Source organism: Streptomyces sp. NTD91 (genome assembly GCF_059510455.1).
This window is the reverse complement of the sequence record NZ_JCAJZW010000010.1, coordinates 1-57,671: the sequence shown is the minus strand read 5'-3', so window position 1 is coordinate 57,671 and position 57,671 is coordinate 1. Positions and strand designations below refer to the sequence as shown.

The 57,671-nt window shown below is 71.9% G+C and carries 40 protein-coding genes (1 of these 40 running past the window's edge); 15 read left to right on the top strand and 25 right to left on the bottom strand.

The window, feature by feature from the left end:
• Positions 1-614: the 5' portion of a pyridoxamine 5'-phosphate oxidase family protein gene (locus AC5WRT_RS13905; RefSeq protein ID WP_496100256.1), read on the bottom strand. It extends 310 nt beyond the left edge of the window; only the first 614 of its 924 coding nucleotides appear in the window; the start codon lies at positions 612-614; its stop codon lies off the left edge, out of view.
• Positions 615-840: 226 nt separating this feature from the next.
• Positions 841-1,662 (bottom strand): universal stress protein, encoded by an 822-nt coding sequence (locus AC5WRT_RS13900; protein ID WP_496100255.1) that lies wholly within the window; start codon positions 1,660-1,662, stop codon positions 841-843.
• A gap of 190 nt (positions 1,663-1,852) precedes the next feature.
• Between AC5WRT_RS13900 and AC5WRT_RS13895 the strand changes: the two genes are divergently transcribed.
• The 3 genes from AC5WRT_RS13895 (at position 1,853) to AC5WRT_RS13885 (ending at position 7,779) form a co-directional block, all read left to right on the top strand.
• On the top strand, positions 1,853-2,728 hold the full coding sequence (locus AC5WRT_RS13895) for a universal stress protein (protein ID WP_496095282.1): 876 nt from the start codon (positions 1,853-1,855) through the stop codon (positions 2,726-2,728).
• Positions 2,729-2,777: 49 nt separating this feature from the next.
• Positions 2,778-4,304 (top strand): bifunctional aminoglycoside phosphotransferase/ATP-binding protein, encoded by a 1,527-nt coding sequence (locus AC5WRT_RS13890; protein ID WP_496095321.1) that lies wholly within the window; start codon positions 2,778-2,780, stop codon positions 4,302-4,304.
• Positions 4,305-5,031: 727 nt separating this feature from the next.
• Complete coding sequence (locus AC5WRT_RS13885) at positions 5,032-7,779, top strand: cation-translocating P-type ATPase (protein WP_496095283.1); 2,748 nt, start codon at positions 5,032-5,034, stop codon at positions 7,777-7,779.
• Positions 7,780-8,328: 549 nt separating this feature from the next.
• On the opposite strand, the gene AC5WRT_RS13880 is transcribed toward AC5WRT_RS13885, so the two are convergent.
• The 8 genes from AC5WRT_RS13880 to AC5WRT_RS13845 form a co-directional block, all read right to left on the bottom strand.
• A complete protein-coding gene (locus tag AC5WRT_RS13880) occupies positions 8,329-11,949 on the bottom strand; it encodes a hydantoinase B/oxoprolinase family protein (protein ID WP_496095284.1) in 3,621 nt (1,206 codons plus the stop codon).
• A gap of 146 nt (positions 11,950-12,095) precedes the next feature.
• Positions 12,096-12,479: a cupin domain-containing protein gene (locus AC5WRT_RS13875; RefSeq protein ID WP_496095285.1), complete on the bottom strand. Its 384-nt coding sequence runs from the start codon at positions 12,477-12,479 to the stop codon at positions 12,096-12,098.
• Between the two features lie 406 nt (positions 12,480-12,885).
• Complete coding sequence (locus AC5WRT_RS13870; protein ID WP_496100254.1) at positions 12,886-14,820, bottom strand: glycosyltransferase family 39 protein; 1,935 nt, start codon at positions 14,818-14,820, stop codon at positions 12,886-12,888.
• 71 nt (positions 14,821-14,891) lie between these two features.
• Entirely contained in the window at positions 14,892-15,974 is a 1,083-nt protein-coding gene (locus AC5WRT_RS13865) for an NlpC/P60 family protein (RefSeq protein ID WP_496095287.1), read from the bottom strand.
• 44 nt (positions 15,975-16,018) lie between these two features.
• A complete protein-coding gene (locus AC5WRT_RS13860) occupies positions 16,019-16,501 on the bottom strand; it encodes a poly-gamma-glutamate biosynthesis protein PgsC/CapC (protein WP_496095288.1) in 483 nt (160 codons plus the stop codon).
• On the bottom strand, positions 16,498-17,961 hold the full coding sequence (gene pgsB / locus AC5WRT_RS13855; RefSeq protein WP_496095289.1) for a poly-gamma-glutamate synthase PgsB: 1,464 nt from the start codon (positions 17,959-17,961) through the stop codon (positions 16,498-16,500). Before pgsB ends, AC5WRT_RS13860 begins: the two co-directional genes overlap by 4 nt.
• Positions 17,962-17,976: 15 nt before the next feature.
• A complete protein-coding gene (locus tag AC5WRT_RS13850; RefSeq protein WP_496095290.1) occupies positions 17,977-20,229 on the bottom strand; it encodes a HAMP domain-containing protein in 2,253 nt (750 codons plus the stop codon).
• Positions 20,230-20,511: 282 nt separating this feature from the next.
• Positions 20,512-21,828: an alpha/beta hydrolase family protein gene (locus AC5WRT_RS13845; protein ID WP_496095291.1), complete on the bottom strand. Its 1,317-nt coding sequence runs from the start codon at positions 21,826-21,828 to the stop codon at positions 20,512-20,514.
• 370 nt (positions 21,829-22,198) lie between these two features.
• On the opposite strand from AC5WRT_RS13845, the gene AC5WRT_RS13840 reads away from it, so the two are divergent.
• The gene (locus AC5WRT_RS13840; protein WP_496095292.1) at positions 22,199-22,804 is read left to right on the top strand and encodes a class I SAM-dependent methyltransferase; all 606 of its coding nucleotides are present in this window, start codon (positions 22,199-22,201) and stop codon (positions 22,802-22,804) included.
• Between the two features lie 261 nt (positions 22,805-23,065).
• Here AC5WRT_RS13840 and AC5WRT_RS13835 read toward each other — a convergent pair whose 3' ends face one another.
• Together AC5WRT_RS13835 and AC5WRT_RS13830 are read right to left on the bottom strand one after the other, a co-directional pair.
• Positions 23,066-23,338: a hypothetical protein gene (locus AC5WRT_RS13835; protein ID WP_496095293.1), complete on the bottom strand. Its 273-nt coding sequence runs from the start codon at positions 23,336-23,338 to the stop codon at positions 23,066-23,068.
• A gap of 306 nt (positions 23,339-23,644) precedes the next feature.
• Positions 23,645-25,255 carry a hypothetical protein gene (locus AC5WRT_RS13830; RefSeq protein WP_496100253.1) on the bottom strand — a complete coding sequence of 537 codons (1,611 nt, stop codon included), beginning with the start codon at positions 25,253-25,255 and terminating at the stop codon, positions 23,645-23,647.
• 1,371 nt (positions 25,256-26,626) lie between these two features.
• Here AC5WRT_RS13830 and AC5WRT_RS13825 point away from each other — a divergent pair.
• The gene (locus tag AC5WRT_RS13825; RefSeq protein WP_496095295.1) at positions 26,627-27,460 is read left to right on the top strand and encodes a PIG-L family deacetylase; all 834 of its coding nucleotides are present in this window, start codon (positions 26,627-26,629) and stop codon (positions 27,458-27,460) included.
• A 396-nt stretch (positions 27,461-27,856) separates the two neighbouring features.
• Here the strand turns inward: AC5WRT_RS13825 and AC5WRT_RS13820 are convergent, their stop codons facing one another.
• Positions 27,857-30,634 (bottom strand): ATP-binding protein, encoded by a 2,778-nt coding sequence (locus AC5WRT_RS13820; protein ID WP_496100252.1) that lies wholly within the window; start codon positions 30,632-30,634, stop codon positions 27,857-27,859.
• Between the two features lie 470 nt (positions 30,635-31,104).
• Here AC5WRT_RS13820 and AC5WRT_RS13815 point away from each other — a divergent pair, with 470 nt between their 5' ends.
• The gene (locus AC5WRT_RS13815) at positions 31,105-32,574 is read left to right on the top strand and encodes an MFS transporter (RefSeq protein WP_496095297.1); all 1,470 of its coding nucleotides are present in this window, start codon (positions 31,105-31,107) and stop codon (positions 32,572-32,574) included.
• A gap of 259 nt (positions 32,575-32,833) precedes the next feature.
• Complete coding sequence (locus AC5WRT_RS13810; protein ID WP_496095298.1) at positions 32,834-33,346, top strand: MarR family winged helix-turn-helix transcriptional regulator; 513 nt, start codon at positions 32,834-32,836, stop codon at positions 33,344-33,346.
• Positions 33,347-33,689: 343 nt separating this feature from the next.
• Here AC5WRT_RS13810 and AC5WRT_RS13805 read toward each other — a convergent pair whose 3' ends face one another.
• Complete coding sequence (locus AC5WRT_RS13805) at positions 33,690-35,048, bottom strand: MptA/MptB family glycosyltransferase (RefSeq protein WP_496100251.1); 1,359 nt, start codon at positions 35,046-35,048, stop codon at positions 33,690-33,692.
• Positions 35,049-35,239: 191 nt separating this feature from the next.
• Between AC5WRT_RS13805 and AC5WRT_RS13800 the strand changes: the two genes are divergently transcribed.
• The gene (locus AC5WRT_RS13800) at positions 35,240-35,389 is read left to right on the top strand and encodes a hypothetical protein (protein WP_496100250.1); all 150 of its coding nucleotides are present in this window, start codon (positions 35,240-35,242) and stop codon (positions 35,387-35,389) included.
• Between the two features lie 545 nt (positions 35,390-35,934).
• On the opposite strand, the gene AC5WRT_RS13795 is transcribed toward AC5WRT_RS13800, so the two are convergent.
• The 4 genes from AC5WRT_RS13795 to ftsH form a co-directional block, all read right to left on the bottom strand.
• On the bottom strand, positions 35,935-36,690 hold the full coding sequence (locus tag AC5WRT_RS13795; protein ID WP_496095300.1) for a SpoIIAA family protein: 756 nt from the start codon (positions 36,688-36,690) through the stop codon (positions 35,935-35,937).
• Positions 36,691-36,791: 101 nt separating this feature from the next.
• Entirely contained in the window at positions 36,792-38,282 is a 1,491-nt protein-coding gene (locus AC5WRT_RS13790; RefSeq protein ID WP_496095301.1) for an AAA family ATPase, read from the bottom strand.
• A gap of 340 nt (positions 38,283-38,622) precedes the next feature.
• The gene (locus AC5WRT_RS13785) at positions 38,623-39,465 is read right to left on the bottom strand and encodes a universal stress protein (protein WP_496095302.1); all 843 of its coding nucleotides are present in this window, start codon (positions 39,463-39,465) and stop codon (positions 38,623-38,625) included.
• Positions 39,466-39,827: 362 nt separating this feature from the next.
• The gene (ftsH, locus tag AC5WRT_RS13780; RefSeq protein WP_496100249.1) at positions 39,828-41,801 is read right to left on the bottom strand and encodes an ATP-dependent zinc metalloprotease FtsH; all 1,974 of its coding nucleotides are present in this window, start codon (positions 41,799-41,801) and stop codon (positions 39,828-39,830) included.
• A gap of 334 nt (positions 41,802-42,135) precedes the next feature.
• Between ftsH and AC5WRT_RS13775 the strand changes: the two genes are divergently transcribed.
• Together AC5WRT_RS13775 and AC5WRT_RS13770 are read left to right on the top strand one after the other, a co-directional pair.
• A complete protein-coding gene (locus AC5WRT_RS13775; RefSeq protein ID WP_496095304.1) occupies positions 42,136-43,167 on the top strand; it encodes an ATP-binding cassette domain-containing protein in 1,032 nt (343 codons plus the stop codon).
• Between the two features lie 16 nt (positions 43,168-43,183).
• A complete protein-coding gene (locus AC5WRT_RS13770; RefSeq protein ID WP_496095305.1) occupies positions 43,184-44,050 on the top strand; it encodes an ABC transporter permease in 867 nt (288 codons plus the stop codon).
• Between the two features lie 74 nt (positions 44,051-44,124).
• Here the strand turns inward: AC5WRT_RS13770 and AC5WRT_RS13765 are convergent, their stop codons facing one another.
• From AC5WRT_RS13765 to AC5WRT_RS13755, 3 genes are all read right to left on the bottom strand, one after another.
• Entirely contained in the window at positions 44,125-44,787 is a 663-nt protein-coding gene (locus AC5WRT_RS13765) for a CBS domain-containing protein (RefSeq protein WP_496095306.1), read from the bottom strand.
• Positions 44,788-44,873: 86 nt separating this feature from the next.
• The gene (locus AC5WRT_RS13760) at positions 44,874-46,208 is read right to left on the bottom strand and encodes a phosphoribosyltransferase family protein (RefSeq protein ID WP_496095307.1); all 1,335 of its coding nucleotides are present in this window, start codon (positions 46,206-46,208) and stop codon (positions 44,874-44,876) included.
• A 455-nt stretch (positions 46,209-46,663) separates the two neighbouring features.
• Positions 46,664-46,891 (bottom strand): DUF1918 domain-containing protein, encoded by a 228-nt coding sequence (locus tag AC5WRT_RS13755; RefSeq protein ID WP_496095308.1) that lies wholly within the window; start codon positions 46,889-46,891, stop codon positions 46,664-46,666.
• A gap of 282 nt (positions 46,892-47,173) precedes the next feature.
• On the opposite strand from AC5WRT_RS13755, the gene AC5WRT_RS13750 reads away from it, so the two are divergent.
• Positions 47,174-48,274: a baeRF2 domain-containing protein gene (locus AC5WRT_RS13750; protein ID WP_496100248.1), complete on the top strand. Its 1,101-nt coding sequence runs from the start codon at positions 47,174-47,176 to the stop codon at positions 48,272-48,274.
• Here the strand turns inward: AC5WRT_RS13750 and AC5WRT_RS13745 are convergent.
• Positions 48,247-48,606 (bottom strand): hypothetical protein, encoded by a 360-nt coding sequence (locus tag AC5WRT_RS13745; RefSeq protein WP_496095310.1) that lies wholly within the window; start codon positions 48,604-48,606, stop codon positions 48,247-48,249. The two genes, AC5WRT_RS13750 and AC5WRT_RS13745, sit on opposite strands and share 28 nt — an antisense overlap.
• Before the next feature lie 502 nt (positions 48,607-49,108).
• Positions 49,109-49,762, bottom strand: coding sequence for a lysophospholipid acyltransferase family protein (locus tag AC5WRT_RS13740; RefSeq protein WP_496095322.1), 654 nt, complete (start codon positions 49,760-49,762; stop codon positions 49,109-49,111).
• Positions 49,763-50,481: 719 nt separating this feature from the next.
• Between AC5WRT_RS13740 and AC5WRT_RS13735 the strand changes: the two genes are divergently transcribed.
• Positions 50,482-51,510 carry a 6-phosphofructokinase gene (locus AC5WRT_RS13735; protein WP_496095311.1) on the top strand — a complete coding sequence of 343 codons (1,029 nt, stop codon included), beginning with the start codon at positions 50,482-50,484 and terminating at the stop codon, positions 51,508-51,510.
• Positions 51,511-51,780: 270 nt separating this feature from the next.
• Entirely contained in the window at positions 51,781-52,695 is a 915-nt protein-coding gene (locus tag AC5WRT_RS13730; RefSeq protein ID WP_496095312.1) for a class I fructose-bisphosphate aldolase, read from the top strand.
• A 53-nt stretch (positions 52,696-52,748) separates the two neighbouring features.
• Here AC5WRT_RS13730 and AC5WRT_RS13725 read toward each other — a convergent pair whose 3' ends face one another.
• Positions 52,749-53,663, bottom strand: a complete 915-nt coding sequence (locus AC5WRT_RS13725) for an RNA repair domain-containing protein (protein WP_496100247.1) — start codon at positions 53,661-53,663, stop codon at positions 52,749-52,751.
• A 160-nt stretch (positions 53,664-53,823) separates the two neighbouring features.
• On the opposite strand from AC5WRT_RS13725, the gene AC5WRT_RS13720 reads away from it, so the two are divergent.
• Together AC5WRT_RS13720 and AC5WRT_RS13715 are read left to right on the top strand one after the other, a co-directional pair.
• Entirely contained in the window at positions 53,824-54,786 is a 963-nt protein-coding gene (locus AC5WRT_RS13720) for an SDR family NAD(P)-dependent oxidoreductase (RefSeq protein WP_496095314.1), read from the top strand.
• Positions 54,787-55,242: 456 nt separating this feature from the next.
• On the top strand, positions 55,243-56,841 hold the full coding sequence (locus AC5WRT_RS13715) for a purple acid phosphatase family protein (protein ID WP_496095315.1): 1,599 nt from the start codon (positions 55,243-55,245) through the stop codon (positions 56,839-56,841).
• A gap of 65 nt (positions 56,842-56,906) precedes the next feature.
• On the opposite strand, the gene AC5WRT_RS13710 is transcribed toward AC5WRT_RS13715, so the two are convergent.
• Entirely contained in the window at positions 56,907-57,047 is a 141-nt protein-coding gene (locus AC5WRT_RS13710; protein ID WP_496095316.1) for a hypothetical protein, read from the bottom strand.
• Positions 57,048-57,671: the final 624 nt, after the last annotated feature.

The window sequence follows — 57,671 nt, the reverse complement described above, 5'->3', positions numbered from 1 at the left end:
GCCGGGCCCTCGGGCGTCGATACCGCGATACGTCCCACCCCGTGTGTGGAAAGCCGGGCACGGCATTCCGCGGGGCTGAGGTCCCGCAGCCGCGGATGCAGGAGCGCCCGGCCCTGGCCGGGTGGCATATCGACCCCACTCCCGCGCAGGGCGGCGGCGCTGGTGCCCAGTGCCGCCGCCAGCCTGATGAGAGTCGCGAGGCTCGGATCGGCCGGACGCTCTTCGAGGTAGGCGAGATATTCGGGCGCCATGCCGGCACGACGGGCGGTTTCGCTCAGGGTGAGGCCCTGCCGCTTGCGTTCGGCGGCCACACGCCGACCGAGGTCGCCAGGGCTGGGGACCCCGGCCGGCGGGGGCGCGCCGGATGCGCCGCCCGCCTCAGCAGCGCCCGGCGGCCGGGCCGGCTCGGGGGTCCTCCCCCTCCCGTGCTCGAGGTGACGGATGTGCGCGTCGGGACCGGGGAACACGAGCGTCACCTGATGCGTGTCCGACCACAGCACGTCGTAGGGGGGTGTTCCGTCGTCGTGGTGCAGTCCGACGATCTCGCCGTCGCGCCTGCCGACGCCGGTTGCCGGACTTTCGATCACGAGTTGATCGCCGAGGTGAGCTCGCATGATTTGCCGCCCTCTCCTCACCAACGTTGCTGTATCCAACGTGCCACGTGTGACGTTCCGACGCACGGACAGGACACCGCTGACCGAAGGGGACGCCCAGGTGCCCTCGTTGCCGCCCGGGCCGTCCGGTGACCTGCTGCCGCCGGTCCGACCGGGGAAGCGGGAGAACCAGTGCGCATGGCGCCCCCTGTGCACTCATGGTCCGGCCCCCTACCACCATGGGCCTTCATATCTGTGGAACGAGTGCGACCGGACACGGCGCATGGTGCAGCACGGCGTGGTTGGTCAGCCCCAGTTGCAGACCGAGGTGCCCGTGTCGCCGCCGGGCCCCGACGACGAGCAGGTCGGCACGTGACGCGGCCTCCAACAGCGCCTCCCGTGCCGCCCCCTCGACCACCCGGCGGCTGACCCGGGCGTCGCGGTACCGATCCGCGGGGCCGCTCAGAGCGTCCTCCAGCACCTGCGCCGGCGGCCGCCGGTGGGGCTCGGGGGCGTGCCCCGGCGCAGGGGGAGGTTCGCAGGGGGCATCGAACGGTGCGCTCCAGGCGTGTACCGCCACCAGTCGGCAGCGCCGCACATGGGCCTCGCGGAACGCGAACTGCACGGCCGTGCCGCTTCCCTCGCCGTCCTCCACGCCGACGACGACGCTCCCGAACCGGGCGTCCCGGTACTCCGCCCCGCCGCGCACCACGATCACCGGACAGTCGGCGCGTGCGGCCACGGCCAGGCTGACCGAGCCCAGGAGGAGCCCCGTGAGATCTCCGAGTCCCCTGGAACCGAGCACCAGGGCGAAGGCGTTGCGGCCCTTGCCGACCAGCGCGGACGCCGCGTCCTCGTGCAGCACCTCACTCGACAGCCGTACCGCGGGGGCGCCCTTCCTGGCGCGCTCGAAGGCGACGGCGACCAGGTCGGGCGCCTCGTGGTGCGGTGCCGCCGCATGCACGAGGTGGAGCGGCACGCCGTGCAGGACCGCCTCGGCGGCCGCCCAGTCCACCGCCTCCAGACTCGCCTGGGATCCGTCGATGCCGACCATCAGCGGAATCGTCACGGTTCCTGTCTCCTCTCGCGCACCGACTCCCCCTTCCGAGGCTCGCCCCACGCGGGTCCGCATGCGGCGGAGGGCAGTCTGGGGTACTCCTCGAATGAGGACGGAGGCCGTGCTCTTCGCTCGGTGCGCTGTCGGACAGGCGGACCCGTTCACCGTCACTCCAGCTTCTTACGAGACGGAGGCAGTCGCCATGGAGGCAGTCGTCACCGTAGGCCTCGACGGTTCACCCGAGAGTCTCGCCGCCGCCCGGTGGGCCTCCGACGAGGCCGAGCGGCGCAAGCTGGCGCTGCGCCTGCTGCACGCGTGGCCCATGCTGGCGCCGGAACCGACTCGGATCCCCGCGGAGATCGATCAGAACCACTGGGCGAAGCGCATCGTGCACAACGCCCGGGCGGAGCTCCGAGCGCGCCACCCGGACCTTTCCGTCATCGGTGATCTCGTCGCCGACGACGCCCAGAACGCGCTGCTGCGAGCTGCGTCGGAGTCCGAGATGCTCGTGCTCGGCTCGCGAGGGCTGGAACTCGTGGAGAGCTACTTCCTCGGTGATGTCAGCATGCCCGTCGTGGCCCGGGCCGAGCGGCCGGTGGTCGTGGTCCGTGCCGGAACGCCCACGGAAGAGCCACCTTCGGCACCAGGTTCGGAAGGACGCGTGGTCGTGGCGTTGAAACTGCACGGCCCCTGTGACGATCTGCTCGCGTTCGCCTTCGCCACCGCTGCGGCACGGGGGGCTCCGCTTCGGGCCGTCCATGGCCGGAGCGCCCCGGGCCACGCGCATGCTCCGTGGGGCCCGGACCAGGCGACGACCGATGAGCTCAGGCAGCACGCGCGGCGGCGCCTGACCGAGGTGCTTCGCCCCTGGCGCGAGGAGTTCCCGAGCGTGGACGTGGCCGACAGCATCGGCCTCGAAGGTCCGGCCCAGACCGTCGTACGGGCCGCCGAGGGCGCAGGAGTGCTGGTTGTCGGCCGGCGCAGGCACCGTCCCGCCCTGGCGCCGCGTCTGGGCCCCGTGACCCAGGCCGCCATCCATCACGCACACTGCCCCGTCGCCGTCGTCCCCCATGACTGAGCCGGCCCGCGCAGTGGAGCCGACGGTGCCGCATCGGAGCGACGCGTCCGTGCTCCGGACCGGCGCCGGACCCGACGCCCACCCGCACCCGCGTGCGGAGGTCTGCGAGACCCACACCGCGGTCGTCTTCTTCGTCGAAGACCGCGCCTACAAGCTCAAGAAGGCGGTCGACCTCACGTTCCTGGACTACACGACCGTGGCGGCCCGACGGGCCGCGTGCGAGCAGGAACTCGCTCTCAACCGGCGGTTCTCCCCCGACGTCTACCTCGGCCTGGGAGAGATCCGCAGCCCGGACCGGAAAGCGCCCGAACCCCTCCTCGTGATGCGCCGCATGCCGGCGGACCGCCGCCTGTCCCGACTGGTCCGCGCAGGGGCCGCCCTCGACGACGACCTCCGTGCCGTGGCCCGGCAGCTCGCCGCGCATCACGCCGCCGCGCCCCGAAGCAGGGAGGTGGACCAGCAGGGCACGCGCGACGCACTGTCGTCGCGCTGGGAAGCCGGCTTCGCCCAGGTCCGCCTGCTGGCCGACGACCTGCCCCTGCCCGACGACATGGACGAGGTCGAGCGCCTCGTGCGCCGCTATCTGGCCGGCCGAGAACCGCTGTTCGACACCCGTATCCGGCACGGACGGATCGTCGACGGCCACGGCGACCTACTCGCCGAGGACATCTTCTGCCTCGACGACGGTCCCCGCATCCTGGACTGTCTGGAGTTCGACGACCGCCTGCGGTACGTCGACGGCCTCGACGACGCGGCCTTCCTCGCCATGGACCTGGAGCAACTGGGAGCCCCCGATGCCGCCGCATACTTCCTCGCCCGGTACAGCGAGTACTCCGGCGATTGCGCGCCCTCGTCTCTCCGGCATCACTACGTCGCCTACCGTGCCTTCGTCCGCGCCAAGGTCTCCCTGATCCAGGCCCGCCAGGGTGCGTCCTGCGGGGAGGCGGCGGCGCGGCGACTGGTGACCACGGCACTGGGGCACCTGCGTGCGTCCGCCGTCGGCGTGACCCTCGTCGGCGGACTTCCGGGCACCGGGAAGTCCACCCTCGCCGGAGCACTCGCCGACCGCCTGGGCGTCACGATGCTCAGCAGTGACCGCCTCCGCAAGGAACTCGCGGGGATGTCGGCGAAGGAGCCCGCGGCGGCCGGCTACTGCGAGGGCCTGTACACACCCGAGTGGACCGCCCGGACCTACGCGACCCTGCTCGACCGCGCATCCGCTCTGCTGTCCCGCGGCGAATCCGTAGTCCTGGACGCCACCTGGTCCGACGCGGGACAACGCGAGGCCGCTGTGCGGATGGCCGAACGGACCAGCGCAGATGTGGTGGCCCTGCACTGCCACGTGCCGGGCGATGTGTCGGCGGCCCGTCTGAGCGCCCGCGCCCCGGGCGTGTCGGACGCCGACCTCGACGTGGCCACCGCCATGGCGGCGAAGGAGCCGCCGTGGCCAGAGGCCGTCCCGATCGACACCAGCGGCCCGTTGCGTTCCGCCGTCGTCCGGGCGCTGGCGGCCGTACGCCCTTGGGGAACCGACCAGGCCCCGGTCTTCCGCCGCCCGTACATGGAACCGGACTGAGCGAGGAGAGGCACTGCGACGCGGCGGGACGTCGACCGCAGCGAGGGAACGGGTGGCGTGGACACGCACGCGATCGTGCGCCGCGCTCGCAGGCCGGCCCCCGATCAGCCGACTGTCACCAAAGCCATGGCCGAGTACACCTGGGGCCGGCGAAGCCGGTGGGCAGCCGCGCCACCGCGCGGAGCCCGACCCAGCGAACCCTGAGGAGCCGTCGTTTCCGCGGTCGGAGCCGGTTTGTCCCGGCCGGTTCCCTCCCCTGGTCGTTCTCGCCGTGTGCCTCTGTGGCCCACGTGATCCGCTGAGGGGGAACGAGAGGGGCGAAACGGGTGAGCAGAGGGGATCACAGCGACCGTCAGCATCGTGCGGCGGGAAAGCTGGGGCGGTGGCGGACGAGAGCGGGAGGTGGGTGATGAAGGGCGGCGCGGCATCCGGTGACGGATCGTGGCCACAGTCGACGGGTCGGAGCCGTCGAGGGCGATCGGGGCGTGCCACGCCGCGCGTGCTCCGCTGGACGCCGCCCGGGGGGCGGACCTGCCGGCGGTAGGCGACCGGGCGTGGCGGGATCCCCGAGGCGCAGCTGGGATCGGTCGGCCGGCCCCGTGTCCAGCCCGCGGCATGGCCGACGTCGCGGTTCGTGGCGTCGAGGCTCGGTGAACCGTGTCTCGGCAGGTGAGCCCGGTCCCTGCCCGGGCGGCCATCGGACGAGGACACGGGGTGGTGAGGCGGGATGAACACCGAATCCGGTGGAGCCGCGGTGGTGGAGCTCGATCCGGAGGAGCGCCTGGACCTGCTGCTGCGGGATCTGCGCAGCACGCGGAACGGCCTGTCCGCGCGTGAAGCGGATCGGCGCCTGGTGCGCTACGGGCCGAACGAGTTGCGACGGCGCGGCGGCAGGCGCTGGCCGGGCGAGTTGGTACGGCAGCTGACCCATCCCCTGGCGCTTCTGCTGTGGGGGGCCGCGCTGCTCGCGTGGTGGGCGGGGATCGCCGCGGTGGCGGCGGCCATCGTGGTGGTGATCGTGGTGAACGCGGCGTTCGCGTTCGTACAGGAGATGCAGGCGGAGCGGGCCGTGGAGACGCTGGCCGCCTACCTGCCGACGCATGCGACCGTGATGCGCGACGGGCACGTGCAGCAGGTCGAGGCGGTCACCCTGGTGCCCGGGGACGTGCTGGTGATCGAGGAGGGGGAGCGGATCTCGGCCGACGCACGGCTGATCGAGGGCGGCATCGAGGTCGATCTGTCGCCGCTGACCGGTGAGGCCATGCCCGCCTACCGCGCGGCCGACCGGGTCGACGTCCACGTTCCCCTGCTGCAAGCACGGGACCTGGTCTTCAGCGGCACCACGTGCACCGAGGGCGAGGCCAGGGCGGTGGTCTTCGCGACCGGCATGCACACCGAACTCGGGCGTGTCGCGGCGCTCTCGGAGCGTGTCGAACGGGAGATCAGCCCGCTGGAGGCACAGGTCCGGCGGGTGGCGTGGCTGATCGCGGGAATCGCGGTGGTCACAGGGGTGGCCTTCCTGCCCCTGGCCATGTTCGCGGCGAAGCTGCCGTTCCACGACGCGGTCGTCTTCGCCGTCGGGCTGCTGGTCGGCAACGTGCCCGAGGGCCTGCTGCCGGTGATCACCCTGGCCCTGGCGCTGGGGGTGCGGGAGCTGGTGCGGCGAGGGGCCGTCGTCAAACGCCTCAGCGCAGTGGAGACGCTCGGTTCCACGGACGTGATCTGCACCGACAAGACCGGCACTCTCACCGAGAACCGTATGCAGGTCACCGCCGTGTGGACCGAGGCCGGCCGGCGGAAGCTCGTCGGCACCGCTGCCATTGGGGGGCCGCCCGACGACGAGGCGTTGCGTGCCCTTGCGACGGTGGTGGCATGGTGCAACAACGCCCAGCTCGACGCCGCCGACGGCCCGGTGGGGGATCCCACCGAACTGGCGCTGCTGACGGCGGCCGGGCGCCTGGGTTGCGGTGTCGGTACCGAGGAGCGGGATGCCGGGCGGTGCCGCCAGTTCCATTTCGACCCCGTACGCAAACTGATGTCCACGGTCGATCAGCGCGCCGACGGACTCTGGATCGATGTCAAAGGAGCCCCCGAGGCACTCCTGCCGCGGTGCGCCACCATCAGACATGCCGACGGCTCGGTCAGCCCGCTCACCGAGCAACGACGCCGTACGATCGCCGCGCAGGTGGACACCTTCGCCCACCAGGGGCTGCGCGTCCTGGCGGCGGCCGAGCGGCATCTGGCCGTCGGTGCCGCATCACCGGAACGCCGCGAGGATGCCGAGGACCGGCTGGTCTTCCTGGGGCTGGTGGCGATGGCCGATCCGCCCCGCCCCGAGGTGGGCGACGCGGTCGCCCGCTGCCACAGTGCCGGCATCCGGATCATCGTGGTCACCGGCGACCACGCCCTGACCGCGGCGGCCATCGCCTGCCAGGTGGGCATCGGGGGCCCGGAACCGAAGGTGGTCACCGGCGACGTGCTCGACCGCATGCCCGAACGCGAGCTCGACCGGCTGCTGCGCCAGCATCGGGAGCTGATCTTCGCCCGCACGTCTCCGGAGGCGAAGCTGCGGATCGCCGACGCGCTGCGTGCCGAAGGCCATGTCGTCGCGATGACCGGCGACGGCGTGAACGACGCACCTGCCCTGCGGCGCGCCGACATCGGAGTCGCCATGGGCCGCTCCGGCACCGACGTTGCCCGCGAGGCGGCCACCATGGTGCTCACCGACGACAACTTCGCCACCATCGTCGCCGCCGTGCACGCCGGCCGCCGCGTCTACGACAACATCCGCAAATTCGTCTGCTACATCTTCGCCCACACCACCCCGGAGGTCACCCCGTTCCTGATCTTCGCCGTGAGCGGCGGCGCCGTGCCGCTGCCGCTGACCGTGCTGCAACTGCTGGTCTTCGATGTCGGCACCGAGACCCTGCCCGCTCTCGCCCTGGGCCGGGAGAAGGCCGAGCCCGGGCTGATGGACCGCCCACCTCGCCCTCGCTCCGAAGGCGTCATCCGCGGCCCCATGCTGCTGCGCGCCTGGCTCTTCCTCGGCGTCGTCTGCGCCGTCCTGCAGCTGACCGGCTTCTTCGCCGTACTCTGGCACGCCGGCTGGCACGCGGGTGCCCCCACCGGCCCCGGCTCGCCCCTGCACCACGCCTACCGGCAGGCGACCACCATGACCTTCCTCGGTATGATCGCCGGCCAGATCGGCACCGCGTTCGCCGCCCGCACCGAGCACGCCTCACTGCGCTCGATCGGCGTGTTCACCAACCCCCTGCTGCTGTGGGGAATCGCCTTCGAACTCGCTCTCGCCGCCGCCTTCATCTACACCCCGCCCCTGCAGGACCTGCTGGGCACCGCCGCCCTCACCCCGCGCATGCTCGCCTTCGTCGTTCCCTTCCCGTTCATCGTCTGGGGCGCCGACGAACTGCGACGCGGGCTGTTGCGGCGCCGACAGGCCATCTCGGCAAGGCGGTGATCCGGACACCGCCGACGAGAACGCTGTTCAGGACGTCGGCCCGGCGAGGGGGGAGACACGGCTTGCTGGGAGCCGGACGACGGGCCCCGGCAGGCGGCTCCCCGGCGCGTACGGGGCCGACGGAAGGCATGCTCAGGTTCGTGGGCGGATCACTGCCAGGGTGCACCGTGAGAACTCCGGGGGGCAGGGGCCTGCTCGGAGCGGACGCCGGCCGCAGGCTGTGATCGGCCTCTGCGCCGTTCGAGAACGCCGATGCGGAATGTGCGGCGGCTCAGCGCGGCCCGTGGGCGTACGCGCCCGGGCGGAGAGGGCCTGCCGCTCCGCACCGGCATGGGTCACGGCCGGGCGGGTTCGAGGCCGGGGCCACGGCATTGTCCCGTCGGGATGAGACGTACGTGCTGGAGCGGGTGACCCCGGACGAGGGCGCCGGACGCGGCGGCCTTCCCCGCGTGCGGCGCCGACGTGAGCGCGAAGAGGACTGCCGGTGCGGTGCCACGCCGCGGCGGTCGGTGGAATCCGGCAGGGCGGCCAGTCCACGTCCGCGGAGTGTCAACGGGCCGAGCGCGGGCCGTCGGCGGGCCCGTACCCGCCTCCGCCGGGTGTGCGGATCACCAGGATGTCGCCCTCGGCGACGTCCGCCGTGTCGCAGCCGCGCAGCCGCTGGGTGCGACCGTCGGCGCGTTCGATCAGGTTCTCGCCGAGGGCCCCGGGTTCGCCGCCGGCCATGCCGTAGGGCGGGACGCGGCGGTGACTGGAGACGACCGCGACCGTCATCGGTTCGGCAAACCGGAGCCGGCGTTCCACTCCGCACCCGCCGTGTCGGCGGCCCGCTCCGCCACTGCCCGCACGGATGCGGAACTCCTGCACACGCACCGGACAGCGCCACTCCAGGATCTCGGGATCGGTCAGGCGGGAGTTCGTCATGTGTGTCTGTACCGCATCTGCCCCGTCGAAGCCCTCGCCCGCTCCCGAGCCGGAGGCGACGGTCTCGTAGTACTGGTGGCGGTCGTTGCCGAAGGAGACGTTGTTCATCGTGCCGGAACCCTCGGCCTGCGCGTGCAGTACGGCGTACAGGGCGCCGGTGACGGCCTGGGAGGTCTCGACGTTGCCGGCGACGGTGGCGGCCGGGAAGGCGGGGGAGAGCATGGAGCCGTCGGGGATGCGCACGTCGAGGGGTTTCAGACAGCCGCTGTTGAGCGGGATGTCATCGGCGACCAGGGTGCGGAAGACGTAGAGCACCGCAGCGAGCACGACGGAGGTCGGCGCGTTCAGGTTGCCGGTCTGTTGTGGTGAGGTGCCCGTGAAGTCCAGAACGGCACTGCGGCTTTCACGGTCGACATGCAGGGCGATCCGGATGACGGCCCCGTTGTCCGTCTCGTAGCGGTGTTCGCCGTCCTCGAGGGTGGCGATGATACGGCGTACGCATTCCTCGGCGTTGTCCTGGACGTGCCCCATGTAGGCGTGGACCACGTCGAGGCCGAACTGGTCGATGATGCGCCGCAGTTCGTGGATCCCCTTCTCGTTGGCGGCGATCTGCGCGCGCAGATCGGCGAGATTGGTGTCCGGGGCGCGGGAGGGATAGCGGGCCGTGGCCAACAGCTCCCGGGTCTCCTGCTCACGGAATCGGCCGTCGCGCACCAGCGGCCAGTTGTCGAAGAGCACGCCCTCCTCGTCGATGGTGCTGCTGAAGGCGGGCATGGATCCGGGGCTGATGCCGCCGATCTCGGCATGGTGGCCGCGCGAGGCGACCAGGAAGAGCAGCCGTTCGCCCGCCTCGTCGAACACCGGGGTGACGACGGTGATGTCGGGCAGGTGGGTGCCGCCGTGGTAGGGATCGTTGACGGCGTAGACGTCGCCGGGTCGGATCGAGCCCTCGTTGCGGCGCAGGACCTCCTTGATGGACTCGCCCATCGAACCCAGATGTACGGGGATGTGGGGCGCGTTGGCGATGAGACTGCCGTCCGGCGCGAAGAGGGCGCACGAGAAGTCGAGGCGCTCCTTGATGTTGACCGAGTGGGCGGTGCTCTCCAGCCGTACACCCATCTGCTCGGCGACGGACATGAACAGGTTGTTGAAGACCTCAAGGATCACAGGGTCGACGGTGGTGCCGACCGCCGTGCGGGAGGGGCGGGGCCGGGAGCGAGTGAGGACGACGTCGCCGTGCTCGTCGGCCGTGGCGCACCAGCCGGGGTCGACCACCGTGGTCCCGTCCGCCTCGGCGATGATCGCCGGGCCCTCGATCGCGTCCCCGGAGCGGATGTCCTCGCGCCGGTACAGCCGCGTGGGCTGCCGTCGGCCCTCGGTGAACATCCGGACGGTGGCGGCCGGTTGCAGCCTGCCCGTGCGCGGCGGCGGCGCGACCGTCGCAGTCCTGGCCGGGCCGGAGGAACCGGTGGCCTCGACCGCGACGGCCTCCACGACCAGCGGCTTGTCCATGGTGAAGCCGTAGCGATCGCGGTGGTCGTGCAGGAAGCAGGCCCGCATGCCCTCGGCCGGGCCCAGCGGTACGGGCAGCGAGAAGTCGGTGCCCTCGTAGCGCAGCAGGGCGCGGGCGGTCGTACGGACGGTGGCCTCCGGGATGCCGTCCTCGCGCAGCTGGGTGCGCACGCGTTCCTCCAGCTCCGCGCGGACCGACTCGACGCGGGCCGCCGTCCCGGGCTCGTCGAGGGCGGCCTCCACGGAGCGTTCGCGCAGGGCGACCGCGTCCGCCATCCCGATGCCGTACGCGGAGAGCACCCCGGCGAGCGGCGGGATCACGACGGTGTCGATGCCGAGCCGGTCGGCGACCGCGCAGGCGTGCTGGCCGCCCGCGCCACCGAAGGCGACCAGGGCGTAGCGGGTGATGTCCCGGCCGCGCTGAACGGAGATCTTCTTCACCGCGTTCGCGATGTTGAGCACGGCGATGTCGAGGAAGCCGGCCGCGACCTCCTCCGGGCTGCGGCGCCGGCCGGTCGCGTCGGCCGTCTGCTCGGCCAGCTCGGTGAAGCGGGCACGGACCGCGGCGTCGTCCAACGGCTGGTCGCCCCCCTTCCCGAACACCCGGGGGAAGAAACCGGATTGGATGCGGCCGAGCATGACGTTGGCGTCGGTGATGGTCAACGGGCCGCCGCGCCGGTAGCACACCGGGCCGGGATCGGCGCCCGCCGAGTTCGGCCCGACGCGGTAGCGCATCCCGTCGAAGTGCAGGACCGACCCGCCGCCCGCGGCGACGGTGTGGATGTCGGTCATCGGCGCCCGCATCCGCACCCCGGCCACCTGGGTGCCCAGAACCCGCTCGATCTCGCCCGCGTAGTGGGACACGTCGGTCGAGGTGCCGCCCATGTCGAAGCCGATCGCCCTGGTATGACCCGCGCGCCTCGCGGCGTGAGACATCCCGACGACGCCGCCCGCAGGGCCGGACAGTACGGCGTCCTTGCCCCTGAAGCTGCCCGCCTCGCGCAGACCGCCCCCGGACTGCATGAACATGAGCCGTACGCCGCCCAGTTCGCCCGCCACCTGGTCGACATAGCGGCGCAGGATGGGCGAGAGGTAGGCGTCGACGACGGTCGTGTCGCCCCGTGGCACCAGCTTGATCAGCGGGCTCACCTCGTGCGAGCAGCTGACCTGCCGGTACCCGATCGCACGGGCCGCCTCGGCGACGGCGGCCTCGTGGGCGGAATAGCGGTAGCCGTGCAGGAAGACGATCGCGGCGCTGCGCAATCCCGCCGCATACGCTCTCTCCAGCGCCTCGCGCGCGGCGTCCAGATCGAGCGGGCGGACGAGTTCGCCGCGTGCGCCCACCCGTTCGTCCACCTCGATCACCCGGTCGTACAGAGCGTCCGGAAGCAGGATGCGCCGGTCGAAGATGCGCGGGCGGTTCTGGTAGGCGATGCGCAGGGCGTCCCGGAAGCCGCGGGTGGTGACCAGGACGGTCGGCTCGCCCGTGTGCGTCAGCAACGCGTTGGTGGCGACGGTGGTGCCCATCTTCACCACCTCGATCCGGTCGGACGGAATCGGCTCGTCCGCGTCCAGGCCCAGCACCAGCCGGATACCGGCGACCGCCGCGTCCCGGTACGCCTCCGGCCGCTCCGACAGCAGCTTGCGGCTGACCACCTGGGAATCCGGTGTCACCGCCACGACGTCGGTGAAGGTCCCGCCACGGTCGACCCAGAACTGCCAGCGCCCCGTCATGAGCCCATTGTGCGCCCCGGCCGGCGACCGGCGCTCGGCGACAGGCTGTCGATTCCGCCCGCGCGACGGGGCGGGAGTGATGGTTGCGAGGACGTACGTGTGGGTCCGGTCGTCCAGGTGAGGCGACGGCCACCGCCCGCTCAGTGCTACGGCCCCGCCTGATCCTTCTGCGCCACCGCGTAGCCGGGCACGGACGGCCATCGAACCGTCAGGACCACCGACTCCTCCTCCGCGAGCCACGAGTGGTCGACCCCGCGCCCCCATACGACGTAATCGCCCTGCTGCTCCAGGAGAACGCTGCGGCCGGGAAGTTCCACGCGGAAGCGGCCGCTGATGAGAACCAGGAGAGCCGTGCGTTCCTCGCCCCTCACCCACTGCGGTCGTTCCTCGCCACGGGCGTGGACGCCCCATTTGATCTCCACCGCCTCGCTGCGGCGTGGATCGCCTACGTCCTTGAAGTGCCCGAGGAGCCATCCCCGGTCCATTGCCGCGTCCTTGCCCGCGTTGCCCACGTACACGCTGTCGTTCACGTGGCCGGACGCTAGTGCCGCGGCAGGCGGTGCACAACCGATCCGTACTGCCGCTTCGGATCGCGGCGAGGAAAGGGGAACGGCCACCGGCCGGGGCGCCCGGGACCGCCGACGGCATGCCGAACGGGAGGGCCTGTCAGCGGGGCAGGCTGTTCGCGAAAGCGAGCAGCTCCTTGTGGTAGCGGTCCGGGCCGCTCATGCAGAGGCCGTGCCCCGCGCCGTCGACCACGAAGAACCCCGAGTCGGGAGCAGGGCATGAGTCCTGCGCCCGGTCCGCTCGATCGGCGTCGAGCGGTCGGCGTCGCCCCGGACCGCCAGGGCGGGCACCGTGATCCTGGTGAGGTCTCGCTGCGACGAAGGCGCCGATGCCGTGGCGCATGCACCATCCCCCGGGTCGGGGGGCGCCTCACCTCTGGGGACTGCAGTCGTAGAGGGCGAAGCTGCCGTCGGTGCGGCGGCCGTAGGCGGTGGGCCGGACGCGGGTGCAGTGGGACTTCACCCAGGTGGTGGCGGGAGTGGTGGGGCGCTGGGTGGTGAGCAGCGCATAGCGCAGTTGGTGGGTGGTGACGAGGCTGCCGAGCTGTTGGGCGGTGGGGAACGGGGTGCTGCCGGTGAAGCCGCCCATCACGAGGATGGGCTCGGACTTCGCCCGCAGCAGGGGCTCGGCGGTGTAGGCGGCCTGGGTCGCGAGCAGGTACTTCTCGCCGTGACGGTGCGTGGTGAGGTAGTCGAGCAGGGCGGTGTCGCGGGCGCTGGGCCGGTCGAGTCCCACCCTCCGCGGAGCGTGGCGGTGGTGGACGCCGTACGACTTGCCGACCGGACCGGCCATCGGCGACGTGGCGGCGCCCGCGTACAACGGGTTGAGGCTGGAGACGGCCCAGCCTGCCGGTACGACCAGGGTGGCCGCGATCCCGGCGGCGAGGGCGGCGTGGACCCTCCGCGGGGAGGTGCGCGGTCCGCGGGTCCACAGGCCCGCCACGCCGCACAGCGCGAGCATCACGGCGATCGGCAGCAGCCGTGAGACGAACCGGGTCGGCCAGTCGAGTACCAGTGCCCACGCCACCGTCACCACGATCGCCGCCGGCAGCGCCATGTGCCGTCGGCCGCCCGTCTGGTGCTCCGCCTCGTGCACCGGCTTGTACTGCGCCTCGTACTGCGACCGGAGGAGTGCGAGCCCGCCGCCGGCCAGCGCGGCGAGCGCCGGGGCGATGACGGCCGCGTAGTAGGCGTGGTTGCCGTTGGAAGAGCTGAACACCAGGGCGTGTACGGCCAGCCAGCCGCCCCACATCACAAATCCCGCGCGCAGCTGATCCGTTCGCGGTTGCCCGGCGCGCCAGACGACGCCCAGGACCGCGGCGAGCACGGCGAGCGGCAGGAACCAGGCGACCTGCGGGCCGACCGCGTGGTTGATCAGCATGCCCCAGCCGGTGTTGCCGGTGGTACGGCTGGCCGCGGTGCCCGCGACGGCGCCGAACGCGGTGGAGTCGCTGGTGAAACGGCTCAGTCCGTTGTAGCCGAAGACCAGGGTGAACGGATCGTTGTTGGACGTGCCGTCGAGGTACGGGCGGTTCGCGGCCGGTGTCGCCCAGGCGATCAGCACCCAGGAGCAGGAGACCGCCAGGGCGACCGCGCCGGCCAGCAGGACGCGCAGGACCCGGTTCAACCTGGTCCCGGGCGCGGCGAGTTGGTAGACCGCGGCGAAGACGGGCAGCACCAGCCACGCCTGCAGCATCTTGGTCTGGAAGGCGAGCCCGACCCAGATCCCGCAGGTGATCAGCGGCAGCAGCCGCTCCGTGCGCACCGCCTTCTGCAGCGCTCCGGCTGCCGCGACCAGCAGCAGGGTGAGCGCGGTGTCCGGGATGGTGGCCCGCGTGAGGACCACGGTGACCGGGGTGAGGGTGAGTGCCAGCGCGGCGACCAGCGCGGCGAACGGCCCGGCCCAGGCCCGTACGATCCGGTGCAGCAGCCATACGGTGAGCACGCCCTCGACGACCTGCGGAAGCGCGGCCGCCCACGTGTGCGGGCCGAACAGCCGGACGGAGACGGCGTCGGGCCAGAAGGCGCCGGGCAGCTTGTCGATGCTGATCGAACCGCTCGCGTCGAGCCCGCCGAAGAAGAAGGCCCGCCAGCTGCCGGCCATCGACCGTATCGCCGCGCCGTAGAAGGGGTGGAGCGCGGCGTGCCCGATGCCCCAGGCGTACAGCACCGTGGCGACGACCAGCAACGTGGCGAGCGCTGGGCGCTCCCACCGCGGGGCGTCTTCCGGCGGGCCGGAGCGGCGGTTCGCCGCCCGGCGGCCTCGGTGCGCGCCGGTGGGCTGGAGGGCGGGGACGGCGGTCATGGCAGTGGTCCTCGGATCAGCAGGTCAGGTGAGGCGGTGGTGCACAGGTGGCGGGATCGTCGGGCGGCGGGTCACAGGCGGCGGGCCGCCCGGAAGCCGCGGGCGTAGAAGTCGGTGCCGTCCAGCAGCGAGCGGCCCGACAGGTCGCCCAGGGTGGGGCCGTTGGCGGCGGAGCGGCTGGAGTAGAAGCGGTGCCGGCCCTGGTCGTCGAGGCCCATGTACATGCCGCAGTGGTCGATGAAGTTCGGCCGGTCCTTGATGATGGCGAAGAAGACCAGGTCCCCGGGCTGGAGGGCGCCCAGGTCGGTGGGCTGCTCGCCGGTGTCCGGGATCACCGGGCGACCGGGGCCGTAGGCGGCGATGGCGAAGGCGCGGCGCGGCAGCCCGGTGCCCCGGGTGTTGGTGTTGTGCAGGGGGATGCCCATGCGGTAGCCCCACACCAGACGCTGGAAGCCGGAACAGTCGACGTCGCCGTAGCGGGCCTGCTCCGGCTGCACGCGCGTGCCGTCCGGGAAGGTCCAGGGAATGCCCAGATAGTCGTAGAAGTCGGACTGTTCGTCGTGGTAGGCGAAGTCCAGCGGGTTGTTGACCTTGTCGTTGCGCGGACCGAAGTGGGCGGTGCCCGCGTAGCGCACACCGGCCGCGTTGCGCTTGTCGGGCGCCCCGGCGCTCGAGTACTCGAACGCCACCGCGAAGACGTCCGGGCTGGTGTCGCCGAGCGCCTTGCGGAACCAGCCCTTGAACCAGGCGGACTTCTCCATGCCCTCGCGCCACTCGTGCGGCAGCACCCGCACCCAGGCGTCCGTGGTCACCTTGGCCTCGGTGGTCCGCGGCTCGCTGAAGGTGCGGCCGGGGCCGGTGAGTACGACCGTACGGGCGCCGTCGGTGAACGTGGCGAGCGTGCCGCCGTCGGCGGCGCGGACCACGGTGCGGTCGGGGGCGGACAGCCGCTCGAAGGTGTGGGGCCCGGTGGGCCGGGCGCTCGGGCCGGTACCCGTGCCGTCGGCGGCCGTGCCGCCGGGGCCGCCGCTGCCGTGACCGAGGCGGTCCCAGGCGTACCCGCCCGCCACCCCGGCGGCCGCCACGCCCGCGATCGTCCCGAGCACGGCGCGGCGCGTCGGGCGGCTGCGCCTGCCGGTGGGTTCGGAGTGCATGGCCGATCCTCCTGGAATCACGAGGTGAGAGTGCGATGGACAGGTCAGCCGGCGGGCAGGAGGCCGATCAGCAGACCGGACACCAGCACCACGTACGTGGCCAGCGTCACCGCCGTGGTCGAGATGAGGGTGGCCGCCATCGGCTGGCGGACCATCTGGTAGGAGACCAGGCCGGGGACGATGAAACCAAGGGTCTGTGACGTGTACAGCAGCGGGAACTCGTGGTTGAGCGCGAGCATCACGGTGGTCTGCGTCAGCACCGCGCACAGCACCACGGCGGCGAACAGCCGCTTGCCGTAGAGAATCACCGTGCGCTGCACCAGCTTCGTCATGAAGTACGTGAGCGCCGCCACGCCGACCATCAGTGCGGCCATCTGCACGTCGGTGATGAGCGTGAGGGCGATCCATCCCGGGGTGATCATCCCCCCGGGGGAGAGGTTGGTCGTCAGGTAGCAGACGAGCGAGAAGATCAGCCCGAGGGCGATCCCGAGCGCGGCGGTCTGTGCGGTGAGGTTGGCGGGGATCACGGGTTCCTCGTGGACTGGGGCGGATCGTAGAAGGGGTGTGGGTCGCCCTGGGCGCTCTCGCCGGCGGGCCGGCCCTGTCGGGCGGCGAACCGGCGGGCGAGTTCGCGCTGCTCCGGTACGTGGAAGCCGTACGCCGGCGTCTCCAGCGGTGCGACCCAGCTGTACGGCTCCGGCTCGGGCGGCCGGGCCACCGCGATCCGCGGCCGGGGCACCGCGATCTGCATGGTTTCCTGGTCCAGGCCGTCACCGTCGGGAACGGCGTCGAGCGGGTCCTCGGAGTCGTCCAGCGGCAGCTCGGCGAGGCATTCCAGGAACAGCTCGCCCTGGCCGTGGATGTTGCCGATCGCCACCAGCGAGGAGGACGGGCCGAGTTCCGCGAGCATCGCCGCGGTCAGTTCCTCGGGGTCCCGGCGGTCGCCGCCGAGATCCACCACCCGCCCGGTGAAGCCGGCCGGAATCGCATCGCGGGCGCTCTTGGTCGGATGGCCGATCAGGAACACGGTCTCGGCGGCGAGGTCCGGGACGATCGCGCCCATCTGGCCGTTGCGCTCCACCCGGTCCGGGCGGCAGTTGATGACGACGTTGAGCGGCCGTCTGATCGCGCCCAGGTCCTCCAGCTGCTTGACGTTCATCAGCGTCGACTCGGGATCGTTGGCCGCGAAGACGTTGGCGAACCGCAGCCGCTTGCCCTCGGGGGTGACGTAGCGCTCCACCGACAGCACGCCCGGGTCGGGCGGCGCGTCCCACATGCCCTGCATCGCGGTCTGCCGGTCCACGCCGAGCAGTTCGGCGACGGCCAGCGCGATCGCCACGTTCTCCTTGAAGGTGAACCAGCTGAAACCGCGCAGCTCCTCGTCGGTGACCGTCTCGGGGTCGGCGTAGACCAGCTTGCAGTTTCGGGCGTCGGCCTCCTCCTGGAGGATGTGGAAACGGTCCTTCTCCGCCGTCACGCACACGCCGCCCACGGGCATCGAGCGGGACAGCGAGCGGGCGACGTCGTCCAGCGTCGGCCCCATCTCCTCCAGATGGTCCTCGCGGACATTGCACAGCACGCCGATCGTGGAACGGATCAGCTTCTCCTGGTTGATCTCCTGCAGCGCGGGCATCACCGCCATGCACTCGATCACCAGCGCGTCCGGCCGGTAGGTCGCCGCCCGCCGTACGATGCCGATCTGCTCGACGATGTTGGACAGCCCGAACTTGCGGTACACCGGCTCCTCGGTGGCATCCGGATGGATGAACCGGGCCGCGGTGCCGGTGGTCTTGGCCACGGTGACCAGGCCGCCGCCGCGCAGTGCGCCCGCGCACAGCCGGGTGATCGAACTCTTGCCGCGGATACCGTTGACCAGCACCCGCGTCGGTATCTGCTCCAGCGAGGCGAAGTGCCGCTGCTGCTCCAGGATTCCGGCGATCCACAGCGCGGCGCAGCACAGCAGGACTATGACATAGAGGAAGAGCACGCCGATTCCATCCTTCTACCGCTGGAGGGTCTGCTCGCGCAGGGACCGGGAGGGCCTGGCGGCAAGGCCGGACCTGGCCGCCCGGTCGCGTTCCGCCAGGGCCTGGCGCATCAGTTCCAGGCTGCGGGTGACCGAGCCGACCTCGTCGTGGTTGACCGGGTGCAGCACGGTGCGGCGGTCTCCGCCGGCGAGCCGCTCGACGAGCACGGCGACCACGCGCAGCGGCCGGATCACCACGACATGCAGCCAGCCCAGGCAGGCCGCCCCCAGGGTGAGTCCCAGGATCCCGGCGAGCATGGTGCGCTGCTCGGCCTGCACCGCGGGGATCTGGAGCGCCGCCGCGGGCTCCGCGGTCACCACGTGCCAGCCGAGGCGGGCCGTCGGGCCGCTCTGCGCCAGCGGTGCCGCCGCGTCGACCGAGGCGCCGGAGGATGTGCGGAGCGCCGCCGAGGTCGCGGCGCCCGCGGCCCCCGGGGCGCCCTGGGTGGCGCGGGCAAGACGGGTCAGGCCGGGGTCGGGCAGCGACTGGAAGGCACGGTAGCCCACGCTCGCCGCCAGCACCTTGTTCTCGGCGTCCGTCACCCAGACGCTGCCCAGCTTCGGCCTGGGCAGCACGGAGTTGAGCGCCTTCACGTCGATCTCGCCGAACAGGACCACCCCGGCCGCCGGGGCCTTGCCCTTGACGGCGCGGACCTGGGCGTAGGCGGCGATCGCCGGGATCCGGCCCGAGGTGTTGACGGTGGTGATCCCGCCGCCGTCGGGCACGTGGACGAGGGTGCGCAGCGGTGTGTCGCCCACCCTGAGTGTGATGCCGCCCGAGCGGTCCAGGAGATACAGCGAGCGGTACTGCTTGTGGTCGGCGAGGGTCTGCCGCAGAACCTCGATCTGGGCGGCGCGGCTGCGGCCCGGCAGACCGGCCGCCACGTCGCTCAGGTCGGTGTACGACTGGTCGAGGGACTGCCGGATCCGGTTGGCCGCGACCTGCGTGCGCGCCTGCTGGTCGGCGAGGACCGGAGCGGGAACCGCGGTCGTGGTGTCCGCGCGGTTCAGAAGGAAGATCATCGGTACTGCCCAGCAGGCCACCACCAGCACGCCGACCACGGCCAGCGCCCGGTAGCCCGGTCCCCGCCGGGCCGGGAACTCCTCGGGGCCGCTCTCGCCGAGCAGTTGCCGCCGCAGCGACTCCAGTGCCCGCCCGATCCGGGCCAGTTCCCCGAAGCCGTGCACCGGAACCGGCCGGTACAGCTCCTCCAGCGCGGTCGGCGCGTCCTCGGTCGCGCCCCGGGCCAGGCGGCCGGCGGACAGGTACAGCCGTAGCAGCGGGCGCTGCACGAAGTAGTGCAGCACCAGCCCGAGCAGCAGCGCGAGCCCGGCCAGTGCCCCCGCGGCCTCGAGCGCGAAGCGCGAGTAGTCGGCGGGGGCGGTCGTGGTGGGCACCGCGCGCGTGGTGAGCACCACCAGGCCGAGGCCGTCGCTGTCGCCCGGACCGGTCGCCGAGGCGACCTGGGCCCAGCCGGCCACCGTGCGCCGGGAGCCCGTGGCGGCGCCCAGCATGCTTCCCGATGCGTCGGTGTCACGCCCCGACGCCTTCGCCGCGCGGGCCGCCGCCGCGGGCAGACCGCTGTCGGCGGCGGTCGGCGCCGTCGCGCCGTGGGCCGTGGTGGCGAGCGCCGTGCCGCTCGCGTCCAGCACCTCGGCGGTGCGTCCGTCGCCGTACGTCGTGAGGGCGGGGAGCGTCTCGCAGACCACCAGCAGCCACTGTCGGTCGGGCCGGCTCGGGGCCTGGAACTGGTCCTGGTTGGCGTCATCCTGCTGCGCGGGCAGCGTGACCCGGGCGAAGTACAGCAGTTGCCGCGTGCCGCCCGAGGTCACCAGCCGGGGCGGGATCGCCCCGTGCCCGGACGCCGTCCTGACGACGTCCACCCCGGCCAGCGGCACCGGCCGGCCGCCGGCCGACAGCAGTCTGCCGGTGTGCGGGTCGAGCAGCGCACTGCCGAGGACCGCCTTCCTGGCGGAGGTCAGCGCTTTGAGCGCGGTGGTGGGGGTCGATGCGCTCGTCGCCGGGTACGCGGTGGCCGTACGGCGTACGGTGCTCGCCTCGACGTCGATCGTGGTGCGCATCGACAGCGCGGTGTCCGCGGCGATCTGCTGCTCGCCGTTGAGCACGGCCTGTGGCACCTGGTCGGTGTGTATGCCGTCGAGACCGATCACGGTCAGGGCGGCGACCACCAGCAGGAGGACGACGAGGGCGGCTATCGGCGGGCGCACCCCGCCAAGCATCGGCATGTCGGCGCGGCGGCGGATGCGGTGCCGGCGCGGCGCCCGGGGTGCGGGGGGCAGGGCAGGGGGTCCTTCCTCAACTGGCGCCGAGCGCCTCATCTTCAACGAGGCAACACTCTAGTCTCATACGATCACATAATCGTCACACTTTCGTCCCTGTGTTGTACGCGCGAACCGGGCCACCGGGCAACGGCCGGCGCACGCGGCTCCCTGACACGCCGAGGGGCGGATCCGCGGACCCGCCCCTCGGATGTCCGGTCAGCCGTCCGTTCAGCGGACGAAGGAGATCTCCGGGTAGCGCTTGTCGGGTCCGTCGAGCAGCGTGCGGTGCTGGTGGCGCAGCTCCTGGTCGAAGAAGGCCGCGAGGTAGTCACTCTGGACCTTGACCGCCCGGTCGGGATCGATCGTGCCGAACTGCTGCTGGAGTTGGGCCTGGGAGAGCCCGAGCAGGCCCGCCTCCTGCGGCACCATCCACTCGTTGTCGCTGAAGGACAGGTGTGCCGCGCCGTGGAGCTGGATGTCGACCCGGTACCCCTTCAGATGCGACCACAGCGTGCGCCACGACCCGTCGTCGTTGCGGTTGTGGGTGCCGGAGCTGAAGAGCATGAAGGGTCGGTCCAGATCCTTGCTCGGCGCCGTCCCGAAGAACTGGCCGTCCAGGTCGGCACCGGCGGCGATGCGCTTGTCGAGCTGCATGGAGGTGTCGACCGCCGCGCCGCCCAGCGACCAGCCGAACATTCCGATCCGGGACATGTCCACGGCGCCCGACAGCCCGGAGGGGAGCGTGGGGTGGCCGGGATCCGGGTTGCCGCCCTTGCTGATCGTGGAGAGTTGGTTGATGACGAACCGGATGTCGTGCGCGCGCACGTTGAGGGTGTCGGAGGAGTGCGCACCCGCCGGCATGGTGTCGACCTCGAGCCGGTTGCCGGGGAACTGCACCTCGTTGGCGTCGTGGGTGTGGTCCACGGTGACGACGAGGTAGCCGCGGCTGGCGAGGTCCTGGGCGAGCGCGGTGCCCATCGCGCGGTCCGAGTGCAGCCCGGTCGAGTACAGCAGGACGGGCAGTTTGCCGAGTTTGGTGTTCACCGGGGCGAGGACGTGCCCCGCGGTCCTCGGCAGGGTCACCTGCTGCGGCGACAGCCCGCGCGAGGCGAGGAAGTGCGCGCCGGAGATCGACGGCATCCACGGCGCCCGGTAGTGCCCGGAGGTGGCGGTGGCCGGATACCAGAGCGACACCATCAGCTCGCGCGGCTTGCTGCCCGGCACGTACGGATCCGTACGGGACCTGTCGACGAGGTGCAGGCCGACCATGCCGACGCTGTACGGCCCGGTCGGCGCCGGCATGTCGAGCTGGAGAGCGGACGCGCCCGTGCGGCCGGACGAGAGGGCCTCGGGGTGCACGGCCTTGTGGTGCAGTGGCGCCTCGTCGTTCTCGGGCGCCCAGGGCGTGTGCGGATCGGGCTCGTCGGGCGAGAACGTGGTGGCCGCAGGCTTGTTGGTCGTCTTCCCGGCGGCCATCGCCGGTGTCATCCCCGCACCGAACGCGACGGCCAGCGCACCAGCCGTACCGACCGCTCTGGCGATCACTCTGCGACGGTGGCGTGGGCGGCGGTGTTTCATGAAACCCCCTAGTTGGTCGGCGATGGCGGAACAGGCGATCGACTGTCGCACACCGTACAGATACGGCGGCGGCCTGACTCGCAGACCCCCCCGGATGCCAAGTGCCGTCCCAGCCGCATGTGATCTCGCCCTCCGCGGGTGAAGCCGCGGCTCGAAGACGCACTTCGGGACAAGGCGAAACACACCGGATTGCCTCAGGGGGCGGGCTCACCGGCCTCAGGCTCCGCCCCGAGACGCGGGGCGGGTCCCGGGCCGGGGCCGCTTTCCGCGACGGGCTTCAGCGCCGCGGACTCGGTCGCGTCGTCCAGCGGTGCACGGGCGACCTATATTGGACCGCATGAGCCGTTGGAAGGAGTTGACCGGGGGCACGTCCGGACAGGACTACGCCGCACGGTTCGCGGCGCTGGCCCGTAGCGGGAAGGATGTGCACGGGGAGGCGCGGTTCTGCGCGGCGCTCGTGCCCACCGGAGCACGCGTGCTGGACGCCGGGTGCGGTACCGGCCGGGTCATGATCCACCTCGCGCGTCTCGGGTACGAGTGTGTCGGGGTGGACCTCGATGCGTCGATGCTGGCAGTGGCCCGGAAACAGGCGCCCGAGCTGCCTTGGTTCCAGGCCGATCTGGCCGAATTCAGCCCGGCGGCGCTCGGCGTCGCAGCCGACTTCGATCTCGTGGTCGCTGCGGGCAACATCTTCCCGCTGCTGGCCGCCGGCACCGAGGCAAGGGTGGTCGAACGCCTGGCCGCGGCCCTGCGCCCGGGCGGTCTGCTGGTGGCCGGCTTCGGACTGGACGAAGCCCACCTGCCCGTGCCGCCCAGCATCACACTGCCCGAGTACGACGACTGCTGCGCCACGGCCGGCCTCACCCTTGTCGACCGCTTCGCCACCTGGGACGCCGACCCCTACGCCGGCGGCGGCTACGCCGTCAGCGTCCACCGCCGCTGAGGTGCACCACGAGGTGGTCCTGCGCCACCAAGACCTGTCGTCAGCCGCCGACTCACCTTCCGACACGACGGTCGACTGTGCGGTGACGACGGCCTCGGCCTTGCGACCGCGGTCCCCTCTGCTGAACGCTGAGGGGGATTCCTTCGCACAGGCTGCATCGGACCCGTCCGCGCAGGGGACGCGGCCACCGCTCGATCGCGTTGCCGATCCGTACCATGCGGGTGCGAGTCTCCGACGGGACACCCGTGCGGTCGTCCACGGTCAGGTGACCGTCACGGTGACGTCGTACCGCGCTTGGTCCGGCGAGCAGCGCATCGCCTCGCCGCACGAGTCGCGACGGGCGGTGACGTGAGCGGTGCCGGACCGAAGGGCGGTGAAGTGCGCGGAGGAGATCCCGCAGCCGCGGCCGGGCGGGCAGGTGCCGGTGGCTGTGGTTCCTTTGCCGACGGGGGCGAGCACGCGAGGGTTCGAGCCGGCGGGGGTCGACCAGTAGGTGCCGTGCAGGCGCACCACGACGAGCGTGCCGACGGTCACCCTGACGACGGTTCCCCGTGCCCGTTCGTCGAGCACGACCGACCGGGCGGCGGGTGCGGACGACGCGGGAGAACGCGACGGCAGCGGGGGAGACGGCGACCCGGTGGGACCGGACGAACAGCCGCCCAGGGCGCTCGTCACGGCTGCCGCGGCAACGGCGGCGAGCCCGGCGCGGCGTGCGCGTCGGACGGGGTACGTGCGGACCGACTTCAGGAGCACGGGGCCTCCGGTGGCTGTCGCCCGGCGTGGGCGCTCGGACGGGGTGGGGGCGGGCCGTGGGCTCGCCCCCACTGTACGACGCGAGGGTCAGGAGACAGTCACGTCGTCGTAGTAGGTGTAGGTCGCATCACCCGCGTAGTTGTCGTCCTTGTTGGTGAGGGTGAGGGTGTAGTTGTGGCCCGCGGTCACGGTGCCGGAGACCTGCTTCCAGCCCGCACCCTGGGTGCAGGTCTTGCCGAGCAGCGTCGTGGTGGTTCCCGCCGTGGTGTCCTGGAGCGTGGCCGTCGCCCAGTCGTAGCTCACCGTGTCCGGGCAGGTGACGTCGTACCAGAAGGAGACCTTGCTGGTGCCGGACGGGGCGGTGAAGGACTGGGAGAGCGAGGAGGAGTTCGTCGGACCGGTGGAGCCGACCAACGCACCGTAGCTGCCGCTGTGGGCCGCCGAGGCGGAGGCGGAGGTGGTGCCGCTGGTGGTCCAGCCGGAGAGGCTGCCGGTCTCGAAGGTGCCGTTGGTGAGGGTGCCACCGGTGCCGCCGCTGCCGCCGCCGACGATCGCGTGGGAGATGGCGCAGCTGTTGGTGTCGTTGGACCAGCTCGCCTGCTCGGCGAAGGTGCCGGTGCCCATCGTCACGTTGGCCGCCCCGCCCGTGCTGCCCGGCGAGATCCAGGCGCATTCGTCGGAGTTCTCCTGGCCGTCGTACGAGCTGCCGGTGTGGTTGGTCCACCCGCCTGCCGGGTTCTGGTCGGACATCATCTCGTGCCATTCGTGGCCGAGCGTCATGGTCCAGCCGTCGAGCGTGCCGGGCGAGTTGACGAATCCGACGCCGCAGCCGGCGCCGGAGTCCATGTTGTAGGGCTGGTTGCTGAACGCGATGTCCCCGTAGGAGGAGGACACCGGCCCGCCGGTGAGCGTGCTGTCGCCGTTGTAGTCGTGCCAGGCGCAGTACTGGCCCTGGTAGCTGTCCGGGTTGGTGTTGTGGGGCGAGAGGATGACGTAGTAGGCGTCCCGGTTGGACGCGGCGGTGGTGTTGCCGAAGTGGCCGGCCGCCTTGACGGCTTCGGCGCCGAGCTGGTGCCCGGTCGCGGCGCTCGGCGAGGCCGCCGAGTTGTCGTACCACACGCCGGAGAGCACGCCGCCGCTCTGGTACGGGACGAAGTCGGCGCCGGACGGGCAACTGGTGGCACCTGTCGGCACGTTGGGGCCGTCGCACCACTGGGTGAGGTCAGCGGACCACCGCTCGTTTCCGGTGCCGATGTCCTTGAACATCTCCTGGGCGACCGGTGCCGCGCCGTCCGGGTCGCCGGAGAACGTGGCGTCGCCGCTGCTGTTGGTGCTCTGCGTGCCCCACTGGGAGCCGTAGAAGACCAGGTAGACCTTGGAGTGACCGCTCTGGACGCCGATGCCGTCGACGCCGCCGCCGTAGGACAGCGTCTCCGGCCCGGTCGCCGCGGTGGCGGCCGGCTGGTTGGCGGCCCAGGACTTCATCTTGGCGTTCCGCTGGACGGTCGGTATGACACCGTGCCGGTACGGGTGCTGGTAGGCCGGGCTGTACGGGTTGGGTCTCGTCGCGTGGGCCGCGGCCTGTGGGGCTGCTGCCGCCTGCGGTACGGCGGCGAGTGCGGCACCGGTGACGAGGGACAACGACGCGAGCCCGGTCAGGGTTGCTCGGGCTGCGCCGCGTATGTGGGGAATGCCCATGGGTGGTGGGGCCCTTTCTTCGCACGGACCTCCGCCGTCGGTCTGGCGGAGGGAGCTGCATGGACCGTCGACGAGGCGCATCACCTGGTACGCCGACTCCGGCGGTCGACGTGCACGCCGGTGTCGTCGCAGAGCAGAAGGAGAGACGCGAGCGGCACCGGGTGACTGCACGGGCGATGTGCTCGGCAGGTGGGGAACTCACGTACGGCGCTGTGACCCGCGGGGATACTCCGCATTCCGAACTGGACGAATGAAAGGCAGTGAGAAGGGGTTCGCACTACTTCCTGCCGGACGGAATGGTGATGCCCTTTCAGACGCGGAGAAGCAAAGCAGACTTGACGCGATCAGGTCAATGGACGAGCACAGCCCCTTCACAGGGAGGTGATCGTCCGTCCTCCCGGGCGGACGGCCTCGACGTCACTCGTGCTTCTGTCTCCGCTGGTCGAACGCCAGGACAGAGCAGTTGCGGGCAGGTGTCCGACCCGCTGGACGGCCGACCGTGACGGGTCGTCCACCGGCCTTGGACCTCTTCTTCGTGCAACCGGTCGTTGAATTTGAAAAGTTGCAGGCAACAGCCGGTCAAAAAAACTTAACAAGGGCTCTGTTGTCGGCCGACATTCGCTACTCGGATTCTTCTCCTGCGGCGAATCAGGGTTTCGGCGTGCAGCCGATTCCGCCGGTCGATCGGTTGTTCCCAGTGCTGCCTGGGGCCGTCGTGGACCGCGGGCGGCATGACGGCAGGTGGCGGCGATGCCGCTCGGGCCGTCCTGCCCCGGCACGCCGCCGGGAGGCGAGGCGGTGCAGCAACGACTCCGACGTGAAGCCACGGGACGCACCACCGTCGGTCCGCCCAGCGCCCTGGAGGTCCGCCCAGCGCCCTGGAGGAGCACCGGGATCGCCTCCGGCGGGCAGCCGTACCTTCATCACGGGCCGAGTCGGCCCACCACCCCGCCGGCGTCATCCCACGAGCCTGAAGCCGGCAGGCTCACGTCACAGGGGTGGCCGGTCCGCTCCCGACCGGCCTCGGCGCCGGGGCCAAGGTTCCCGCAAGGCGGTCGGACCGCGGTTTTCCCCGACCGCCGCCTCCCGCTCTCGCCGAGCCGTGCCCTCTCGTTCCCGGGGTCCGGCCGGGTGGGCGAGCGCGGAAACCGGGACCGCCGACGTGCGCGTGGACGAGGCCGAGGGCCTGTGACCCGCGGTCGAGCACTTGGTCCCCTCGGCGCACCATGACATCGTCCATGACTGGGGGTTCACAGGACGTTCAGGTGGTCCGATCGCCTCGAGGTGCTTTCCGACGGGCTGGCGGGGCGGCCACCGGTACGCCTGGCGCAGACTCGGACCGAGGTCTTTTCACACAGGAGGAATGTTTTCATGAACAACCGGCCCTTGACACTCATGGCGGTGCACGCCCACCCCGACGACGAGGCCACTGGAACGGGAGGTGTCCTCGCCCGGTACGCGGCGGAGGGCATCCGCACGGTCCTCGTGACGTGCACCGACGGCAGTTGCGGTGACGGGCCTGGGGGTGTCAAGCCGGGCGATCCCGGGCACGATCCGGCAGCTGTCGCCCTGATGCGGCGGCAAGAACTCGAGTCGAGCTGCGCTGTCCTGAAGGTCAGTCACCTGGAGACGCTGGACTACGCCGACTCCGGGATGATGGGCTGGCCGGCCAACGAGGCCCCCGGATCGTTCTGGCAGACCCCGGTGGAGGAGGGGGCTGCCCGACTCGCGGAACTCATGCGCCGCTACCAACCCGATGTGGTCGTCACCTACGACGAGAACGGCTTCTACGGCCACCCCGACCACATCCAGGCGCACCGCATCACGATGACGGCGCTGGCGATGACCGTCTCGACACCGAAGGTGTACTGGACGACGGCACCCCGCTCGATGATGCGGCGGTTCGGGGAGGCCATGCGTGAGTTCGGTGCGGACTGGCAGGAGCCGGATCCCGCCGAGGCCGCCGCCATGGCCGAGATCGGCCTTCCCGACGAGGAGATCACCACCTGGGTGGACACCACCGCGTTCGGCGGTCAGAAGTTCGATGCGCTGGCCGCACACGCCAGCCAGGGCGAGAACATCTTCTTCCTCAAGATGGGCCAGAAAAGGTTCACCGAGTTGATGGGTGTCGAGACCTTCGTACGTGTCCGGGACACCACCGGCGCGGCCGTGCCCGAGAACGACCTCTTCGCCGGACTGCGCTGATCCGCCCGCCATTGGGGTCCGGCCGGCGTCGGTGACCTGCTCGGTGAGTCCGGCCGGGTGGCCGACCGGGCGTAGGCGCAGCGGCGGTCGCGCGGGAGGTGCCGACCGGTGCCGGGGCCCGCCCGGGCGCTCGGCGCGCCCCGGGTGAGCCGGCGGGACCGTCCGAACCCGAGGCGGGCGACCCCCGCTCTGCGGCGGTGCGTTCGGTCTCCTGGCGCAGAGGTCGTGGCTGAACGGCTCGTCCCCGGGGCGCGGCACCGTCGCTGATCGGCGCGTCGGCGAACGAAGCCCGATCGTCCGCAGCACCGAACGGGCCCCCGAGCTGAATGGGTGACGTTCCCGGCGGACGCGGTGCCGGTGGTCGCGACCCGGGCGCGCTGCCTCTGCCGAGTGGCGTCAGTGCCGTAGTTCCTCGGTGTCCGCACGGCCCGGCTCCGCCGGCCGCCGATTCCGCTGCACCGCGGTGCGCAGTCCACTCGGGCGCAAGCCCGATGCGGCGATCTCCGCGCGCGCCCGCGCCGCGAGTTGCTCCGCGCCGCACCTGTCCGCCAACTCAGCCCCCTCCAAGGCCAGTTCCGTTGCCCGGTCGGCACGGCCGCCGCGTCCGAGGCCGACGGCGAAGTCGACCAGTGCCTCGGCGTACAGGTACTGATTCGGGGACTTGCTGAGCGTCGCCACCGCGCGCCCGAGCAGCGCCAGGCTGTCCCCGTCCTCGGACACCGCCGCGCTGAAGCGCAAGGCCTCACCCTTGGCAGTGGGCGTGCCGTAACGCTCCGCTCGGCGCAGTGTCTGCGCTGCGAGAGCGCGGGCGCCTGCGGGGTCCTCCGGGGCGAGGGCGAGGGCGAGGTGTCCCGCCCAGGGACACCAGGTCGGATTGAGTATGCCCTTGGCCTCAAGTCGTTCCCCGGCGGCGGTGAGCTGGGCGACGGCTTCCTGGCGTCGGCCGCGGACCAGCAGCAGGCGCCCGTACAGCGTCTGGGGGTCGGGGAAGACCACCGCGTTGGGGTAGGGGGGCGCGAAGTCGTGCATCTCGGCGACGTTCAGCGCTTCCTCGAAGTGGCCGCGGGACAGCAGGACGTCGAGGAGCAGACCGACGGCGTACCACTTGGCGGGCAGTCTGGGCCCGACGCGGTCGGCCAGCCGGACCGCCTCACGCGCGCAGCGCTCGGCCTCGACGAGCAGTCCGCGCCGGAAGTGGACCAGCCCGAGGAGGCTGAAGGCGAAGGAGAGGTGTGCGCCGCTCCAACCGACCTGCTGGCACTCGGCGATGGCGGAACTGAACAACTCCTCAGCACGGTCGCACTCGTCGGCGTACATGTATCCGAGCGCGGTGATGCTCGGCAGTTCGAAGCCCCAGTCGGGGTCGGTGTAGCTGAGCCCCACGGCGCGTGCGGCGACGGCCAGCGCGTCTTCAGCCGGCTCACCGCGCAGCGTGGCATCCCAGGTGCGCAGGCACAACAAGGCCTTCTCGCCCACGTTCTGCCCGGACAGGTGCTCGGCGAGCCGCGCGAGCCGACGGGAACGGACAGGCGCCTGCACCTCCTTGGTGTCGAAGACCCGCCACAGGTGGTGTGCGGCCTGCAGGCGCAGCCGCGCCCCGTACGTCCGCGCGTGGGCGGCCTCGGTTCCGACCACGGCGGCTGCTTCGCCGAGCTGGTCGTTGTGGGCGAGAGCCTGGGCCAAGCGGAAAGTGGCGTCCTCTCTGAGCGTGGGGTCGAGGTCGGGAAGCTCCAGGGCCGCCGAGAGGTGGTTGACCGTGGTGGCCGGGGAGGTGAGCAGGGCGGAGCAGCCGAGCTCGTAGAGCACGGCCGCGCGTTCCTCGGGCGGGGGCGGTTCGCGCAGCGCACGCTCCAGGCAGCGACGGGCGGCGTCCGGAGCACCTTGGCGAAGGTTCTCCCGCGCCGCCGCGCGCAGTTGCTCCACGGTCTGCGGGTCGTTGCCCGGGTGGGTCTCCAGCAGGTGCCGGGCGGCGACAGTGATGTCCAGGCCCGCGTCGGTCACCGCGCTGGCGGCCTGCCCGTGGATGGCGGTCCGCATCGCCGGCGGGATGGCCCGGTACACGGCAGTGGCGATGAGGGGGTGGACGAACTCGAGCGTCCTGGTGCCGGTCAGGATACGAGCGACTCGCAACGTGTCCGTGGCGTCCTGAGCCTCGGCCGGTGGCAGCCCGGCCACCGAGGCCGCCAGTTCGGGGGAGATCTCGGTACCGAGCACCGCCGCCGCCCAGGCAAGCCGCACGGCCCGGTTGCCGAGCCTCTCCAGCCGCTTGACCAGTCCGGTGCCGCGGGACGACGCACCGAGGTCCCGCAGCAGATGAGCCGACTCCTCGGAGGGGGGCAGACCCCGGTCCTGTACCTTGGCGACGAGTTCGACGGTCTCGTAGGGGTTACCGCCGGTGACGGCCCAGCATTCGCGGCAGAAGGGATCGTCCGCGTCCGGACCGAGCGCGCCGCGGACGAGTTTCGCGACCGACCCAGGGCTGAGAGCGCGCAGGGTGATCGGGTGTGACCCGCGGCCGCCGACGAGTTCACGGAACGCCGCGGCCTCGTCCGGCAGTTCGTCCGGGCGGTACCCCAGGACGATCAGGACGGGAAGTTCCTGCACGCGCACGGCGAACGTGGCCAGCCAGGTGAGGGACTCCGCATCACCCCAGTGAGCATCGTCGACGATCGTGATGATCGGCGCCTTGCGCACGGCGAGCTGCGTGAGAACCCAGTCCAGGCCGTCCCGGACGCCCTGGGGATCCGGTACGGCGGTACCGGCCTGCTGGGCGAGCAGGCCGACGGCCGGCCCCGCGATCTCGTACCAGTCCCCGAAGATGTCGAGACGCTGGGCCTCGGTGCAGGAGGCCAGGACGGGTTGCAGCAACTGCCGGACGACGTGGAAGGGAACCGTGTGCTCCTGCTCGCTGCCGCGCGCGGACAGGACCGTGCACCCGCGGGCGGCGGCCATGCCTCGGATCTCGGCCAGCAAAGTCGTCTTGCCCAGTCCTGCGGCGCCGCTCAGGAACAGCAGTCCGCCACGTCGACCACCGCTGTCCGCCGCGCGGGTGCAGAGCGCCTCCACCGCCTCCCGCGCGGCGGCCACTTCGTCGTCGCGCTCGTACAGGGGCGTTCCCGCCCGGCTGGGGCCTGCCGAACCGACCGGCCTCTCGTTGTGCTCCTGCTCCGGCACGCTGTTCCCCTCGCTTCCCAGCCTGTTGGTCAGCCTAGCGAGGCGGGACGATGCGCGGTAGAAATGTGCAGGAACCGTGTCGGTGGCCTTCCCAGCAGGGAGCCGCAGTGGTAGGCGCGTGAGCGCCGTCGCATGCGTACCGGCCGAGCGACAGTCCTGACGCGCCGCCTCCTCGAGGCCACGCATGTCCGTCGCACAAGGCGTGGTGCCGCTTCCCGGCTCCGCCGGGAGCGGCCGGTGCGGCGTCGAGACCCGGTTGCGCGGGGCGAATCACCGGCGGCGCGAGCGGCGCGCGGCAGTGGCGTCGGCACGGACGGCGGCATCCCCTTCCCGAGCCGGAGCTGCCGGCCGCCGTGGCGGCGCCAAGGCCATTCCTCGACTCCGTCGTCCGGACGCAGCGGGCGGAGCTGCCACGCGGCGCGAGATAGGACGATGGCAGAATAGTTCGGTGGCCGATATAATATCGAGGTATGGCCACCGACATGAGTCCGCACCCGTCGCGGGGGAACTGGTCCACTGTGTTCACCGCCGAGCGGCCACGCCCAGAGGGGATTCGCTCGCTGCCGCACGCCTGGTGGCTGGCCGTCGGGACGGTCTGCTTCGGGGCGTTCATGGGGCAGCTGGACGCCAGCATCGTGACGCTGACGTACGGCAGCCTGCGCACGGAGTTCCACACGTCACTGGCGGCGGTGGAGTGGGTGTCGCTGGCCTATCTGCTGGCGCTGGTGGCCCTGCTGGTTCCGGCCGGCCGGCTTGCGGACGCGCACGGCCGCAAGCTGCTGTACCTGTACGGGTTCGCCGTCTTCACCTTGGCCTCCGCCGCCTGCGGCCTCGCGCCTTCGCTGCTCGCGCTTGTCGCGTTCCGGGTGGTCCAGGCGGCCGGCGCGGCCATGATGCAGGCCAACAGCGTCGCCCTGGTGACCACCAGTGCACCGCGCGAGCGGATGCGCAGCGCGCTCGGCGTGCAGGCCGCCGCCCAGGCGCTCGGGCTGGCACTGGGTCCGACGGTCGGCGGCGCGCTGGTCTCGACGCTGGGGTGGCGCTGGGTGTTCTGGGTGAACGTGCCGGTCGGTCTGATCGCGCTGGTCGGCGGGCACTATCTGCTGCCGCGCACGCGGGCCCGTACGGCGGTGCCGCGCTTCGACTGGGCCGGGCTCGGGCTGCTCGCGGTGACCACCACCAGTGCCCTGATGGCAGTGTCGGCGGCATCCGGGCTCGCCGTGCCCGGCTGGGCGGTCGCCCTGCTGTTCCTGCTGGCGGCCGGCTCGGGCTGGGGGTTCGCGCGGCGGCAGCGGCGGGCCGCCGACCCGTTGCTCGACCTGGCTCTGCTGCGGGGGCGGGCGGTGGCGTTCGGGCTGGCAGGAGCCCTGAGCGGATACCTGGTGCTGTTCGGACCGCTGGTGCTGGTGCCCGTCGTACTCACCGCGCGCGGCAGCTCGGACCTGACCGCCGGACTCGTGCTCACGGCGCTGCCGGCCGGATTCGCGCTGGCCGCCACCGGTGGCGACCGCCTGCTTCCCGGCCGTCTTCCGGACCGCGGCCGTTGCCTGGCCGGAGCCTGCGTCTTCACTCTGGCGGTGGCCGCGCTGCTCGTCGTCCCGCTGACGATCGGCTGGCTGGTGCCGGTGCTGGCGCTGACCGGGCTGGGGCTGGGGACGTTCACTCCGGCCAACAACAGCATGATCATGGGCGCGGTACCGGCGCGGGCCTCCGGTACCGGTGGGGGGCTGGTGAACATGACGCGCGGTCTGGGCACGGCACTCGGTGTCGCCCTGGTCACGCTCGCCCTGCACGTGATGAGCGGCGGTGGCGTGCAGGCGGGGGCACGGTGGGCGGCGGCCGTGCTCGTGGCGGCTTCGGCCGCGGCGGTCGCTTCGGCATGGCTGAGCCCGGGCCGTGACCCGAGAACGTCACAGGCGACGCTTCGACGAGGAGTGTGACGGGTCCGTGGTGCCGCGGGCCGGCCGGGCCGGCCGGCGGGGAAGGGCGTGTGGCCGTGTGACTCCTGCGCCGGGCCCGGCTGACCGTCGGGAGTCCCGCCGCAGCGGCGGGCGGGCCGGGCGTGCGGACAGCGACCGCGGGGAGTCCGACGAGCACGTCGGGCACCGACGTGTGGTCGGAACGCCGGGCGGGTCGACCGGAGGTTCGCTCCCTGGACGGGCGGACCGGATGTGTGTGCCGCCCGGCTACCCTTGCTCCATGTCCCAGCAGCCCAGCACCGAGGTGTCGTCGGTCTCTGCCCGTCCCGTCGGAGAAGAGCCGCAGGCCCGTCTGCTCACCGAGGCGGTGACCCGGCTGAGGCGCGCGCTGCGCTCCTCGATCCGCACCGACTATCCGTGGGAGACCCTGCCCATGGCGCAGGTCGAGCTGCTGCAGGTGCTGGGGGAGCACTCCCCGGTGCGGATCAGCGACCTGGCCGCCCGTCGGCGCCTGGCGCCGAGCACGGTCAGCGGCCTGATCGGCCAGATGATCACCGCCGGGCTGGTCGCGCGCGACGTGGACGCGGCCGACCGCCGGGCCTCGGTCGTCACGCTCACCGACGCCGGCCGCGAGAAGCTCGCCGCCTGGACCACCGCTCACGAACGCCGTATCGACGCCGCTCTCGCCGCCCTCGACGACGGCTCCCGGACGGCCATCACCCAGGCGCTGCCCGCCCTGTTCCGGCTGGCGGAGAACCTGGGCGAGCCGTCCGGCGGCGCGGCCGAAGGCTGACAGGACCAGCGAGTGCACCGGACGCGCGCGAGTCGGCCGGCCCTTGCCCCTGGTCCTCTCGCGCGTCGGCGAATCCGGCTCGGCCGGTGGCCGTTGCGTACGGTCCGGCCCGCCCGCGCCTGACCGTGCGGCATCGGTTCGGCCTGCGCGCGGGCGAGGATCACCGCCTCACCCGGGTCGTCGGACGGCTTCGCGCCACCGTCATGCCGCGCCGGCCACTGGCCACCCTGCCGCCCACCGCCGGACCTACGGCCGCGGGGATCGCCGACCGCCGGCCGCCGCGCTCTTCCGGCGGCGGTCCCGCGTGCGCCGGGAACACCCCTACGCGGCCCCGGACGTCTCGTCACGTCCAGCCGTGACCGCCGCTGTTGTGGAGCAGGGCCAGCACGGCGGTGGCCACGACCAGGCAGTGTGTCAGCCGGACGGGGCGGAACAGGGCTGCCAGGGCGAAGGCGAGGGCCGTGTACCAGGGCATCGCCCACGGTGCCGCGAGAACCCAGGCGAAGGCGAGTGCGAACGTGGCGGTGACGATGCGCGGGGAGTCCGCAGGGAGGTGCCGGTGGAGCAGCGGGGCCAGCCCCAGCAACAGGACCGGCCAGAGCACGCTGATGCTCGCCGCGGCCGCACCAGGGCCCGTGAGCTCCGTCTCGAAGCGGTCGAACACCGCCCACAGCGAGGGTGTGGACACCAGATGCGAGGCCGCGGAGAGCGGTTTCAGGGCGTGCAAACCGTAGCCGCCGTAGAGTGCGAAGAACGTCAGCACCGCCGCCCCCGACACACGGGCCGCCCGCGGCCAGGCGCCGGAGCGGACGAGCGGCCAGGTGAGGCCCACCCCGACCAGGGCGGCGCTGATCTTGACCCCGCACGCCAGCCCGGCCAGTCCCCCGACGACCAGGTCGTGGTGCCGTCCGGTGGCCCGGCGCGCCACGTGAACGGCGCCGACGGCCAGGGCGGCGACGAGGGTGTCCAGATGCCCGCCCCCGACCAGTACGCCGATCAGCAACGGATTGGCGGTCCACAGGAGTGCGGCCCGGACCGGATCGTCGGCGGCGCGCATCAACAGGCGGCCGGTGCCGAGGAACGCGGCCGCGTTCGCCAGCATCAGCACCCATATCGTGAGCAGCGGCCGGTCGCCACCCACGAACCCGGCGGCGGCCTGCCACCACGTGGCGACCGGGCCGTACACCGACGGGGTGTGCTGCCAGGCGTCGCTGACCAGGCGGGCGTAGCCACCCCCCAACTGGGCAGGGGTCGTCACATACGGATCACCGCCAAGCGCGGCGATACGGCCGTAGGCGGCGTAACTGGCCGTGTCGGACGAGCCGACCGGGGTGAGATTCGCTACGACGAGCACGGCGATCGCGCCGACGCGGAAGACGGCCCGTGGATCGGGACGCCAGCCTTGGCTGTGGGCGTCCAGCAGGCGGAGGGTTCCGGCGCACGACAGCACCACGGCGACGCAGGTGACCACCGCGGAAACGGTGCCCGTCATGGCCGGCAGCCGAAGCCAGGTGATCGGCGCCCTGAGGGTGTTGTGGTTGGGAGCGCTCGCACCGACCAGCCCGAACAGGGCGACGCCCGCCCCGGCCGTCCACACGGCCGCACGCGGCCGGGGCCGTCCGTCGCTCGCCCGTGCGGTCGGCGAGACCGTCGTGCCTCGTCCCGCGGTGTGCAGATTCCATGCGCTGTCGTTGCTCGTCAAGGTCGCCCTCTGTGTCGTACTCCCGTCACGGCCGCGCCGGTCGGTTCGCGGCGCGCTCCGTGCCGGTCTCCCGCAACTGACCGAGGACGCCGGCCGAGGAAGGTCGCCGGGCGGCGGTCAGCTCCCTCCCGGCCCGGTCCACCACCCCGACCGGCGGTGCGCCGACCGGTGCGGCCACGACCTGCCGACCCGTGGCCGGTTTCGGACCGGGCGCCGACGGCGCCCACTTGACCAGCGAGCGGCCGTCGCCTCGCCGCTCCACGGTCAGCGACGAGCCGTACGTCCACGTCGTCGTCCGCCCGCCGTGGTCCAGGTTCGCACGGACGGAGAACGGCGCCTGAAAACCGGGCCGGCCGGCTGCCGGCGAGGGTCAGGGACGTCGCGTGCGGAACCGTCCCGCACGACGCCCGTTCCGCGCCCGCGTCCGCGGCGTTGTCGGCGAGCGACGCGGCCCTCGCCGTGTCCCGCGACTGCCGGGCGGCCGGACACCGCTGTGCCGTGGTGCGCATTCCTCCGCCCGGGGGCGGACTGGTGTTCACCGGGTGTACCGCTCCCGCACGCGGTGACGCCGCCGTGCGAACGCCCTTCTCCCGCTGCCCGGCCGCGCGGCACACGAAGGTCGCTCCCGTCGCAGCCGCCGTGACCGCGCCGTCGGCGACTGCGGTCCTCGCTGCTCTGTGCACGGGCTCTCTTCCCTCCGACGCGGCCGCCTTGCGCGCCCCGTCGCACGTACTCGGGCTCCCGCCCCGGTCCGGCGCACAAGGCTACATCGGATACCGAAACATTCGGATGCCGGGGTAACGGCGGTGCTGATCGCCGGTGACGTGGTCTCAGCGTGACGATCGTCCCGGCACCGGGAGCCGTGCGCGCGGCAACTACTGCGCGCTCAGGAACGCCGGGACGCTGGACTCGCGGCCCAGGCGACGGCGTCGTCGACTTCGTCGTATCGGAACTGCCGTACCTCGGCCTGGACGAAGTGGTTCGCCAAGTGAGGCATGAGTGCGGCGAGCTTCGAGTCGGCTGCCAGCGCGACCTTCCTCACCCTGCGGTGGTGATCGCGGACGAAGCGTACGTGCCGGAGCAGGCCTGAGATGTTCTCCCAGCAGGGGAAGTCGCGAGCGTGCACCACGACACCGGCCAGTGTGTCGTGGGTCGCGAGCCAGCTGTCGGCGGTCTGTGCCAGCGCGTCGAAGTCCTGCGTACGCAAAGGGTGTTCGACGGTGACAAGGAGTACCTCGGACTCGGCGAGGAGCTGGTGGGACACACCGGGCCCTTCGGGCAGCGAGGCGAGCCAGTCCAGTGCCTCCTCACGGTCCTCCACGTCGAAGACGCGTACCGGGCAGGGCATCAGGAAACTCGCGAGCCGGGTCGGCTCCCGGATCCAGCGGGTGTCCGTGACGACGGCGCATCCCTCGAACAGGCGCATGGCGCCCAACCCGACCTTGAGATCCTCCCACCCGGCCGCCGGCGTGAACGACCGGAACTCCGGGCCGCACTCCCACAGGATCCGGATGCGGCGTCCTTCCCTGCGCGCGTCGTCGACGAGGGGCTCGATCACCGTTCGGTAGTCGTCCTTCGACACCGTGCCGACCGCCTTGACCGCGACGACCCCCGAGGGCACGTCCTGAGCTCGTTCGAGCATGCCGTTCCTCTCTCCGTGTCGGTGCGTTGTGGAGCCTGGCCGTGGGGAAAGCAGCCGGAGGAACCGGTGCACCCGGTGGCTTCGGCCCACCCGGCGGCCGGCTACCGGCGTCCGTACAGCCGGTCGAGGTCGACGAGTACCACCTGACCCTGCACTTCGGCGGCGCGCAAAGCGGGGCTGAAACCGGCCCCGCTGTAGCAGGCGGGCCGGGTGCGGGCGGTGTCCTCGCCGCGGTCGGCGAGGATGTCGAGGAGCCGGCCGAGATGTTCCAGATGGTCCAGGTCCATCACCTCGTCCCACCGGGCAAGGCCCACCGACAGCAGAGAGCCGTTGCGTACGCCGCCGTGGCCGCGTACGACCACGTCCGCCGCCACGTCCGAACCGCCCGGGTGCGCAGGGTCGGCAACCGACCCGTGGGCGGCAGACCCGGGGCGGGCGTCGAAGACGTCCCGTCCGGCGAAGGAGAGGGCCCAGTCCCGGCAGATCTGGGCGAAATGGGACCGGGCCACCATGGAGTCGAAGTCCGGGCGGGCATGCTTCCAGACCGCGACGGCGTCCTGCTGTGTCAGGGCCGACCGGTGAGGCCGTACGACCGCGTGCTCGAAGGTCAGCAGCGGCTCGGCAATGCGCAGTCTGATGAGGCTGGGCCGGAAGGCGTCGGCCTCGCTGTGCAGCAGCCCGTGTTCCCGCAGCAGCCCGAGGCAGCGCGCGGTGTCGGTCAGGGGAGCGCCGAGGCAGTCCGCGACCTGGCCCTGGGTCGAGCAGCCCGTGGCGACGGCGGAGAGGGCGGAGTGGCACAGCGCGCGGTCCTTGTGGTCGATCTCCTCCTGCAGCAGGTGGTACGCCTCGCGGTACAGGGGTTTGCCCGGGTTGAGGGCGGTTCTGCACACCCAGGCGTCGAAGTCCTCCCGCCCCGTGGGGATGTCGTCCTGGACGTACTCGTGGCGGTACGAGGGGGTGCCGCCGACGACGGCGTGGACGAGCAGGGCGAGGGCGGGGTCGTCGATACCCCAGAGGCGTGCCGCCTGGCGGTAGTCGAACGGCCGCAGGGTGAGGTGCAGATCGCTCAGTTCGTGCAGCGGGGACGCTGTGCCGAACAGCCGGTGCATGAGGGGCAGGGAACTGCCGGCCAGCAGGAGGCGTGCCTGACCGGGGCGACCGCCGTCGCGGCGCCGGTAGGCGCTGTGCAGGATGGAGGGGAGCGAGGGGCTCTGCCGTACCAGGTCGGGGAACTCGTCGAGGACGATGGGTGTCGGCCGTCGGTCTCCGAGGGTCAGGAGGTCGTCGGCCGCGTCCTCCCAACCGTGCCAGTGGCTTGCGGAGGACGCGTTCGTGTACCGGGCCAGCTCGTCGGCGAGGTGGCTCAGCGACTCGGCCTGCGCCCCCTGCTGTGCCCCGAAATAGAAGCCCCCCAGGGCGCCGGTGAGTGCCTCCAGCAAGAACGTCTTGCCCTGCCGAAGCCGCCCGCCGACCACCCCCAGGCGGGCCTCGGGCCGGCTGTCACAGGCGAACGCGACGAGTTCCTGCCACTCGGCGTCCCGGTCGAACACCTTCTGCGGCTTGTCCGGGAGAGGGATGTCGGACGACAGCACGGCCATTCCCCTCGTTCGGTGGTGCTTTCCTCTCCAGTACAACGCCAGATGCCGGGCCCCGCGACACACGACTGGCTCGCCGGTGCACACGGGGCTTCTCCCGCGAGCCGAGCCGCACCCCTTCGTCCGGCTCGACTCCCGCACCGGGGCATGTCCCGCCGTCGCCGGGCCGACCCCCGGGGCGGCAGGAGATCGTCAGTCCAGCGGCGTCGGCCGATGCGTCTCGGGCCCACGTCTCCAGCTCCTGCTCCGGGCATGCCAACCCGTCGACCCGCCGCATTGTCGAGATGAACGCGGATCGCGCCAGGGGCGGACCAGCACGTGTGCGAAGGCAGGGATGTCAGGCCTGTGGACGGATGACCGCCAGGGGGCACTGGGAGAACTGCAGGAGGTGGTGGCTGACGGAGCCGAGGGCCAGACCGTGGAAGCCGCCCAGTCCCCGCGAGCCGACCACCAGGAGGTCGGCGCGGTCGGAGGCCCGTGCCAGTGCGATGACCGGTGGTTCGTCGGGCACCTGTTCCACCACCTCGACCTGGGGGTGCTCCTCGCGCAGCGGCGCCAGCCACTCCTCCAAGGCCTGCAGACGTTCCTTGGCCATGGCGTCCTGGGCCGCGCTGACATAGGCGTGCGGTTGCGGATGGCTCCACGCGTGCACGGCCTGCACCTGGGCACCGCGCAGCGACGCCTCCTCGAAGGCGTACGCGAGGGCGGCCTGCGCGTGCGCCGATCCGTCGGTGCCCACGACGATGCGGCCATGGCCGGTGGTGACGTGGTTGACGATCACCACCGGGCATGCCGCGTGGCCGACCACCTGCAGGGCGACCGAACCGAGGAGCAGACTCCCGAAGCCGCCCATGCCCTTCGCGCCGAGCACCACCGTACGGGCGTGCTCCGCCTCGCCCAGCAGCACCGCTGCCGGGGTGCCTGAGGGGAGGTCGGACGTCACCTCCAGGCCCGGATGGGCTTCCCGCACGATGGTGGTGGCCTCGGCCACGACTCCCTTGTCCCAGTTGCCCGCCTCCCGCGCGCGTCCCTGTTCGGTCGTCGCGTAGGAGTGGGCTGGGTGCAGGACATGGATGATGCGCAAGGGGCACTGGCGCAGTGCCGCCTCGTGGGCGGCCCACACAAGAGCTCGCAGACTTCGCCCGGAGCCGTCGACTCCGACCGTGATCGGATCAGTCATTGCCTTCTCCCGGGTATGCGGATGTCGGGCGCCGCACCTGTTCCGTGAGGGCCGGCGATGCTCCGCCCGAGGGAAGCGGGTGGCCCGGCGGTACGGCAGGCATGGCACATGAGCTGCCGCGGCTGTCACCTCTCTCTACCGTCGTCCATCCACCCGGTGGAGGCATCTCAGGACGGCTCTTCCGGCCTCGTCGGCTGTGCCGGGCCACCACCTCGCACGGGTGAAGAGCCGACGGTCGTGGCGGCCCTCCCCTTGCGGCGCGCATGAGCGGCGGGGGCGTGACGCTCGGCGCAGGCGATCCCCTGCGCGGTGAGGGCGGGACCAGCCCCGCGACAGGCGCTCGGTCGCCGTGCCGCTGACGGTCACTGGGGCGGGGTGCGAACTCCCGGCTCCTCGGCCGATGGCGCGTCAACGGCGTGGTCATCGTTTCTTCCGTCCGCCCGGGCACGCTCTTGCCGCAGGACGTCGAGGACGACGGAGCCGTCGACGGTCTCCTGGGTGATCAGTCGTTCGGCCAGGCGTTCCAGGGCGTGCCGATGGTCGCGCAGCAGCGTGACCGTGCGCTGTTCGGCCAGGCGCAGCAGGCGGGCGACCTCCTCGTCGACGATGCGCTGGGTCTGCTCCGAGTACGGTGGCCGGCCGGACTCCTCGGTGCTCTCACCGAGGAACTGCTGGTGCGAGGAGGCGTAACCGATCGGGCCGAGTTCGGCGGAGAGGCCGAACTCACGGACCATGCGGGTGGCGATCTGGGTGGCTCCGGCCAGGTCGTTGGCGGCTCCTGTCGATCCCTCGCCGAAGACCACGAGTTCGGCCGCGCGCCCGCCCAGGCGCACCGCCAGCAGGTCGGTCAGGTAGCTCTCGCTGTACAGGTGGCGTTCGGCCTCGGGCAGCTGTTCGGTGACGCCGAGGGTGACGCCCGCGGGCAGGATGGTGACCTTCGCCACGGGGTCCGCGTGCTCGCACAGTGCCGCGACCAGGGCGTGGCCCGATTCGTGGACCGCGACGGAGCGGCGTTCCTCGGGCAGCAGGGCGTTGGAGGACTCCCGGCGCCCCAGGAGCACCCGGTCACGGGCGGCATCGAGGTCGTGCGGTTCGATCCGGGTGCGGTCGTCGCGTACGGCGTTGATGGCGCCCTCGTTGACCAGGTTGGCGAGATCGGCGCCGGAGAACCCTGGCGTGGCGCGTGCCACGGCATCCAGGTCGACGTCCGGGGCCAGTTTCTTGTCGCGGGCGTGGACGGCGAGGATCGCGGCCCGTTCGGTCTGGTTGGGCAGTGGCACGGTGACCTGCCGGTCGAAGCGTCCGGGGCGCAGCAGGGCCGGGTCGAGGGATTCGGGCCGGTTGGTCGCGGCGAGGACGACGATGCCGCTGGACTGGTCGAAGCCGTCCATCTCGGACAGCAACTGGTTGAGGGTCTGCTCGCGCTCGTCGTTACCGCCCAGCCGGCCTCCGCCGGTGCGGCGCGATCCGAGCGCGTCGATCTCGTCGATGAAGACGATCGAGGGGGCGCGCCTGCGGGCCTGGTCGAACAGGTCGCGCACCCGTGAGGCGCCGACGCCGACGAACATCTCCACGAACGCGGAGCCGGTCACCGACAGGAACGGCACGTCCGCCTCGCCCGCGACCGCCCGTGCGAAGAGCGTCTTGCCGGTACCGGGCGGCCCCACCATGATCACGCCTCGGGGTCCCTTGGCACCTGCGGCGGTGTACCGGGCGGGATTGCGCAGGAAGTCGACGACCTCGCTGATCTCCTGCTTGACCCCGTCGTATCCGGCGATGTCGCTGAAGCCGGTGGTGGGCCGCTCGGCCTCGATGATCTTCGCCCGTGAACGGCCGATGGCGCTCAGCCCGCCGGTGACGGACCCCGCGGCCCGTCGTCCCATCCACACGAAGAAGCCGACCAGCAGCAGGAACGGCAGGAACGAGAAGAGCACGGACAACCACGCCGAGCCACCGCCGTTGCTCTGGCTGGCCTTGATCTGCACGTGGTGCGACGTCAGCTGCTGCTGGAGCTGGGCCCCGGTGCCCAGCGCGGTGGGGATCTGGGTGGTGAACTTCGTGCCGTCCTTCAGGGTGCCGTTGACCGAGCCCTTGTCGTTGATGTCGACCATTCGTACCTGGCTGGCGCCGACCTTGCCGACGAAGTCGCTGTAGGAAAGCGATGTCGTGTGTGGCCCGGAACGGGCGCGAGACAGCAGGAGGACGATGACGAGGGTCATCAGGATCCACCAGAAGATCCACCGTCCGCCGGGCGCCGGTGGCTGCCGCGACGGAGGCGTGGACGGTTCCCGCGGCGGCCCCGGTTTGGCGGGCGGCGTCAGGTGCCGGTGCGGCATCCGAACTCCTCTGATCACCGATCCCACGCCCTTCGCTCGCGTGCACCCCATCCACCAGCCTCGACCCGTTCGTGCCCGGGTGACAGGGTCGAACGGCCCTGATGGGGCCGTTCGGTCAGCGCCCGCCCAGGATCGAGGCCGACCGCGGCGGCGACCGGGAGCCGACTGACAGGTGCCCTGACACCGGCGTGATCCTGGTGCAGGCGTGGGGCCGTTCGCCGTGCTGGGTCGGCCGGTGGGTCCTTCGGACCGGAGGTCCGGGGCGACCGGCCCTGGACCCGGCGGTCCGTGCGGCGGGAGGCTGGAGTGCAGGCCGAGACGGGCGAGGTGGAACATGGGCACTCCGCCGAAAGCGCCGGTGCACGCGCGGTCGCGTGAGGAGACCGCTGGAGCGGCCGCGGTGATCGACGTCGCGGGAATCGGCAAGCGCTACGGGCCGGTGGTGGCGGTCCAGGAGGTGTCGTTCTCGGTGTGGGCGGGCGAGGTCTTCGCTTTCCTGGGCCCCAACGGCGCCGGGAAGACCACGACCGTCAAGATGCTGTGCACCCTGGCCCGGCCGACGGTGGGGCGGGCGTCGGTCGCCGGTTTCGACGTGGTCAGGCAGCCCAGGGCCGTGCGTCGCCGGATCGGGTTGGTCTTCCAGGAGCAGACCCTGGACGATCAGCTGACCGCCGAGCAGAACCTGCGCTTTCACGCCGTGCTCTACCACGTGCCGCGCGCCCAGGTGGGGCCGCGCATCGACCGGGTCCTGCGGCTGGTGGAACTGGAGGACAGGCGGCAGGACCTCGTGTCCACCTTCTCCGGTGGGATGGCGCGCCGCCTGGAGATCGCCCGCGGGATGCTGCACACCCCCGCCGTGCTCTTCCTCGACGAGCCGACCATCGGCCTGGACCCGCAGACCCGGGCTCTGATGTGGGACGACGTCCTCCGGTTGCGTCGCGAGGAGCACCTGACGGTCTTCCTGACCACGCACTACATGGACGAGGCCGAATACGCGGACCGGATCGCCATCATCGACCACGGCTCCCTCGTCGCCACCGGTACCCCCGACGAACTCAAGCGCCGCGTCGGCGACGACACCGTCGACCTGGTGACCGACGACAACCCCGGCGTCGCCGCTCGGCTCAGGGCCGTCGGCCACCGCGTGCAGGAGAGCGAGCAGGCCGTCGTCGTCCACGCCGAGGACGGCGAGGCACAGGTGCCCCGGCTGATCGCACAGGCACAGGCGGCGGTGCGCAGTGTCCATGTCCGGCGGCCGACGTTGGACGACGTGTTCCTGCACTACACCGGCCGGCAGATCCGGGAGGAGCCGACCGGGCACACGCCCTCGGCGCAGGTACGCGCCCACGCCGCCCACCGCCGATGAGAGGGTGTGAGCGCCCATGACCGCAGCCCGTCCGTCACCCGTCTCCCCGTCCCCGGGCGAGGCGGGCGAGCCGTTCTCCGAGGATCTGCGCACCGTGGGCATGGTGTGGCGCCGGGAGCTGATCCGCTTCGCGCGCAACCGGGCTCGGATATTTTCGAGCTTCGTGCAGCCGGTTCTGTTCCTCTTCGTCCTGGGCTACGGGATGACGTCGCTGGTGGGCAGCACCGGAGGCTTCGACTTCAAGAAGTTCGTCCTTCCGGGCGTCGTGTCCATGACGGTGGTGACCACGGCCATCTTCTCGGCGATCTCCATCGTCTGGGACCGTGAGTTCGGCTTCCTGCGCGAGATGCTCGTCGCTCCGGTCAGCCGCACGGCACTGGTGGTGGGCAAGACACTCGGCGGAGCGAGCGTGGCCACCGTCCAGGGCACCGTCATGCTGGCCCTGGCCCCCCTGATCGGCGTGCACCTGACAGCACCTTTGATGGGCGAGGCGATCGGAGTCGAACTGCTGATGGCCGCGCTGATGACCTGCTTCGGCGTCCTCGTGGCCAGTCGCATCCAGCGCATGGAGGGCTTCTCCGTCGTCATGCCGCTGCTGCTGTTCCCCATGCTCTTCCTGTCCGGAGCCCTCTTCCCGCTCAAGGGCCTGCCCACCTCGCTGACCGTGATGACGAGGATCAACCCGCTCACCTACGCCGTCGATCCACTGCGCCGCCTGGTCTTCGCCGCCCAGCACATGCCGCCCGCCGCCCAGGCCCGCTTCCCCACCGGGGTCACCCTGTTCGGATACCGGCTGCCTCTCGCCGCCGAACTGGGCATCGTCTGCGCCTGCGCGGCCGCGTTCCTCGCCCTGGCCATCAACGGCTTCGGGCAACCCGAATAGGCCGGTGCCCAGGCCCACGCCGGTGCAGGCACACAGCGCGCACCCGCAGGTCTTCCGGGCGCTGGACGCGTTCTCTATGCGGCCGTGTCGTCGACGGAATAGTCGATCATCGGTCGGACGGTGACGACGCCGTCCACGCCCTTGGCGAGCCGCTCGGCGATCCGGGCGGTGCTGCGGTTCTCGACCTCGCCGCGCAGGGTGACGACACCTTCGTGAACCTGGACCTGCACCTCGGTTTCGCCCAGCCGCAGCATCCCTTCCAGCACGTCGTCGCAGATCTCCTCCCGGATCTCCTCGTCGGGGCGCAGGAAGACACGTAGCAGGTCCGAGCGGCTGACGATGCCGATGATGTGGTCCGTCTCGTCCACGACGAGCAGCCGCCTGACGCGGTGGCGGTCCATCGTCCGGGCCGCCTGGGCGACCGGCCAGTCGGCGTGTGCGGTGACCACGGGGGTGGTCATCAGCCCGGCGGCGTTCTCCGCGCGTGCCTTGACCCGCTCGTGCGGCCACTGAGGTGCTGCCTGCTCGCCGTACTTGTCGGGCTGTTCGACCTGCTTCCGGAGGAGGTCGGCCTCCGAGACCAGTCCCATCGGCGCGCCGTGCGCATCGGCCACGGGCACGGCGCTGATGCCATGCGTGGACAGCACGGACGTGATCTCTTTGAAGGGGGTCTCAGGTTGGACGGTGACGACATCGCGTGTCATCACGTCGCTGACGGTGCTGTGCTGGGCGGTCATGTGAGCAGCTCCTTCCTGCGTGCACACGTCGGGCGGACGCCGTTTCGTGCCCCTCTGCCACTGTGCTCCTTCCGTGTGGAATCCGGTCACCACCGGCCCGCCGGGTGAGCAGCGGGGGCCATGTGGTCGGTGAACCAGTCGCAGGCCAGGTCGCTGACCTTCTCCAGAGCACCGGGCTCCTCGAAGAGGTGGGTGGCGCCGGGGACGACCGCGAGTTCGTTCTCACAGCGCAGCCGGGCCTGTGCTTCGCGGTTGAGACCGAGCACCAGTCGGTCGTGGCCTCCGACGATCAGCAGCGTGGGAGCTGTCACCTCCGGCAGCCGCGGTCCGGCGAGATCGGGCCTGCCGCCGCGGGAGACGACCGCGGCGATGCGGGCGCCGGGCTCGGCGGCGGCCCAGAGCGCGGCGGCCGCGCCGGTGCTCGCGCCGAAGTATCCGATGGCCGGCTCCCGGGCCTCGGGCTGCTCGCGCAGCCAGCCGGTGGCGTCCGTGAGCCGGCGGGCGAGCAGGTCCGTGTCGAAGACGTTGGCCCGGTCGGTCTCCTCCGCCTCGGTGAGGAGGTCGAACAGCAGGGTGCCCAGGCCGGCCCGGTTCAGGCCGGCCGCGACGAACCGGTTGCGCGGGCTGTGGCGGCTGCTGCCGCTGCCGTGCGCGAACACCACGATCCCGGGCGCGGCCTCAGGGACCGTGAGCCGGCCCCGCAGTACCAGCTCACCCGCTCGTACGTCGGCTTCCCGGTCCCCGGGCACGGTGGGACCGGGGGGAGTCCGGCGGGTGCTCACGGGGCGGGCGCGGGCCTCCTCCAGGCAGGCGACGACCTCGTCGTCGTCGGTCTGGGAGAAATCGGCGTAGAACTGCCCGATGGCGTAGAAGTGCCACGGCGTGTGCAGGCACACCGTTTCGTCGGCGTCCGCACCCAGGCGGGCGGTCCAGTCGTGCGGTGCCACGGGTACCGCGAGCACGACCCGCGCGGCCCCGCGAGCGCGGGCGATCCGGCAGGCCGCTCGTGCCGTCGAACCCGTGGCCACCCCGTCGTCGACCACCAGCGCCGTGCGCCCTTCGAGCCCGAGCGGTTCCCGCTGACCCCGGTAGCGCCGGGCACGGCTCTCCAGCACCTGCCGCTCGTGTGCCTCGACCTCGGCCAGCTCGTCCAGGGGGACCCGGGCGGCGCGCACCACCTCGTCGTTGACCACGCGGACCCCGCCTTCGCCGATGGCCCCCATGCCCAGCTCCGGCTGGAACGGCACGCCGAGTTTGCGTACGAGGCAGACGTCCAGCGGTGCGCCGAGGGCCGAGGCGACCTCTGCGGCGACCGGCACCCCTCCGCGGGGCAGCCCCAGCACCACGACGTCGGAACCCTTGAGATCCTTGAGCCGGACTGCCAACTGTCGTCCGGCATCCCGGCGATCCACGAAGTACATGATCCGATCTCCTTGCCGAAACGCGGCGGCGCGCGGCGACGTGCATGCGTCCCGCTGTGCCTCCATCTCACTCCGTCGGAGCCCTCTTCGCATGCTGTCGTCCTGCGAGGACGACAAGCCGTCACCAGCGCCCTCATGACCATGCAGGGCGTCAGATGGCCATCGGACGCAACGCGGTGGCCGGTGCCGCGGACCACCGCCCCGCCGCAGCGACGCCGTCGGGCTGCCGTGGCGGAGCCGACGCGGCAGGGAGCCGGGCCGCGTCCCTCAGCCGAACAGACGGCGCACCCGTATGGTGTCGACGTGCCTCCAGCCGGTCGTGGGCAGCAGCAACCACTCCCGGTTCCTGCCGCGCTCCGTCCCGGCTGCGGTCGCGCCCCGCATGGCCCGACGCCGCGGCAGCCTTGCTCCGCAGCCGGGCGGCGCGGAGGGGTTCCCGCCTCCGGCGAGGCCGCTCACCGCCTCTCCCGGTGCGGCTGCCCGAACGAGGCAGCGTGTGCCGGATGCGTCTCGATCACGCATCCCGGGCCGGGAAAGATCTCTGTCTCGTGCCCGTCCTCGTAGCGCACGCGGTAGGGCGGTTCTCCGTTCTCGCCCAGCACTTGCACGACGGTGGCATGGTGCTCGGCGGATCCCACGGTTCTGCCGGTGAACCGCAGCACGTCACCTTCATGCGCCTTCATCCTGGCTCACCTCGTTCCCTGTCTTCGTTTCCTGCCTTCGTACAGGGTGGCTCCGAAAGGTGGCTCGAGCGGTAGGGCCTTTCGGGCACCGATGAGGGCTGTCGGGTCCGTGACCAGGCCGGCGCCGGACGTCCCGGGGCTCTTGCGGCAAGCGGGCGCGGCTCGTTCGGCAGGCGCATCCTGGAGGGGAGAAGCCGCGGCACGCCAACCCGAACGTGGCCTGATACGGCGGCATCCCGGACGCGGTGGCACGTGGCGTCGACAGCCCACTCGGGAGCGACCATGAAACTTTCCTTCCTGGAGCCTCTCTACAGGCAGTCCGGTCCTTTCGCGTCCGTCTACCTGGACACCTCCCGTGACGCCGCCGTCGAGGACCCCGATTCCGCCGTACGACTGCGCTGGCGGCATCTACGGGACGCACTGATGGGCGAGGGAGCCGACCGGGACTCCATCGCCGTGCTGGCGGGCACCGTGGGCAGCGACACGGAGGTTCCCGGCACCCATGGTCAGGCCGTGTTCACCGCCCACGGACACCTGGCCCTGCTGGACGAGCTGCCCGCACCGCCCGCACGAAACACCGCGCACTTCGGCACGCTGCCGGACACCCTGCCGCTCATCGTCCAGCACGCGCCCGGTATCCCGTACCTGGCGGTGCACGTGCATTACGGCGGCCGTCACTCGACGGACGCCACCGGCAGCGTGCGGATCGAGGCCGAGGCAGGCACATGGCCGCTGACCAGGGTCACGCCGGGCCACCGGCTGGACGAGGAGATCCCGGTGGCCGACTGGCCCCGCGCCGCCGGAGAGGTCGGCCGGGAGCTGGAAGGTCACGCACGGCGCATCGACGTCGAGACCGTGGTCGTCGCCGGAGACGTCTGGGCCCGGGGCATCCTCGTCCACCGGCTGCCGGCGTCACTGCGCGGGCAGGTCACCACCGTGGAGGGCGCCGGCGAGTCCGAGCCCGGGCGGGCACTGCTGGAACAGCGGCTCGAAAGCCTCTTCACGGGGCGCATGGCCGCGCACGACCGGGCACTGCTCGACGCCTTCCTTGCCGAGCGCGCCCGCGGCGGGGCGTTCGCGGAAGGCCTTGCGCCCGCCGTGTCGGCGCTGCAACGCGGCAAGGTCAAAGCTCTTTTCCTCAACGACCACCCCGAGTCGCCGTTCCGCCTGTGGATCGGCCCGGAACCCGGTCAACTCGCCCTCTCCGAACAGGAACTGCGCTCCTACGGCATACGGGAGACCAGCGAGGAACGGGCCGGCACGGCTCTTGCTCGCGCCCTCGTCGGCACGGGGGCGGAACTGGTGGTGGCCGAGCAGGAGCTCTGGCTGAGCGAGGGCGTGGGCGCCCTGCTGCGCTATGCCGACCCGATGTCCCGCGAGTGACCAGCCTTCCGGGAAGCGGCAGCACGCCGGCTCTGGCCGGTGCCTTCCCGCAGTCTGTCGTGCTGCGAAATGTTCGTGCCGTCACCGGCCCGCACGGCTTCCACCACTGCCTGGTGCAGGTTTCGGCTGTCCTGCCGGGAAGGGCACGGCACCGGACTGCCGGTGAGGGTGAACCACTGGGAGGTGCCGGTGTACTGGACCTTCACCGTGGCCTGCCGGCCGTCCCAGATGGTGTGCACGGTCAGCTCCCCCGTGACGATCCCGGCCTCGTCGGTACGAACACCCCCCTTCCCCGTGAACACGCCTGTCGTCGTCCACGATGTCTGGACCATGGCGCCTTCAGCCTTCCTTCGTGAATCCGCTTCCTGGTACCCGCCCGGCTCTCAGACCGGGACGGAGCCATCGCTTCCCGTCGGTTCCCTGAGTGCTCTCAGTTCCGGTGGGGACGCGGCGCTGCGTCCGGCTTCGTCTCCCACGAACCGGGTCGGGGCCCTTGCGCTCTCGAGGAACCGGGCGGTCCACCAGGGGGATCATGAGACGTATCCCCGGGTTGCGGACATTGCGCAGTCTTCCGAAGCGCAACCCGACACCCCGCTGGTACTGCCGGACGATTGCGACTCCGAGATTCGCCACGGCACCCACCTCCTTGAGGCTCTGGCTTTCATGGTGACCGTCCGGCCCGCAGCAGGGCGCGTGCCATCTGTCCCGTCCGGGGGGCCGACCGGCCCCCCCGGCACACACGCCCGCCGGGGGAGGGGCGGCGGTCGCGGTCACAGACGGTGACCGAGCGGACCTCGCTGAGGCCTTCGTCCAAGGACCGCTGCGCGGCGCCGATCAACGCTGCGCCGAGTGGCCGGCGGCGGTGCGCCAGGCCCGGGTCAGCGCGCCGTGCGTCATGACGAGAGCCTCGGCCCGGGTCTGGTCGCTGCGCAGGCGCAGGGGCGGGCCGACGTGCACGTGGAGCCGTGGGCGGCGCAGGGGAGCGGTGAGCAGCCTGGCCACCTGTTCGCAGGGCCTGCCGGACGCCAGTGCGCGGGCGCCGGCCTGCCCCAGGGGCACGATCTGGGCACCGGTGGCGTGCGCGAGGTGGACGAGCCCGGGGTGGAACGGCCGGGGCGGAGCCTCGCCGACACCCTCGCGGTGCGGGAGACCGCCTTCCGGGTAGAGCAGGACGGTCCGGCCCGCGGCCAGTGCGGCCTGGGCCTGTCGCAGTGCCTGGGCGGCTCGTGGGTCGTGCCGGTGAACCGGGATGTGCCCCTCCCGGGTGAGGACACGGCCGAGCAGAGGGACGCGCCACAGCCCCGCCGCTGCCAGCACGATCGGCTCGGTGCCCAGCCGGCGCAGCGCGGCGAGGACGACCGCAGGGTCGCTGAGAGAGGTGTGGTTGGCGATGACGATGCTGCCCGCGACGGCTTCCGGAGCCACATCCGTCGTGACGTCCAGGCGGCCGAGGACGGGCACGACGACCTCGGCGAGTCGACTGAGCAAAAGCACCCCCGGGTGGTGGGGACAACCGGTGTGACCCGTGCCGTCGGCGCAGCGGCGAGCACTCCTTGATGACCTTATGCTGCGCGGGCCGCTCCCGTGGGCCGGGCCGGGCCGGCCCGGCCGGTCGCCGCCCGCCCCAGGGACATGGTTCGACGGCGCGCCCTCCGCGTGGCTGTCATGTGCTTCTTCAGCCCCGCCGGGAGCACCGGAGGCAGGTCACGTTCGCCGGCCTGACGGGTGGGGGGCCCGGGGCGGGCGGGTCGGGGCCCGCGGGCGACCGGCTGAGACGATCGGGCGGCCACCGCGGAGCGACGGCTCGGACCCGTCGCCGTACCCCCGGAGAGACCTCGACGGTGGTCTGCTCGACGTGCAGCGTCACGTGGTGTTCGGTGCCGCCGGGGGCCGGGCGCAGCGTCGGGTCGTGGTGCCGCCGGGCCGGCGGCGGGGACGCGTCCTTGCCGCTCGTGTCCATGCCGGGCATGGACGGCTCCTGTCGGGTGGCCGCGGGCAGGAAGGTGGAGGTCGTGTGCGCACCGGTGTCCCGACCGGGTGCGACCGCTCTGCCCGGGCCCCGGCCGACCCGCAGGCAGGCCTGCCGAAGGGGCTCCCCGTCGTCGGGAGCCCACGCCGGGGGCACACCGTGCGTTCCGCCCCCGGTGGGTTCAAGCTGGAGACAGAGCATGCGTGATCACGGTGCGCGAGGGCAAGGGAGAACGATCATGCGGGTGGGAGTGCTGACCGGGGGCGGCGACTGCCCCGGTCTCAACGCGGTGATCCGCAGTGTCGTACGCAAGGGCGCGCAGGCGTACTCCTGGAAGTTCGTGGGAATCGTCGACGGGTGGGCCGGAGTGGTCGAGGACGTGACCATGCCCCTGGACGTCCCGGCCGTGCGTGGAATCCTTCCGCTCGGCGGCACGATTCTCGGCTCCACTCGCACCAACCCTCTCCGGCTCGAGGACGGCATCGACCGCATCAAGAACACGCTCAGCACGCACAAGATCGATGCCCTGGTCGTGATCGGCGGCGAGGACACCCTCGGTGTCGCGACCGCACTGTCCGACGCGGGGGTCAGCCTGGTCGGCGTGCCCAAGACCATCGACAACGACGTGGGCGGCACCGATTACACCTTCGGCTTCGACACCGCTGTCAGCATCGCGACCGAGGCCATCGACCGCCTGCACACCACGGCGGAGTCCCACAAACGCACACTCGTCGTCGAGGTGATGGGACGCCACTCCGGGTGGATCGCCCTGCATGCCGGCGTCGCCGGGGGCGCGAATGCCATCCTCATCCCGGAAGTGGAGTTCGACCTCGACCAGGTGTGCGCGTGGGTGGAGAAGCGCTTCGAGATCAACTACGCGCCGATCGTCGTCGTGGCGGAGGGAGCGGTTCCCAAGGCCGGACAGATGGTGGTCAAGGACGAGTCGCGCGACGAGTTCGGGCATGTGCGCCTGTCCGGGATCGGTGACTGGCTGGCCCGGCAGATCGAGCACCGCACGGGGAAGGAGGCCCGCACGACGGTTCTCGGGCACATCCAGCGGGGTGGCACGCCGAGCGCGTACGACCGGTGGCTCGCGACACGCTTCGGCCTGCACGCGGTGGACGCGGTCAGGGACGGCGACTTCGGCACGATGACGGCTCTGTCCGGCACAAACATCACCCGCATCCCGCTTGCCGACGCGACGAAGGCGACCAAGCGGGTCCCCCAGGAGCTGTACACGGAGTTCGACGTTTTCTTCGGTACGTGAGGCCGCTTCGTGGCGGCGTCATGCGGCACGATGACCGTCGTCGTCCCGCGCCGCCGTGCACGAGGTGTGGCCGGACGGCGTCCGAGCTGCACGGCAGGCAGTCGCGCGCCGCGCGGCCGAGCGGCGCCGAACGCGCGGTCCCGGACCGCTGGGCACCGGTCACCCGCGGCCCGGTCCGGCGGCGGCCGCGCACCGACCGAGTCCCCGAGGTCCCGCACACGGGCCGAACGGCCCTGCCGGACATTTCACCATGAATGCCACTCTTGTGACATGAAGCGGCAACCAGGTAAAGGAATCAACGGCGCAGGGCTCGGCCCGGGGAAGAAGACCCGGCTCAACCGGATCCTCCACCAGCACGGCCTGCGCAACGGTACGGCGATCTTCCTGCCCTACGACCATGGACTGGAACACGGCCCGCGGGACTTCTTCGACAACCCCGTCGTGAGCGACCCGGCATACATCGTCCGGCTCGCGCTGGAGGGCGGGTTCAACGGGATCGCCATCCAGATCGGACTCGCCGAGAAGTTCTACTGGGACTACGCAGGCGAGGTTCCCCTGGTCCTGAAGCTGAACGGGAAGACGGACATACCCTCCGACGCGGAGGCTCTTTCCCCGCTGCACGCGTCGGTCGCCGACGCGGTCCGCCTCGGAGCCGATGCCGTGGGCTACACGCTGTACGTCGGCAGCCCCGCCCAGGAAACGGACTTCCGGCAGCTTCGGCAGGTCCGGGAGGACGCTCAGCGGTTCGGCATGCCGTTGATCGTGTGGGCCTATCCGCGCGGTGCCGCGATCGAGGCGAAGGGCGGCAGGGATTCCTTCTACGCCGTCGACTACGCCGCGCGCACGGCGAGCGAACTCGGGGCCGACATGGTCAAGGTGAACTTCCCCCACCCCGAGAAGGTGTCCGGGGTCAAGGATGCCTACCAACACGATTTCTCCCCCCAGCAGGCCATCGATGCGGTGGTGCGGTCGGCCAATCGCACCCTGGTGCTTGTCTCCGGCGGGGAGAAGGCGGGCGACGAGGCCATGCTGGAGAAGACGCGCCAGTCGATGGAGGCGGGCGCCACCGGACTGATCTTCGGCCGGAACGTCTGGCAGCGTGAGCACGATGAATCGCTCCGGTTCGTGGCCCGGCTCCAGGAGATACTCGCGAAGTACCCCCAGGCGGGCGCATCCGGTACGTGAGCCGCAGGCAGGGGCAGGAAGCGCCGTGCAACGCCGTGGTGATCCCTGTGCCCTCATCTGCCGGTGATCGTGGAGAGCCATGCCGTGTCCTCCGGGCCCGGCGTTTCCGGGCCGGGTTCGGGCAGCCGGCGGAACTCGCCCGTCCGCAGGGCGACCGTCGCCCGTGGCCGCATCGGCCCGTCGCCCCTGCGAGAGAGGAGGACGAGTTCCCAGACCGTAGCCGTCATGGGCTCGAGCCGCGCGGCGCAGTCGGCGCCGACTCGCTTCGGGTCCCGGGTCCGGCCGAGGGACAGATGCGGGGTGAAGCTCCCGGCGGCCCCATGACAGTGCGGAAACCGCTGCTGCAGTCCGCGGTGCAGGTCTGCCCACGGCGCCTTGCCGGCCGCCGCCGGGTCGAGCCACACGGTGCAGTACGCCCTGTGCCGGAAGGTGTGCACCCCCTCCAGCCGGGCGGTGAAGACCGGTGCACCGCCCGTCGCCGCGGCGAGCAGCGGGGCGGCCCGCTCGAAGTCGGACTCCGGTACGAAGCCGAAGAGCACATTGACGTGCGGCGGCCAGCGGTGGATCTGCGGATCGTAGTCCCGGCGGATGTCCTGGATCGGCGGCCACAGCTCCGCAGGCGGGATCCAGGCCACCGCCGTGCGGGCCGTCGGCGGCACGTCGAGGCCACCGGCGGGCCCGGCCGTCCCGGGGTTCGTGCCGGAGCTCAGGTCGTCTCGCGGATCCCGCACCCGGCCGACACCTGACGCGTCGATGCGGTCCACACCCGTGGCCCGGTCCCAGACCACCTCGCCGTCCGCCTCGATGAACACCACCCGGTGCCACGGGATGTCGCCCCCGGGCACGAAGGAAGACAGCGTGACGCGTGTGAAGCCACCCCCGCGCCGGCTGATCCCCAGCACGAACCGGGCCGGGTCGAACCGCGGGTCCCAGCGGACCCGGTGGTAGATCTCGTCGCTGGTTCGCATCACGCCCCCTCTCCCGTCGTCATGCCTCCTCCTCCAGGGTGCGGCATCATCCATGGCACACCCACGGTCGTCCGGCAGGGGGGCGAGTCCCCTGACTCGCCCGTGTCGGCCCACGGCCTCATTTGACTTCGAGCGCACTCGAATTCGTAGCGTTCCGGGTATGAGCACTGCACAGCACAAGATCGGATCCGGTTTCGGTGCCACCAGCACCGCCGACGACGTTCTGCACGGCATCGACCTGACGGGAAGGCTCGCCCTCGTCACCGGTGGTTACTCGGGGATCGGCCTGGAGACCACCCGGGCGCTCGCCAGGGCCGGAGCCCGCGTCGTCGTGCCCGCCCGCCGCCGGGCCACGGCCGAGCAGGCGCTGACCGGTGTCGCCGGAGTCGAACTGGACGAGCTGGACCTCGGCGACCTGGAGAGTGTGCGCGCGTTCTCCGAGCGGTTCCTGGCCTCCGGGCGGACCGTCGACATGGTGATCGACAGCGCCGGGATCATGGCGTGCCCGGAGACACGGGTGGGGCCGGGCTGGGAGGCCCAGTTCGCCACCAACCACCTCGGCCACTTCGCCCTCGTCAACCGCCTGTGGCCCGCGATCGCACCGGGCGGTGCCCGGGTGGTCTCCGTCTCCTCCCGCGGCCACCACTACTCCGGCATCCGCTGGGACGACGTCCACTGGCGCCGGGGCTATGACAAGTGGGGGGCATACGGCCAGGCCAAGACCGCCAACGTCCTGTTCGCCGTCCAGCTCGACAAGCTCGGCCGCGAGGCCGGCGTCCGTGCCTTCGCCCTGCACCCCGGCGGCATCGTCACCCCGCTCCAACGGCATCTGCCCAAGGAGGAGATGATCGAGCGAGGCTGGATCGACGAGGACGGAAACGTGCTGAACCCGGAGGGCTTCAAGACCCCGGCGCAGGGCGCGGCCACCCAGGTGTGGGCGGCCACCTCGCCGCAGCTGGACGGGATCGGTGGCGTCTACCTGGAGGACTGCGACATCGCCGAGCCCGCGCCCGAGGGCGACGAGCGGCTCGGTGTGAAGGACTGGGCGATCGACCCGGAGCAGGCGGCCCGGCTGTGGGAGCTGTCGGCGGAGCTGACGGGCGTCAACGCGTTCGCCGCCTAGGCCCCCCTAGGGCGTGTTTCGAAAGTCCCGTCTGGTCCGCTACGCCTGGCACGGCACCTCGCCGCGTTGTCGGGATCGTCCACGTACGCCCGGTACGAGGACGACCCTCCGCCTTGCGATGCACCGCACCAGACGCCGCGGACCCCGCCCTCCGGGCGGACGACGCTCCTTTCGAAACACGCCCTAGTGCCCCCACAGGCGACGCTCGCCCCGTCGCGACGCCCGGCACACACCCTCGCCGCACCGACCGAAAGCCCCAATGCGTCCGGTACGAGGGTTTCCGGCCGGCACGCCGGCAGCACGCACCGGACGCCGCTCCTTGACGGGCGAACGTCGCCTGCCGGGGCACTGGAACTGCCCGGAACGTGGGCTCGCGCACCAGGCGTGAGCCCACGGTTCACCTGTGATTCGCCCAAAGACCGCATGGGGGCTTCGTCGCGGCGCCAGCGTACCGGCATGCATTCTGACGAGAGACTGTTCGCACAGTTCCTGTCCCGCCGCGGGTTGTTCTCGGCCGTGGGCGCAGTCGGCGCGGCTCTGGCGACGAGCCCGGTGCTGGCGGGTACGGCCGCCGCCGCACCGGCCCCTGATGCGCCGGAAGCCGTCACGGCGGAGGAGGCGGCCGACGACCCGGTGACCACCCCCGCGGTCAACGGCCTGCACCTGCAGTTCGGTTCGGACGCCTCCAGCGAGGTGGTCGTCTCGTGGCACACGCTCCAGCCGGTGCAGAAGGCGCGAGTCCTGCTCGGCGACGGCAACGGTCGGTTCTCGGGCACGTACCCCGCCGAGACCATGAGCTACACCGACGCCAAGTCGGGCCAGGTCGTCCACGCCCACCACGCGCGGCTGACCGGCCTGCGCGCGGGTTCGGGGCACGTCTACTTCGCGGTGCACGCCGGGGCGCAGCCGGAGTTCGGTTCGTTCACCACGGCTCCCAAGGGCCGTGCGGCGCTCCGGTTCACCAGTTTCGGCGACCAGGGCACCCCCACCCTGGGCAAGCTGTCAGGCGGCACCTACGTCAACGACAATCTGGGAAGCCCTGCGGCGGGCAGCCTGCCGACCGGTGTCGAGCGCGTCCGGCCTCTGTTCCACCTCTTCAACGGTGACCTGTGCTACGCCAACCTGGCGACGGACCGGGTGCGCACCTGGTCCGACTTCTGGGACAACAACACCCGTAGTGCCCGGCACCGGCCCTGGATGCCGGCACCCGGGAACCACGAGAACGAGCTCGGCAACGGTCCCATCGGTTACGAGGCGTTCCAGACCTATTTCGCGACCCCCCGGCAGCCCGGCCAGACGGAGGTCACCCGCGGTCTGTGGTACTCGATGACGGCCGGCTCGGTCAGGGTCGTCTTCCTGGCCAACGACGACGTATGTCTCCAGGACGGCGGCAGCAGTTACGTGCGCGGCTACTCCAAGGGCGCGCAGAAGGCGTGGCTGGAGAAGGAGTTGCGCAGCGCCCGCGCCGACCGGAGCATCGACTGGGTCGTGGTGTGCATGCACCAGGTCGCCATCAGCACCGCCGACCAGTTCAACGGCGCCGACCTGGCGATCCGGCAGGAGTGGCTGCCGCTGTTCGACCGATACGGCGTGGACCTCGTGGTCTGCGGCCACGAGCACCATTACGAACGTTCCCACCCGGTCCGCGGCCGGCAGCAGAACGGCACACTGACCCCGATCCCGGTCTCCACCCGCACGGACGTCATCGACACCGCCAAGGGCACCGTGCACATGGTGATCGGCGGAGGCGGCACCTCCGTGCCCTCGAACAAGTTGTTCTTCGATCCGCCGGCCTGCCGCGTCATCACCTCGGTCGGCGAGCCCGACCCCACGACCGGCAAGCGCCCCGCCGTCTACACCCACGAGGACGCCCCGTGGTCAGCGGTCCGTGATGCCGCGAACGCCTACGGGTTCGCCTCCTTCGACGTGGACCCGGGCAAGCACCCCGGCGACCTGACCACGATCACCGTCACCTACTACGACGTGATCGGCCCCCAGGGCGAGCTGAAGCCGTTCGAGTCCTTCACGTTGCGGCGTCGCCGCACCGACGGCTGACCCGCCCGGCCCGCCGTCCTCCCCGCCTGCCGGTGAGGACCCCGGGCGGGGCGGGCGCAGGCCGATCACTCGGCCGGCTCGCAGTGCCGAGCGCCCATGAGGACCGCGTCGGCGAGTCTCGCGCCGGACCGCTGCTGCCGGCCGTGGCGTGTGGTCGTGCCGCCGGCACGGCGGGGGCCGTACTTGTCGCTGGTGACGTGGCGCATGGTGCGCAGCGGTGTGACGAATCCCGTCGCGGGCCTGTCGCGCGTCGAGGTGGGCCGTCCGCGGGTGTCGAGCGGCAGGCCGCCGCGACCGTCCCGACCGGGCGTTCGCGCACCGCAACCGACCCGGTGGCGGAACCCGCACCGGGGCGCCCAGGACGAGCACCTCGGCCCGGCAGGTCCTTCAAGAGCACCGGTGGCGCCGATCCCGGTCAGCGTACTGGGGCTGGGCCCGGCCCGATCAGTCACCGCCGGCGCACCTCGGGCACTTCGTCGGATGCGCGCGGCAGGCGGGGTGCGCGGGCGGGCCGGCGACCGGCCGCCCGAACGGACCGGCGCCGCCCCGCGGCGCCGGTCGTGTCGGGGAAGGTCCCCGCCGCACCGTCCTACGGATGCCGGCCCCGGCCGGTGTAGCTGGCTGTGGGGGTGGGGGAGGGGGAGTCGGTGGGGCCGCCGCCGGTCGTGCCGCCGAGCAGACCTCCGTCGCCCGCGCCGCCGGTGAGGCCGCCCGTGGTGGTGCCCGACGTGTCGGTCGGGGTCGGGTTCGGGCAACGCTTCTTCGGGCGGCACGTCCCGGCGGACGGGCTCGGCGTGGCCGGTGCCGTCGTGGTGGGCGGCGGCGTGCTC

Coding starts and splice junctions, on each gene's coding strand:
- AC5WRT_RS13895 (WP_496095282.1), top strand. CDS start 1,853: ATGGAGGCAGTCGTCACCGTAGGCCTCGACGGTTCACCCGAGAGTCTC.
- AC5WRT_RS13885 (WP_496095283.1), top strand. CDS start 5,032: ATGAACACCGAATCCGGTGGAGCCGCGGTGGTGGAGCTCGATCCGGAG.
- AC5WRT_RS13880 (WP_496095284.1), bottom strand. CDS start 11,949: ATGACGGGGCGCTGGCAGTTCTGGGTCGACCGTGGCGGGACCTTCACC.
- AC5WRT_RS13870 (WP_496100254.1), bottom strand. CDS start 14,820: ATGACCGCCGTCCCCGCCCTCCAGCCCACCGGCGCGCACCGAGGCCGC.
- AC5WRT_RS13865 (WP_496095287.1), bottom strand. CDS start 15,974: ATGCACTCCGAACCCACCGGCAGGCGCAGCCGCCCGACGCGCCGCGCC.
- AC5WRT_RS13840 (WP_496095292.1), top strand. CDS start 22,199: ATGAGCCGTTGGAAGGAGTTGACCGGGGGCACGTCCGGACAGGACTAC.
- AC5WRT_RS13830 (WP_496100253.1), bottom strand. CDS start 25,255: ATGGGCATTCCCCACATACGCGGCGCAGCCCGAGCAACCCTGACCGGG.
- AC5WRT_RS13825 (WP_496095295.1), top strand. CDS start 26,627: ATGAACAACCGGCCCTTGACACTCATGGCGGTGCACGCCCACCCCGAC.
- AC5WRT_RS13815 (WP_496095297.1), top strand. CDS start 31,105: ATGGCCACCGACATGAGTCCGCACCCGTCGCGGGGGAACTGGTCCACT.
- AC5WRT_RS13810 (WP_496095298.1), top strand. CDS start 32,834: ATGTCCCAGCAGCCCAGCACCGAGGTGTCGTCGGTCTCTGCCCGTCCC.
- AC5WRT_RS13795 (WP_496095300.1), bottom strand. CDS start 36,690: ATGCTCGAACGAGCTCAGGACGTGCCCTCGGGGGTCGTCGCGGTCAAG.
- AC5WRT_RS13785 (WP_496095302.1), bottom strand. CDS start 39,465: ATGACTGATCCGATCACGGTCGGAGTCGACGGCTCCGGGCGAAGTCTG.
- ftsH (WP_496100249.1), bottom strand. CDS start 41,801: ATGCCGCACCGGCACCTGACGCCGCCCGCCAAACCGGGGCCGCCGCGG.
- AC5WRT_RS13775 (WP_496095304.1), top strand. CDS start 42,136: ATGGGCACTCCGCCGAAAGCGCCGGTGCACGCGCGGTCGCGTGAGGAG.
- AC5WRT_RS13770 (WP_496095305.1), top strand. CDS start 43,184: ATGACCGCAGCCCGTCCGTCACCCGTCTCCCCGTCCCCGGGCGAGGCG.
- AC5WRT_RS13765 (WP_496095306.1), bottom strand. CDS start 44,787: ATGACCGCCCAGCACAGCACCGTCAGCGACGTGATGACACGCGATGTC.
- AC5WRT_RS13760 (WP_496095307.1), bottom strand. CDS start 46,208: ATGTACTTCGTGGATCGCCGGGATGCCGGACGACAGTTGGCAGTCCGG.
- AC5WRT_RS13755 (WP_496095308.1), bottom strand. CDS start 46,891: ATGAAGGCGCATGAAGGTGACGTGCTGCGGTTCACCGGCAGAACCGTG.
- AC5WRT_RS13750 (WP_496100248.1), top strand. CDS start 47,174: ATGAAACTTTCCTTCCTGGAGCCTCTCTACAGGCAGTCCGGTCCTTTC.
- AC5WRT_RS13745 (WP_496095310.1), bottom strand. CDS start 48,606: ATGGTCCAGACATCGTGGACGACGACAGGCGTGTTCACGGGGAAGGGG.
- AC5WRT_RS13735 (WP_496095311.1), top strand. CDS start 50,482: ATGCGGGTGGGAGTGCTGACCGGGGGCGGCGACTGCCCCGGTCTCAAC.
- AC5WRT_RS13730 (WP_496095312.1), top strand. CDS start 51,781: ATGAAGCGGCAACCAGGTAAAGGAATCAACGGCGCAGGGCTCGGCCCG.
- AC5WRT_RS13725 (WP_496100247.1), bottom strand. CDS start 53,663: ATGCGAACCAGCGACGAGATCTACCACCGGGTCCGCTGGGACCCGCGG.
- AC5WRT_RS13720 (WP_496095314.1), top strand. CDS start 53,824: ATGAGCACTGCACAGCACAAGATCGGATCCGGTTTCGGTGCCACCAGC.
- AC5WRT_RS13715 (WP_496095315.1), top strand. CDS start 55,243: ATGCATTCTGACGAGAGACTGTTCGCACAGTTCCTGTCCCGCCGCGGG.
- AC5WRT_RS13710 (WP_496095316.1), bottom strand. CDS start 57,047: ATGCGCCACGTCACCAGCGACAAGTACGGCCCCCGCCGTGCCGGCGGC.